We start from the raw sequence: 57,671 nt of genomic DNA on the forward strand, positions 1-57,671 counted from the left end.
TGGGCCAGATGTTTGCCGTGTTCGCGGTCGGTGAATTGGCCCGGGAAGTGGTAATCCTCGAGCACCGGTCGCAACTCACTGTCGAAGCGGCTTTCAAGTTGCAGGTGAGGTTTTTTGAAGTCGTAGTCGCGACGGGTTACCGCTGTCGTCCGGGTTTCCAGTCGCACGTTGAAACGTTTGATGGCCGGCGCATCCGCCGCCATTCCGCTACCCGGCAGGTATAGCGTCGGCTCGGGCAGACGAGGGAAAACCGTCTGGTCATCCCCAAACACCAACAGGTGTCCGTCGAGGCTGTGCTGAAAGTGGTAGTGAATGCCGATCTCGGCACACAGCCGCTGGATGAATGCCAGATCGCTTTCGGCGAATTGCACGCAGTACTCGCGCGCTGGGTAATCGCTGCCGAGCCGAAACTCGAACGCATCACGCTGGATGCCGTGGTCCTTGAGAATTTGCGCGACGATCGCCGGCACGCTTTTGTGCTGGAAGATCCGCTGGTTGATGCGCTGGCCGAGGTAGGCCAGACGCGGCACGAGGCTGATTTGGTAGCCCGTCAGGCGTTGCCCGGAATCGCTTTGGCCAACGCGAAAAATCTGACCCTGAATGCCGGAACCCTGCTCATCAAAACTCAGAAACGCCTGACGATGCAGGAGGCTTTCAAGCTCTATGTCGGGCCGTTCGCTGACCAGTTCCAGGTCAAAACGGTAGGGCTGGCTGATGGCTTCCGTGCCCGTGAACTCAAGCACCTTGAGCTCATTCTGGACGCCGTCGATGGTCAACGTGAAACGCGGTTGATTGGCAGGAGCGAACATCCGATGTGTCTCTGCAGAATGAAGGCGGGCGATTCTGCATGAGCGACAAGGGGTGTTGAGGGAGGGACAGGGAAATCAGATTTGCCCTACTTTTTTAGAGATTTCTCCTTCAACAATCAGTGTGTTTGGCTACAGACATCTCCTTCAAAACCACCCCCCCTGTAGGAGTGAGCCGGCTCCGGGCGGCGTTCCGACGATAGCGGTTAATCATTCAACATTGATGTCGACTGACCTGGCGCTATCGTCGGAACGCCGCCCGGAGCCGGCTCACTCCTACAGGGGACAAATAGAGATTCCAGATTTGCGTAGGCAAAAAAACGGCCCGCATCCAGTAGGAAGCGGGCCGTTTTGTTGTAGCCGAAAGGTCAGAGCATCAGCTCATTCCCATCACTTGTTCAGGCGGAAATCTTTCTCGGCCGCTGCAAAGCGCTGAAGCATGCCGGTAGTCGGCTCACCCATTTTGCTGACGATGTAGATCGCCAGGCTGGCGAAGATGAAACCAGGGATGATTTCGTACAGACCCAGCAGTTCGAAGTGTTTCCAGACGATCACGGTGATCGCGCCGACCAGGATGCCGGCCAGTGCGCCGTCGCGGGTCATGTCTTTCCAGATCACGGAGATCAGGACTACCGGACCGAACGCAGCGCCGAAACCGGCCCAAGCGTAGCTGACCAGACCCAGAACACGGTTATCCGGGTTAGCGGCCAGACCGATAGCAATCAGGGCAACCAGCAGCACCATGGCACGACCGACCCAGACCAGTTCAACCTGGGAAGCGGTTTTACGCAGGAAGGTTTTGTAGAAGTCTTCGGTCAGGGCGCTCGAGCACACCAGCAGTTGGCAGCTCAGGGTGCTCATCACAGCAGCCAGAATGGCCGACAGCAGTACACCGGCAACCCATGGATTGAACAGGATTTTGGCCAGTTCGATGAACACACGTTCGTGGTTTTCGCTCACTGGCATTGCCACGGCAGGGTTTGCCGAGAAGTAGGCAATACCGAAGAAGCCTACAGCCACGGTGCCGCCCAGGCACAGGATCATCCAGGTCATGGAGATACGGCGAGCGTTAGCGATCGACTTGACCGAATCCGCCGCCATGAAACGCGCCAGAATGTGCGGCTGGCCGAAGTAGCCCAGGCCCCAGCCCATCAGCGAAATCACGCCGATGAAGGTGGTGTTTTTCAGCATGTCGAAGTTGCTTGGATCTTGTGCTTCGATCGCCAGGAACGTGGTGTCGATGCCGCCAGTGGCCAGCAGCACGATGATCGGCGTCAGCAACAGGGCGAAGATCATCAGCGTGGCTTGTACGGTGTCAGTCCAGCTCACTGCCAGGAAACCACCGACGAAGGTGTAGGCAATCGTCGCCGCAGCGCCAGCCCACAATGCAGTCTCGTAGGACATGCCGAAGGTGCTTTCGAACAGACGGGCGCCGGCCACGATGCCGGAGGCGCAGTAGATGGTGAAGAACACCAGGATCACGACCGCAGAGATGATCCGCAGCAGGCCGCTTTTGTCTTCGAAACGGCTGGAGAAGTAATCCGGCAGGGTCAGCGCATCGCCGTTGTGCTCGGTCTGCACGCGCAGACGGCCGGCGACGAACAGCCAGTTCAGGTAAGCACCGATGATCAGGCCGATGGCGATCCAGCTTTCGGACAGGCCGGACATGTAGATAGCGCCCGGCAGACCCATCAACAACCAGCCGCTCATGTCGGAGGCGCCGGCGGACAATGCAGTCACGACGCTGCCCAGGCTGCGACCGCCCAGAATGTAGTCAGAAAGGTTGTTGGTGGAGCGATAGGCCATGAAGCCGATCAGCACCATTGCTGCGATGTAGATCACAAACGTGATCAGTGTTGGATTGCTTACGCTCATTAAGTGATGCCCTGGCTTTGTTTTTATGTAGCGGCAGAGTGTGAAACCGCCGACAAACGACAACGTTTGTTCAGACGATTACGGGGCCCGCGCATTTATGACTGATGTTTCCCCAGGAAAGCCATCAGCCGGTGCACCTGTCTTTTTTGACCGGTTGCACCTTGGGCGCGAATGCTATTCAACAAAGCAAATAAGGTGCAACCAGTTTCTTGAGAATAAGTTGCACCTAGTCGGATTTACCTGAAAAAAGCCTGTTTTTGCTCCCTTTTAGGGCAGTTCCATCGGTTTGCTAGAAGTAAAAGCACCAAGCAGGAGCGGTACGTTCGTACCGGAATTTAATTCCTGACGAGCTGCTTATAATTCCGACAAAAAAAGGGTTGCACCCGGTTGCACCTCGACGGTTGCACGGCTAATCTTGCCGCCAGCTGATGCCACGCGGTCGTGGCAAACATGAGGATAAAAATATGGCTACCACCACCCTTGGGGTCAAACTTGACGACCCGACCCGCGAGCGCCTCAAGGCTGCCGCGACCTCGATTGATCGCACGCCGCACTGGCTGATCAAGCAGGCAATTTTCAATTACCTGGAAAAACTCGAGGGTGGTGCAACCCTGACCGAGCTGAGCGGTTTGATCAGCAAAGACGCTGACGACGCCGGCGAAGTCCACGCTGACCACGCGCACCAGTGCTTCCTGGAATTCGCTGAAAGCATCCTGCCGCAATCGGTGCTGCGCGCTTCGATCACCGCCGCTTACCGTCGCCCTGAGCCGGAAGTGGTGCCGATGCTGATCGAGCAGGCTCGCCTGCCGATCGCCATGGCCGAAGCCACCAACAAGCTCGCCGCCTCGATTGCCGAGAAATTGCGCAATCAGAAGAGCGCCGGCGGCCGTGCCGGGATTGTTCAGGGCCTGTTGCAGGAATTTTCCTTGTCGTCCCAGGAAGGCGTGGCGCTGATGTGCCTGGCCGAAGCGCTGCTGCGGATCCCGGACAAAGGAACTCGTGACGCGCTGATCCGCGACAAAATCAGCACCGGCAACTGGCACCCGCACTTGGGCAACAGCCCGTCGCTGTTCGTCAACGCCGCCACGTGGGGCTTGCTGCTGACCGGCAAACTGGTCGCCACCCACAACGAAGCCGGCCTGACTTCGTCCTTGAGCCGCATCATCGGCAAGAGCGGCGAGCCGATGATCCGCAAGGGCGTCGACATGGCCATGCGCCTGATGGGCGAGCAGTTCGTGACCGGCGAAACCATCGCCGAAGCCCTGGCCAACGCCAGCAAGTTCGAAGCCAAAGGTTTCCGCTATTCCTACGACATGCTGGGTGAAGCCGCACTCACCGAGCACGACGCCCAGAAGTACCTGGCCTCGTACGAACAAGCCATCCACTCGATCGGCAAAGCGTCCCACGGTCGCGGGATTTATGAAGGACCGGGCATTTCGATCAAGCTGTCGGCACTGCACCCGCGTTACAGCCGCGCCCAGTACGAGCGCGTGATGGACGAGTTGTACCCGCGCTTGCTGTCGCTGACCCTGCTGGCCAAGCAATACGACATCGGCCTGAACATCGATGCCGAAGAAGCCGACCGCCTCGAGCTGTCGCTGGATCTGCTGGAGCGCCTGTGCTTCGAGCCGCAACTGACCGGCTGGAACGGCATCGGTTTCGTGATCCAGGCTTATCAAAAGCGTTGCCCGTATGTAATCGACTACGTGATCGACCTGGCTCGCCGCAGCCGTCATCGCCTGATGATCCGCCTGGTAAAAGGCGCGTACTGGGACAGCGAAATCAAGCGCGCCCAAGTCGAAGGCCTGGAAGGCTATCCGGTCTACACCCGCAAGGTGTACACCGACGTTTCCTACATCGCCTGCGCCCGCAAACTGCTGTCGGTGCCGGAAGTCATCTACCCGCAATTCGCCACGCACAACGCCCACACCCTGTCGGCCATTTACCACATCGCCGGTCAGAACTATTACCCCGGCCAGTACGAGTTCCAGTGCCTGCACGGCATGGGCGAACCGCTGTACGAACAGGTTGTAGGTAAAGTTTCCGAAGGCAAACTGAATCGTCCGTGCCGCGTGTACGCACCGGTTGGCACTCACGAAACACTGTTGGCGTACCTGGTGCGTCGTCTGCTGGAAAACGGCGCGAACACCTCGTTCGTCAACCGCATCGCCGACCAGTCTATTTCGATTCAGGAGCTGGTGGCCGATCCAGTGGCCAGCATCGAGCAGATGGCGACGCTGGAAGGCGGCTTCGGCCTGCCGCACCCGCGTATTCCGCTGCCGCGTGATCTTTATGGCGCCGAGCGCGCCAACTCCAGCGGCATCGACATGGCCAACGAACATCGTCTGGCTTCGCTGTCCTGCGCCCTGCTGGCAACCGCTCATAACAACTGGAAAGCTGCGCCGATGCTCGGTTGCGCCTCCAGCACCGAAACACCTGCGCCGGTTTTGAACCCGTCCGACCTGCGTGACGTGGTTGGCCATGTACAGGAAGCGACCGTCGAAGACGTCGACAACGCGATCCAGTGCGCCCTGAACGCTGCACCGATCTGGCAGGCCACTCCGCCCGCCGAGCGTGCCGCGATTCTGGAACGTGCCGCCGATTTGATGGAAGGCGAGATCCAGCCGCTGATGGGCCTGTTGGCTCGCGAAGCCGGCAAGACCTTTGCCAACGCCATTGCCGAAGTGCGTGAAGCCGTGGACTTCCTGCGTTATTACGCCGTGCAGGCTCGCAACGATTTCACCAACGACGCCCACCGCCCATTGGGTCCGGTTGTGTGTATCAGCCCGTGGAACTTCCCGCTGGCGATCTTCAGTGGCCAAGTCGCTGCTGCATTGGCCGCCGGTAACCCGGTACTGGCCAAACCTGCGGAACAAACCCCGCTGGTGGCTGCTCAAGCCGTGCGTTTGCTGCTCGAAGCCGGGATTCCGGAAGGCGTGCTGCAACTGTTGCCGGGCCGTGGCGAAACCGTCGGCGCTCGTCTGGTCGGTGACGATCGGGTTAAAGGCGTGATGTTCACGGGTTCCACCGAAGTGGCTCGTCTGCTGCAGCGCAACGTCGCGGGTCGTCTGGATGCTCAGGGTCGCCCGATTCCACTGATCGCCGAAACTGGCGGCCAGAACGCGATGATCGTCGACTCTTCGGCACTGACCGAACAAGTTGTGATCGACGTGGTGTCGTCAGCCTTCGACAGCGCCGGCCAACGTTGCTCGGCGCTGCGGGTGCTGTGCCTGCAGGAAGATTCCGCTGACCGTGTCATCGAAATGCTCAAAGGTGCCATGGCTGAATGCCGTCTCGGCAACCCGGAGCGCCTGTCCGTGGACATCGGCCCGGTGATCGACGCTGAAGCCAAGGCCGGTATCGAGAAGCACATCCAGGGCATGCGCGACAAAGGTCGCAGCGTGTACCAGGTGGCAATCGCCAACACCGAAGAAGTCAAACGCGGCACCTTCGTGATGCCAACCCTGATCGAGCTGGAAAGCTTCGACGAGCTGCAACGTGAGATCTTCGGCCCGGTGCTGCACGTGGTTCGCTACAAGCGCAAAGACATCGATCAACTGATCGGTCAGATCAACGCTTCCGGCTACGGCCTGACGTTGGGCGTGCACACTCGAATCGACGAGACCATCGCCAAGGTGATCGACAACGTCAACGCCGGTAACGTCTATGTGAACCGCAACATCGTGGGTGCTGTGGTCGGCGTGCAGCCGTTCGGTGGCGAAGGCCTGTCGGGCACCGGTCCGAAGGCCGGTGGTCCGCTGTACCTGTACCGCCTGCTGTCGACGCGTCCTACCGATGCAATCGAACAATCCTTCGCTCGCGGTGATGCCATCGTGGCACCGGACGTTCGCCTGCGTGATGCCATGAGCAAACCGCTGAAAGCCCTGCAAGCCTGGGCCGACAGCAACAAGTTTGCCGACCTGAGCACCCTGTGTGTGCAGTTCGCGGCGCAATCGCAAAGCGGGATCACCCGTGTTCTGGCGGGCCCGACCGGCGAGCGCAACAGCTACGCTATCCTGCCGCGCGAACACGTGCTGTGCCTGGCGGAAGTCGAAGGCGATCTGCTGACACAACTGGCGGCGGTATTGGCCGTCGGCGGTTCGGCGGTATGGCCGGAAGCTGAATTGACCAAGGCATTGTTCGCACGACTGCCGAAGGAAGTTCAGGCGAAGATCAAGCTGGTTTCCGACTGGAGCAAGGACGAAGTGCTGTTTGATGCGGCTCTGCATCACGGCCATTCCGATCAGCTGCGTGCGGTGTGCCAGCAAGTGGCCAAGCGTGCCGGTGCGATTGTTGGGGTTCATGGCTTGTCGCAAGGCGAGACCAACATCGCGCTGGAGCGTCTGGTTATCGAGCGGGCGTTGAGCGTTAACACTGCTGCTGCGGGTGGTAATGCCAGCCTGATGACTATCGGCTAAACCGCAAAAAGACCGGGCGCCCGCAACGGACGCCCGGTATGCAATACCCCTGTAGGAGTGAGCCTGCTCGCGATAGCGGAGTGTCATCCAATACATATGTCGAATGACACTCCGCTATCGCGAGCAGGCTCACTCCTACAGTCGTTTTGTGGTGTCTGGTAAGTCGGTGCTCTGATCTACCATCACGCTCATCAATCATCCTGTTCACCCCGCCCTCCCCACGCCTAGACTCGGTCCATTCCAAAAAAAGGTAGGCCGCCATGTCCGAGACGTTGCTCAGTTCCCGCAATCTGGCTTTTGAGCTGTATGAAGTCCTCGATGCCGAAGGCCTGACTCAGCGCGAGCGTTTCGCCGAGCACAATCGCGAGACCTTCGATGCCGCCATCGGCACCGCTCGCAACATCGCCGAGAAGTTCTTCGCCCCGCACAACCGCAAGAACGACGAGAACGAGCCGCGCTATGAGGACGGTCAGGCGATTCTGATTCCAGAAGTGAAACCGGCGGTGGATGCCTTCCTTGAAGCCGGTTTCCTCAACGCCGCACGCAGTTTCGATGCGGGCGGCATGCAACTTCCTACGCTGTTGTCCCAGGCCTGCTTTGCGCATTTTCAATCGGCCAACGCGGCGTCGACCTCTTATCCGTTCCTGACCATGGGCGCGGCGAACCTGATCGAAAGTTTCGGCACCGAGGAGCAGAAACTGCGCTTCCTGCAACCGATGATCGACGGACGCTTCTTCGGCACCATGGCGCTGACCGAACCGCATGCCGGCTCGTCGCTGTCGGATATTCGTACCCGCGCAGAGCCTGCGTCTGACGGCACCTATCGTCTGAAGGGCAACAAGATCTTCATCTCCGGCGGTGATCACCCGCTGTCGGAAAACATCGTGCACATGGTGCTGGCCAAGTTGCCGGACGCACCGGCCGGGGTGAAGGGTATTTCGCTGTTCATCGTGCCCAAGTTTCTGGTCAACGATGACGGCAGTCTGGGCAAACGTAACGATGTGCTGCTGGCCGGTTTGTTTCACAAGATGGGCTGGCGCGGCACCACCTCCACCGCGTTGAACTTCGGCGACAACGGCGAGTGTGTCGGCTACCTGGTGGGCAAGCCGCACCATGGGTTGAGCTACATGTTCCAGATGATGAACGAGGCGCGGATCGGCGTCGGTATGGGCGCGGTGATGCTCGGTTACGCCGGTTATCTGTATTCCCTTGAGTACGCCCGCGAGCGCCCGCAAGGTCGCGTGCCGGACAGCAAGGATCCGAATACTGCGCCGGTGGCGATCATTCAGCACGCCGACGTCAAACGCATGTTGCTGACTCAGAAAGCCTACGTCGAAGGTTCGTTCGACCTCGGGCTGTACGCCGCGCGGCTGTTCGATGACACCACGACGCTGGAGACTGAAGACCAGCGCAAGCAAGCCCATGAGTTACTGGATTTGCTGACACCGATCGTCAAATCCTGGCCCTCGGAGTTTTGCCTGAAGGCTAACGAACTGGCGATCCAGATACTCGGCGGCCACGGCTACACCCGCGAGTACCCTGTTGAACAGTATTACCGCGACAACCGCCTGAACCCGATTCACGAAGGGACTCACGGCATTCAATCGCTGGACTTGCTGGGCCGCAAACTGGCGCAGAACGGTGGTGCGGGGCTCAAGCAATTGATCCGTCTGATTGCCGATACCGCCGAGCGCGCTCAAGCGTATGAATCGTTAACCGCGCTGCGTGAGCCGTTGGAGAAATTGGTGGCGCGTCTGCAAACCGTGACCATTGGTTTGCTGACGGATTTGGGGCAAGGCAAGGTCAACAGCAGCCTGGCGAATTCGGCGCTGTATTTGAAAGTGTTCGGGCACACGGTGATTGGCTGGCGCTGGCTGGAGCAGGCGATTCGCGCTGAGGAAGGGCTGGCCAAAGGGAATGTGGCGGATGTGAGCTTCTATAGAGGCAAGCTGCAGGCGGCGCGATATTTCCTGACGTGGGAAGTGCCGGGTTGCCACCATGAACTGGCGATTCTTGAGGCTCGGGATGATGTGTGCCTGACAATGCAGGATGAGTGGTTCTGATCCTGCATTTTTGGTGTTGCTGAAGGCTAATCGCGAGCAGGCTCACTCCTACAGTAGTTCTGTGCTGAACACATTTCTCAATGTAGGAGTGAGCCTGCTCGCGATGGCGTCAGCTCAGCTTGAAGCTACCCATCTGCCGCGCCAAATCATCCGCCAACCGCTGCAATGTCTGACAATCCTCGCGGCAAGCCCTGACCTCCCCGGCGGTGGCATGGGCCAGATCAGAAATCCCCTGCACGTTCCGGTTGATTTCTTCCGTCACCGCCGACTGCTCTTCCGTCGCCGCCGCCACCTGATGGTTCATGTCGCTGATGCGCTCGACCTGTCCGGTAATCGCCGTCAAGGACGCCCCGGTGCGCTGGCTCGATTCGACACCCGTGCCGGTCGCCGCTTGCCCGGAATGCATCGACGACACTGCGTTCTCCGCGCCTTGCTTGAGGCTGCCAATCATCTGCTGAATCTCGTCAGTCGACGACTGCGTCCGCCGCGCCAACGTCCGCACCTCATCCGCGACTACCGCAAACCCACGCCCCATGTCCCCGGCCCGCGCCGCTTCGATGGCCGCGTTGAGCGCCAGCAAGTTGGTCTGCTCGGAAATCCCGCGAATCACTGCCAGCACCTGATCGATGGATGCCACCTGATGGGCCAACTCGCCCACCGCACTGGCCGCGAGACCAATCTCATCGGACATGCTTTCAATATGCCGGATCGACCCGCCCACCACTTCCCGCGCCTGCATCGCCTCATCGCGGGCAGTTTGTGAAGCCAGCGCAGCGGTGCCGGCATTCTGGGCGATTTCCTGCACGGTCAGGCCCATTTCGTGGACGGCGGTGGCGACCATGTCGGTCATTTCCTGCTGCCGACCGGAACGCTCTGCGGTGTTGTCCACCACCCGCGCCACCTGGCCGACGGCCGTGCGTAAACGCTCGCTGGTGGTCAGCACTTCGCCGATCATGTCGCGCTGGCTTTCCAGGAATCGATTGAAGCCGCGAGCAAGGTCACCCAGTTCATCGGCGCGACTGGAATCTAACCTGTGGGTCAAATCTCCACCACCGCTACCGATAGCTACCAATGCCGCTGTTACCTGACGGATCGGCCGCACCAATCCACGGGCCAACAACACCACCAACATCAGGCAAATCAGCGCCACCGCCAGGCCGATACCGCTGCTCATCCACATCGCGCGGCGGGCTTCGGCGTAGATCTGCGACTGCGGCACTTCGGCCACCAGGGTCCAACCCAAGTCCCGCAACGGCAGGCTCAATGCCAGGAAATCTTCGCCATCGCGATCGAAGCTGCTGTGGGTGGCCGCTTGTTGGCCCATGACGGCTTGCGCTGCCGGGGCGCCAATCTGTTCGGCCAAGGAGCGTTTGCCGCTGAACTGCGCTTCGGGGTGAACCTGGATCAAACCGTCGGAACGCACGAGATAGACCTTGCCGCGCTCACCGAAGTTGAAGTTGTGGATCAGCTCCGACAGCTCTTTCATGCTCAGGCCAAGCCCGGCAACGCCCACGACTTTGCCGGCCTGCTCTACTTTGAGGTCGATGAACAGCGCCAACTCTCCGGTCGCGGTGTCATTGTCGATATTGAGGGTGCGCGGCTGGTTGCTGTCGAGGAACGAGTAGAACCAGGCGTCTTTGGGGTTGGAGCGGCTGAGGGTCCGGTCCAGGCCTTTTTCGTTGAAGTAGTGGTTTGAAGCTGTGCCGACGATCAGCGCGGTAAAGGCTTTGTGCTCGGCGCGGATGCCTTCCAGATAGGTAACGAAGGTGTTGGTCTGAGCACTGTTTTCACCCCCGGCCAGCCAGTCGCGCACCATGCTGTTGCTGGCGATGTCCTTGGCGGCGGTGAGGGGTTGAACGAGGATTCGCTCGATGTCGTTGCGCATCGCTTCGATGCTGGACGGCAGCGCTTGTTCGACCAGATAGCGCTCGGCGAGGCGGTTGACCACGAGGGTATAAATGCCAACCACGATCAGAATACTGACCAGCAGGGCGGTGCCCATGCTCAGGATCAACTGCCATTGAATACTGCGTCGCCAGAACTGCATGGAGCACCCCCAAAGAATAAGAGGCTGAAACACTGCAACAGCCGTGCCGATTGTATACAACGCAATCGACAATTTATTCTTTGGTTGTGCGCAAAGCCGATCAGGCCTGATTGATCGTCTTGGAGATCACTTCAACCGTGGCGCTGACTTGCTCTTGGTAACGGTCGAGTTCCTGCTTGTGCTGTTTCTGCATTTCGATCTGCTGGGAGCACAGATTCATCGCGGCCAGCACCAGCAAGCGGTCACCGATCAGCGTCGGGTACTTCCTTTTGGTGTCGGCCAGGGCAGCCTTCAGCATTAACGCGGCGTCCAGCAGGGTTTGCTCTTCCCCGGCCGGCGCCTTGATCGAATAGTCCTCCCCCAGGATCGAGACGACTTTTACCCCTGCGGCGCCGTGACTCATGCGCTGACTGGGCCGGCGCTGACGCGCTCAACCAGGGCCTGGATACGTGCAGCGGTGGCACCTTGTTTCTCTTCCTGTTCCATCAGGCTCAGCTGCAGGCTTTCGTTTTCATCCTTGGCCTGGGCCAGTTCTGCGCTCAGGGTTTGGTTAGTGCCGAGCAGGGTCTGGTTCTGTTGCACCAGGTCGCTGACCAGCTGTTCCAATTGGCTTAGGGATGCTTCCAACATTTTGATTTTCCAAGCATTTTCAAAGGGCGCGTACGATAAAGAAAAGTCACCACGGATGCCAGGGTTATTGGGGCGCAAGGCCTTGATTTTCCTGGCGGACGACCTTCCTCGCGAACTTTAAAGACTGTGATTGGCGGATCTGGTTCCTGCACTTCGTCGCCGGAGCCTTTATGCGACAAATACGCGCAGGGCCTCAAGACTTTAGTCGTATGACCGATAAGTCACCCATACGTCAGTCTCAGCGCCGCACGGATGCGCTCTTTTCGGTAAACACCATGTCCCTTCGTAATATGAATATCGCGCCACGGGCGTTCCTCGGTTTTGCCCTGATTGGCGGCCTGATGCTGATTCTGGGTGTGTTTGCCTTGAACCAGATGAGCAAGATTCGCGGTGCCACCGAGGAGATCACCTCAAGCAGCGTGCCGAGCATCAAGAGCCTCGACGAGTTCACGCAACTCACCTTGCGCCTGCGCGTGCTGTCCTACCGTTTGCTGGTGAACCGCGAGCCAGACGTACAGCAAAAGACCATGGAACTGCTGGAAACCCGCAATCAGCAGATTCGCGCCGCTCAGGCGATTTACGAAAAACTGATCACCAACCCGCAGGAACGTTCGGCCTACGACCAGTACGTGCAGTTGCTCGGCCAGTACCGTCAGATCGAAGACCGCATGAAGACCCTGTCGCGCAACAATCAGGTCGATGAGCTGCGCACCCTGCTCAACACCGATTTGCTGACCAACTCCGAAGCGGTGAATGCCGTGTTGAACCGCCTTCTGGAGATCAACACTCAGCAGACCCTCGACACCAATCAGCAAGCGGCCGACCAATACGCCTCGGCCTTCAACCTGGTGGTCACCCTGCTAGTGATCGCGACCGGCCTGACCCTGCTTTTCGCCTGGTTGCTGACCAACAGCATCACCAAGCCGATCGCCAACGCCCTGAGCGCTGCCGAAGAAATTGCCGAAGGCAACCTGACGCGCCCGATCCATGTCGATGGAGAAGACGAAGCCGGCCGCTTGCTGCTGGCCATGTCGAAGATGCAGGACAAGCTGCGCGACACCCTGCAACGGATTTCCGGTTCCGCCACGCAACTGGCGTCCGCCGCTGAAGAGCTCAACAGTGTCACCGACGAAAGCGCTCGCGGCCTGACCCAGCAGAACAACGAAATCGAGCAGGCCGCCACCGCGGTCAACGAAATGACCAGCGCCGTGGAAGAAGTCGCGCGCAATGCCGTCAGCACGTCCGAAGCCTCGAAAAATGCCACCACCTCCGCCGGTGATGGCCGTGACCTGGTGCAGGAAACCGTTAGCGCCATCGAACGTATGAGCGCCGATGTGCAGAGCACCGCGACCCTGATTGGCGACCTGGCCAACGAGTCCCGTGACATCGGCAAAGTGCTGGACGTGATTCGCGGTCTGGCTGATCAGACCAACTTGCTGGCATTGAACGCGGCAATCGAAGCGGCCCGTGCCGGTGAGGCCGGTCGTGGTTTCGCCGTGGTAGCGGACGAAGTGCGTGCCCTGGCCCACCGTACCCAGCAGTCGACCAGCGAAATCGAACGCATGATCGGCAGCATCCAGAGCGGTACCGAACACGCAGTGGATTCGATGCGCAACAGCACCGAGCGTGCTGAGTCGACCTTGAACATCGCCCGTGGTGCAGGCATGTCGCTGGACACTATTAATAGCGCGATCGTCGAAATCAACGAACGCAACCTGGTGATCGCCAGCGCTGCCGAAGAGCAGGCACAGGTGGCCCGCGAAGTGGATCGCAACCTGGTGAACATTCGTGATCTGTCGGTTCAATCGGCCACGGGTGCCAACCAGACGAGCGCTGCCAGCAATGAGTTGTCGCGGTTGGCGTTGGACCTGAACAATATGGTTGGGCGGTTTAGCCTCTGATCGGGATTTGGGGGTGCTTTCAAGAGCCACCCCTCACCCCAGCCCTCTCCCCACGGGGGAGAGGGGGAAAGGGAGCAGATCTTCAATCCTTTCAAACTTGAGTTCGGCTCGATATCTCAGGTCGATGTAGCACGAGAGAACAACTCAGTCAGTCCCCTCGCCCCTCTGGGGAGAGGGTTAGGGTGAGGGGTCGGTTGCAAGTCGAACAAAAATCCAGGCCACGCACTGTCAAAAAAGCTTTTTGACAGCATCACATTTCAACAGGTTAGAATCGCTGGCACGCAGACTGCATGGTCAGTTTGCGCCCGCCTTTCAGCTTTCTGGAGTACTGCCTTTGAATGCGACGACCATCAACAGCCTGTTCTTGATCGGCGCGTTGCTGGTAGGTGCAAGCATTCTGGTGAGCTCACTTTCATCGCGCCTCGGTATCCCGATTCTGGTGATCATCCTCGCGGTGGGCATGTCGGCCGGCGTCGACGGCGCTGGCATTATTTTCGATAACTACCCAACGGCTTATCTGGTCGGCAACCTCGCCCTGGCCGTCATCCTGCTCGACGGCGGCTTGCGCACCCGGGTTTCCAGCTTCCGCGTGGCATTATGGCCGGCGCTGTCGCTGGCGACGGTCGGGGTGTTGATCACCACCGGGCTGACCGGCATGGCAGCCGCGTGGCTGTTCAACCTGAACCTGATTCAGGGCCTGCTGATCGGCGCTATCGTCGGCTCCACCGACGCCGCGGCGGTATTCTCGCTGCTCGGCGGCAAAGGCCTGAACGAACGGGTGACCGCCAGCCTCGAGATCGAGTCCGGCAGCAACGACCCGATGGCGGTGTTCCTCACCGTGACCCTGATCGACATGCTCGCCAGCGGCCAGACCGGCCTGCATTGGAGCCTGCTCGGGCACTTGATGCGTGAGTTCGGCATCGGTGCTGTCATCGGCCTGGGCGGCGGCTGGGTCATGCTGCAACTGGTCAACCGTATCCACTTGGCCACCGGCCTGTATCCGATCCTGGTGATTGCTGGCGGACTGGTTGTGTTTGCCCTGACCAACGCCTTGCACGGCAGCGGCTTTTTGGCGGTTTACCTGTGCGGCCTGGTCATCGGCAACCGCCCGGTGCGCAGCCGCCACGGCATTTTGCACATGCTCGATGGCATGGCCTGGCTGGCGCAAATCGGCATGTTCCTGGTACTGGGGCTGCTGGTAACGCCCCACGACTTGTTGCCGATTGCCCTGCCCGCCCTGGGCCTGGCGCTGTGGATGATTCTGTTTGCGCGGCCGTTGTCGGTGATCGTCGGCCTGCTGCCGTTCAAGGCGTTCCATGGGCGCGAGAAGGCGTTCATTTCCTGGGTCGGGTTACGCGGCGCGGTCCCGATCATTCTGGCGGTGTTCCCGCTGATGGCCGGCCTGCCCAACGCCCAGCTGTATTTCAACCTCGCCTTCTTTATCGTATTGGTGTCGCTGCTGGTGCAGGGCACGAGCCTGCCGTGGGTGGCGAAGCTTTTGAAAGTGACCGTTCCGCCAGAGCCGGCGCCGATCTCCCGCGCAGCCCTGGAAGTGCACGTCACCAGTGAGTGGGAGCTGTTCGTTTATCGCCTCGGTGCCGAGAAATGGTGCATCGGCTCGCCCCTTCGCGAACTGAAAATGCCCGAAGGCACTCGGATTGCAGCACTGTTTCGTCGCCAGCAACTGCTCCATCCGTCGGGTAGTACGGTGCTCGAAGTCGACGATTTGCTGTGCGTAATCGGCCATGAACACAACCTTCCGGCCCTCGGAAAACTCTTCAGTCAGGCACCGCAACGGGGCCTCGATTTGCGTTTCTTCGGCGACTTCGTACTCGAAGGAGACGCCCAGTTGGCTGCGGTTGCGGCGCTTTACGGGTTGAAAGTGGAAGGCATCGATCCGGACATGTCGCTCGGTCATTTCATTGCCCAGAAAGTGGGCGGTGCACCCGTAGTCGGTGACCAGGTGGAGTGGAACAACACCATTTGGACCGTCGCAGTCATGGAAGGGAACAAGATCGGTAAAGTGGGCGTCAGATTCCCCGAAGGAAGTCGCCCCGGTCCGGGCTTGTTCCTCTAAACTCCACACTTCGTCTCGCTTTCGATCGGTCTCTATGTCAACCCTGCGCACGTTTATCATCACGGCCCTGCTGGGCTTGAGTCTTACTGTCGGTACATTGCAAGCGGCCGAACCGCCGTCCAGCGAAGCCGTGCAGGCGAACCTGGACAAGATCGCCGACCGCAAATTGCCGGAAGCCGATCAGAAAGCCCTGCAGAGCATCCTCCAAAACACGCTGACACAGCTCAACAACCAACGTGATTACGAGCAGAAACTGGCCGATCTCAAGCAGCAACTGGCCAACGCCCCGAAGCAGAACATCGAGAACCAGCGAGAACTGACCAAGCTTAAAGCCACCAAAGTGCTGCCAGTACCGCAGCGCTATGCCAAAGAGCCTATTCAGCAGCTGGAGCAAATGCTCACCGAGCGCTCCACCCAGCAAAGCGATCTGCAGAAAGCCCTGGCCGAGGCCAACAGTCTGGTGATTACTGCCCAGACCCGCCCAGAGCGCGCACAGGCCGAAATTTCTGCCAGCCAGACTCGCATCCAGCAGATCAACAACATCCTCAAGATCGGCAAGGACGCCGGCAAGACCTTGACCTCTGAGCAACGCGACCTGCTCAACGCTGAACTCGCGGCACTGAACGCCCTGATCCCGTTGCGTCGCCAGGAACTGGCCGGCAACAACCAGTTGCAGGACTTGGGTAACAGCCAACATGACTTGCTCTCGGAAAAATCCGATCGCCTGGATCAGGAAATCCAGGAGCTGCAAACCCTGATCAACCAGAAGCGCCTGGCCCAGTCACAAGAGACGGTGACGCAGCAATCCATCGAAGCGCAGAAGTCCGGCGGCAGCAGCCTGCTGGCTACCGAAAGCGCGGCGAACCTGAAGCTTTCGGACTACCTGCTCAAAAGTACGGACCGCCTCAACGAAGTCACCCAGCAGAACCTGCAGACCAAGCAGCAGCTGGACAACGTGACCCAGAGCGATTCGGCGCTGGACGAGCAAATCAACGTGCTCAAGGGCAGCCTGCTGCTCTCCAAGATTCTCTACAAACAGAAACAGTCTCTGCCACGCCTCAGGCTCGACCGTGACCTGGCCGACCAGATCGCCGACATTCGCCTCTATCAATTCGAAGTCAGCCAGCAACGGGAACTGCTCAGCAACCCGGCGGCCTACGTCGATAACCTGCTGTCGACTCAGCCTCCCGAGCAAGTCACCCCGCAACTGCGCAAGAGCCTGCTGGAACTGGCCACGACCCGCGCCGACCTGCTGGAGCGGCTGAACCGCGAACTCAGCGCGGTGCTCAACGAATCCATCACGTTGCAACTCAATCAGAAACAACTGCTCAGCACCGCGCAAAGCCTGCGGGCGACCCTCGATGAGCAGATGTTCTGGATTCCCAGCAACAAGCCGCTGGACCTGGAATGGATGCGCGCCGTGCCGGAGCGTCTGGAACGTCAGGTCACCACGCTGCCGTGGGCTTCCAGCCTGAGCGAATTAAGTGACGGCCTGACCCAACGGCCGCTGCTGTTCCTGCCCCTGGCACTGTTGATCGGTGCCCTGCTGTGGCGACGCAAAAGCCTGTATGCCCGACTGAGCAAGGTTCACCAGGACATCGGCCACTTCAAGCGCGACAGCCAGTGGCACACGCCGCAGGCAATCCTGATCAACATTCTGCTGGCGATGCCGGTCTCACTGGGCCTGGCCTTGTGTGGCCTGGCCTTGCAAATCGACGCCCGCGGACAGAACGCGAACATGGGCGCAGCGCTGCTGCAAATGGCCCAGGCGTGGCTGGTGTTCTACACCGCTTATCGGGTGCTCGCGCCGGGCGGCGTGGCCGAACTGCATTTCCGCTGGGAAAAACCTCAGGTCGAATTCCTGCAGGGCTGGGTCCGTCGACTCGGGCTGGTGGTCATGGCGTTGGTCGCCGTGGTGGCGGTCGCCGAGCTGCAACCCGCGACCCTGGCCGATGACGTACTCGGCATGCCGGTGGTACTGACCTGCTACGCGTTGATGGCCTGGCTGCTCAGCCGCCTGCTGGTCAGCAGCCCGACTCACCAGAACGCTTCGCTGTTCCGCAAGGCAGTGGGGATCATGTTCACCGTCCTGCCTGTCGCGCTGTTTGTGGCGGTGTGCTTCGGCTATTACTACACCGCGCTGAAGCTCAGCGACCGGTTGATCAACACCCTTTACCTGCTGATGTTCTGGCTGGTGATCGAAGCCACCTTCGTACGCGGCCTCAGCGTTGCGGCACGCCGTTTGGCCTACCAGCGCGCCCTGGCCAAACGTCAGGCTGCGAAAGAGGCCGGTGACGGTGAAGCGGTGATCGAAGAGCCAACCCTGGACATCGAGAAGGTCAACGAACAGTCCCTGCGCCTGATCCGCCTGGCACTGCTTGGCGGTTTCATCGCGGCGTTGTACTGGGTCTGGTCGGACCTGATCTCTGTGTTCTCGTACCTGGATAACGTCACCCTCTACGAATACACCAGCGGCACCGGCGCCAACATGAGCATGGTGCCGATCAGCATTGGCGACATGCTCGGCGCGCTGATCATCATCGGCATCACCTTCGCCCTCGCGCGCAACTTGCCGGGGCTGCTGGAAGTGTTGGTGCTGTCGAAGCTGAACCTGGCTCAGGGCAGCGCCTATGCCACCACCACCTTGCTGTCCTACGTGATCGCTGGCATCGGCTTCGTCTCGACCTTGTCGACACTCGGCGTGAGCTGGGACAAGTTGCAATGGCTGGTGGCGGCGCTGTCAGTGGGTCTCGGCTTCGGGATGCAGGAAATCTTCGCGAATTTCATCTCCGGGATCATGATCCTGTTCGAACGTCCGGTGCGGATTGGCGACACCATCACCATTGGTAACCTGTCCGGTACGGTGAGCAAGATCCGCATCCGCGCCACGACCATCACCGACTTCGACCGCAAGGACATCATCGTCCCGAACAAGACGTTCATTACAGGACAACTGATCAACTGGTCCCTGACCGACACCATCACCCGAGTGACCCTCAAGCTCGGTGTCGATTACGGCTCGGACCTGGACCTGGTCAAGGAGTTGCTGCTCAAGGCTGCACGTGAAAACCCACGTGTGCTGAAGGATCCCGAACCCCACGTGTACTTCCTGAACTTCGGCGAAAGCACCCTCGACCACGAGTTGCGTATGCATGTGCGCGACCTTGGCGACCGTAACCCGGTGCTTGATGAGGTCAACCGCTTCATCAATCGCGAGTTCAAGAAACAGCACATCAACATCTCGTTCCGGCAGATGGAGGTTTACCTCAAGAACATCCAGGGCCAGGAATACAGAATGGTGCCCGTCGATCCGGAAGCCAAAACCATTGCGCCGCTGGTGGAAGGCCAATCACCGTTACAGCCACCCGCGGCCAAGCTCGACTAAGCGGCCTATCCCTAGCAGAATGCTCGGACATTCTGCTGGAGATGGCCGTTGAAAGCCCTCGACGAACTGACCTTCGATAACCGTTTCGCCCGCCTGGGCGATACGTTTTCCACCCATGTGCTGCCTGAGCCCATCGACAACCCGCGCCTGGTGGTGGCCAGCCCCGCCGCCATGGCATTGCTCGATCTCGACCCTACCGTGGCCGAAACCCCGGAGTTTGCCGAACTGTTCAGCGGCCATAAGCTCTGGGCTGAAGCGATCCCCAGGGCGATGGTCTATTCAGGTCATCAGTTCGGTTCCTACAACCCACAACTGGGCGATGGTCGCGGTCTGTTGCTGGGCGAGGTCTACAACGAGGCCGGCGAGCATTGGGACCTGCACCTCAAGGGTGCCGGCCAGACGCCCTTTTCGCGCATGGGTGATGGCCGGGCGGTGCTGCGGTCCTCGATCCGCGAATTTCTTGCCTCCGAAGCGCTGTATGCCCTGAACATCCCGACCACCCGCGCCCTGTGCGTCATCGGCTCCGACACGCCGGTGTGGCGCGAGAAGCAGGAACGCGCCGCCATGGTCCTGCGCATGGCGCCGAGCCATGTGCGTTTCGGGCATTTCGAATATTTCTACTACACCAAACGTCCCGAGAAACAGAAAGAACTCGGCGACCACGTGCTGGCCATGCATTTCCCGGAGTGCCTGGAACAGCCGGAACCGTACCTGGCGATGTTTCGCGAAATCGTCGAGCGCAATGCCGAGCTGATCGCCAAATGGCAGGCCTATGGCTTCTGCCACGGCGTGATGAACACTGACAACATGTCGATCCTCGGCATTACCTTCGACTACGGCCCGTTCGCCTTCCTCGACGACTTCGACGCCCACTTCATCTGCAACCACTCCGATGACCAGGGCCGTTACTCCTTCAGCAACCAGGTGCCAATCGGCCAGTGGAACCTCAGCGCCCTCGCCCAGGCCCTGACGCCATTCATCAGCGTCGAAGCCCTGCGTGAAACCCTCGGTCTGTACTTCCCGTTGTACCAGGCCCATTACCTGGACCTGATGCGCCGCCGCCTCGGCTTCACCACGGCCGAAGACGATGACCAAAAACTGCTGGAGCATCTGCTGCAACTGATGCAGAACAGTGGCGTCGACTACAGCCTGTTCTTCCGCCGTTTAGGGGAAGAATCACCGGAACTGGCCGTCGCCCGTTTGCGCGATGACTTCGTCGACATCAAAGGCTTCGACGCCTGGGGCGAGCTCTACATCGCCCGGGTAGCGCGTGAAGGCGAGGCTGATCAGGAACAACGCCGCAAACGCATGCACACCGTCAATCCGCTGTACATCCTGCGCAACTACCTGGCGCAGAAAGCCATCGATGCGGCGGAGAGCGGCGACTATTCAGAGGTCCGTCGCTTGCACGCGGTGCTGAGTAATCCGTTCGAGGAGCAGCCGGGGATGGAAAGCTACGCCGAGCGTCCGCCGGAGTGGGGCAAGCATTTGGAGATCAGTTGTTCGTCGTGAGAGGGATCAATCCATGGGATCGATGGCACTGACGACTCGAGCAATGATGTCTGCCATCGTGATGTCATCAAGTCGTTCAATGAACTTGGCTGAGCCGTCCCGGACTCGCTGCTCAATATCAAAACTGCGCACCTGATTGCAAACCGCTACACCGTTCGTTTCGTGGCCGGAGACGATGACCGCCAAACCGGAGTTTCGACTGAAGCTCCCGCCACTAGTCACGGGCACAGTCATGCTGACACCCAGGGAGTTGATTTCCCTTGGCGTAATCACCACGAACCGATGCCGGTTCATCATCTCTCGTCCCGCAATCGGGTTCGGGTCAATCCAGTAGACATCGCCCCGCTGCGGGGCTTGCCGCCTAACCATCAACCTAGCTCCCGGCCAACTGGATCGCCTTCACGTGCAAACGCCGTCTGAGCATTCAGCTCAGCGACTTCTTCAGAACCTTCAAGCAATTCGGCAAGGCTGTACCGCTTGCGAGGAGGCTGTACAACCGGACGGGCAATCAACTCGCCATCGACCACATTCAGTTCCAACTGTGCCCCTACTTCCAGGTGCAGGAGCTTTAGTAAAGTTGGCGGGAGGGTAATCACCGCAGCCCCACCTTGACGGCGGATTTTGGAAGTCACGGACATGGGATAACTCCTATCCGATAATTGAAAGGCATCGATTTCTCGATAAGTGCAACAAAAGTAGCACGAGGTTAAAGGCAAAGCGAACTCCTCACTGAGAGATTTGAAGATGATGGCGTTGCTTCCAGCGTAGCCACCGATCCCAAACGGAACGCTTGGAAAATGTGAGGATTTGCGACAAGCGCGTCGCTCCTGCTGGCCCTTCTCAGCTTGATAAAAGCAGTTTGCGACACCAGATCAGTTCAAGATTGCCCACTCATTCAGAGCACGACTATGTCCGACCCACTCCTCATCCCCTGCCCCCACTGCAACCGGCCTCAACCGCATCCCCGCCGAGCGCCTCAATGACCATCCAAAATGCGGTCGCTGCAAAGCCGAAGTTCTGCTGAGTAAACCCTTTGAGTTGAAGCAAAGCGATTACACCAGCCAGATCAAAGGTGATCTGCCGTTGCTGGTGGACGTTTGGGCGGATTGGTGTGGGCCGTGCAAGTCGTTTGCGCCGGTGTTCGAGCAGGCGGCGGTGCAATTGGCGGGTCAGTGTCGACTGGCCAAGCTGGACAGCGAGGCGAACCAGCAGTTGTCGGCGCAACTGGGGATTCGCTCGATCCCGAGCCTGATTCTGTTCAAGAACGGCCGGGAAGTGGCGCGCCAGAGTGGCGCCTTCCCGTTACCGCAATTGATGAGTTGGTTGCGTAGCCAAGGGATCTGACGACGAGCTTTCAGGCATTTTCCAGCAGGTTGTGCAGATCGACGAATTGCTGCGTCAGCTTATGACGTGGGTCGAGGTGGATCAGCGGCATGTTGGCCTGGTGGGATTCACGCATGCGCACCGAGCTGCCCAGGTACACCGGTAATACCGGCAGGCCTTCGGCGATCAGTTCGTCGAGGATTTGTTGGGGCAGACTGGCGCGAGCCTGGAACTGGTTGACGACAATCCCTTCGACTTCCAGCCCTTCGTTGTGGTCGTCCTTCAATTCTTCGATTTCTGCCAACAAGCCGTATAACGCCTGACGCGAGAAGCTGTCGCAATCGAAGGGAATAAGCACACGATCAGCGGCAATCAACGCAGATACCGCGTAAAAGTTCAGCGCTGGCGGAGTATCGAGGTAGATCCGGTCGTAATCACCGTCCAGCTCCTCGAGCAATTTGCGCAGCTTGTTGATCTTGTGTTTGGCCTCAAGCTTGGGCTGCAAGTCTGCCAGCTCGGCAGTGGCGGTGATGAGGTGGAGGTTGTCGAAGGGGGTTTCGTAGATATCGACCTGGTTTTTCTTGGAGAACGGTCCGGAAGACAGGGTCTGTTTGAAAAAATCGGCAATGCCCATAGGAATGTCATTACCGGTGAGCCCCGTCAGGTACTGAGTGGAGTTGGCCTGGGCATCGAGATCCACCAACAGCGTGCGATAACCCTCGCTGGCACTGACCGCCGCCAGATTGCAGGCAATGCTGGATTTGCCTACGCCACCTTTCTGATTGAACACCACGCGCCGCATTTCAAAACCTCCGTGTATCAAAGAATGACCGAGTGTAGTAGTCCACGGCGCTGCTTAGCTACCTCGCCGGCATCGGGACTACACAGTCACCGGCAATCTCTCAATAAAAAAGCCGCTAACTCTGCCGTTGACCACTGACAGAGCCGACAGACATGCCCACCACGATATGGATAATGGCCAATTGACAGCCATGCACGAACCAAACGGTACATTTCATTGCGCAAAATGTAACCATCATTTGCTACACGCCCGCTGCAACGGGATAATGCGCACCACTCGGCGCTAAGCGCTACGTAAGGTAGTTCGCGTTTTTTGCGACTCACCGCGTCAAGGAAGCCCGCAGGGGCGGGATGAATGTCTGTGATCAATTTCAACATCGCCCATTGGCGCGCGTGGGCCCCTGGGCTCGAAAGCGTGGACGACTGGCAGGCCTGGAGCCGACAACCGGTCGTGCTTGCGAGCAGCGATGCCGCACCCGACGTCTCGTTTCTACCGGCCATGCAGCGCCGGCGACTCAGCCGTCTCGCGCGGATGGCGTTCAGTGTCGGCTGGCCCTTGGCCGATGGCCGCCAGGACCTACCGTTGGTCTTTATTTCTCGCCACGGCGAAACCCCGCGCACGTTCGATATTCTCAGTGATCTGGCTGCCGATCAGCCGCTGTCGCCGACTCAGTTCAGCCTGTCCGTGCACAACGCGATCATCGGCCTGTGGTCGATCATGCGCGGCGAAACCAGCGAAATGACGGCCCTCGCTGCAGCCGGCGATGGCCTTGAAAACGGCATGCTAGAGGCCGCGGCTTTGCTTTCCGAGGGCGCTCCCGCGGTACTGCTGATCGTCACCGAAGAGCAACCGCCCGAAGCCTACTCGACCTGGATCGACGACGTGCCGTTCCCTTACGCGGTCGGCCTGCTGATCACCCCCGGAAATGACTGGCAGCTGTCCCTGAACAGCGCCTCGGATGAGTTGTCCAAAGCCCAATGGCCCCATGCACTGAACCTATTGCGTACTCTGCTCGGCCAGCAGACAACCTGCCAACATGCCTGGAAAAATCGTGTATGGACCTGGCAACGCAACCTGTAACCGAAAAAAACCGCGACGCCTACTACTGGCGCCTGCTGGCTACCGCCGCGAGCTTCACCCTGTTCGGGTTGGGCGGGTTGTGCCTGCGACTTGTGGTTTTCCCGCTACTGAACTGCCTGCCCGGCGATGCCCGGACACACCGGCGGCGAGCGCGACACACCGTCGCCCGCCTGTTCTGGTTTTTTGTGCGATTCATGGCCCGCACCGGCGTGCTGACTTACGACATCCAGGGCGCCGAAAAACTCGGTCGACCGGGGCAAATGATCATTGCCAATCACCCGTCGCTGATCGATGTGGTGTTCCTGATCGGCCTGGTGCGCCACGCCAATTGCGTGGTCAAGAAGAGCCTCTGGGAGAACCCCTTTACCCGCGGCCCGCTGCGCTGCATCGAATACATCAGCAACGACGGCAGCATGGACATGCTCGATGCCGCTGCCGACGCGCTGAAAAGCGGCCAGACGCTGATCATCTTTCCAGAAGGCACCCGCACGCGGCCCGGTCAGGCGCCAGCCTTCCATCGGGGTGCTGCGTCGATCGCTCTGCGCGGTGCGAAAATCCTCACCCCGGTGATTATCAAGGTCAACCCGACCACGTTGACCAAGGCCGAGCCCTGGTATCGGATCCCAAAACGCCGTGTGCACTTCAGTTTCCGTGTCGGGGCCGATATAGACCCACAAGCCTTCGCATCTCTGGGCCCCGCTCCTCAGGCCTCGCGCAAGCTCAATGACTATTTGCATCATTACTACATTAAGGAGCTCGCCGAAGATGAGCGATCTACACCGTGAAATCAAAGAACTGATCATCGACGCCCTGGGCCTTGAAGACATGAGCGCACAAGACATCGGCGACGACCAGACGCTGTTCGGCGAAGGCCTGGGCCTGGATTCGGTAGACGCTCTGGAACTCGGCCTGGCCATCCAGAAAAAGTACGGCATCAAAATCGACGCCGACGCCAAAGACACCCGCAATCACTTCAGCAACGTGGCGAGCCTTGCGGCGTTCGTCACTGCAAAACAGGCAGCTTGAGACCGGACCATGCAAACTCGTGACGACATCTTCAACACCCTGCGCGATGCTCTGGTCGAACTCTTCGAGCTGGACCCCGAGCGCGTAAGCCTCGAATCCAACCTGTATCAGGACCTGGAAATCGACAGCATTGACGCGGTCGACCTGATCGATCACATCAAACGCCAGACTGGCAAGAAAATCGCTGCCGAAGAGTTCAAATCGGTGCGTACCGTCAGCGACGTGGTCGAGGCGGTCTACCGTCTGGTTCAGCCGGCCGCATGAGCCGACTGATCGGCCTCGGCCTGCTGCTGGCGGGCCTGCTGTACCCCTTCGCGGTGTATTTCGGCATGGAGCATTTCGCGCCGTGGCAGTTTGGTCTGCTGCTGGGCAGCCTGTGGCTGGCCCGGGCACTGTTCGGTACGCGCAAGCCCGGCAGTTTGTGGATGGCAGTCACCGCGATTGCTTTTTGCCTGTTGCTGGCGTTGTTCGACAGCCCGCTGCTACTGCGCTGGTACCCGGTGCTGATCAGCGCGTTCATGCTCGGGCTGTTTGGCCTGAGCTTGATCGTTGGCCCGCCGATCATCGAACGCCTGGCGCGTTTGCGCGAACCGAAACTACCGGCCAAGGCGATTGTTTATACCCGCCAGGTGACGATCGTCTGGTGCGTGTTTTTCTTCTGTAACGGTTTGCTCGCCGCCGCCCTGACCCTATGGGCGCCGCTGAGTTGGTGGATGTTGTACACCGGCCTGATTTCCTACGGATTGATGGGCCTGTTATTTGCCATTGAATGGCTTATACGACAACGGGTACGAGGCCACCCATGAATTGGATAAAACTTGAGCACCTGTTGCTCAAGGCGCAACCGGAACGTGCCGTGACGGCCGAACCGGCACTGAATCACGCTCAGCTGTGCGAACAGGCGTTGAGCCTCGCCGCGGGCCTGCAAGCCCAGGGTGTGCGGCGCATTGCCGTGCACCTTGAGGACGCCGCCGACCTGGCGATTGCCCTGCTCGGCGCCTGGCGCGCCGGGGTCAGCGTGCTGCTGCCCGCTGACCTGCAAGCCCAGACTCGCCAGCGCTGGTCGACCGAAGTCGATCTGTGGCTGACCGATCAGGCCGATGACGCACACCTGAGCGATTACCGGCATCCGCCGTTGATGCCCGCCGCGCTGGATCTGGATCGCTGTTCGCTGAGCCTGTGCACGTCCGGCTCCAGTGGCGAGCCCAAGCGCATCGACAAAACCCTGCGCCAACTGGCCAATGAAGTCGAAGCGCTGGAGCAGCTCTGGGGAGCCGATCTTGGCGATGCGTACATCATCGGCAGCGTCGCCACTCAGCATATTTATGGATTGTTGTTTCGAGTGCTGTGGCCGCTGTGCGCCGGGCGCTCGTTTGTACGCAAGCAGCTGGCATTTCCTGAAGACCTGCAGCGCGCCAGCCGCGAACACCCGGTGTTCGCCTGGGTCGCCAGCCCGGCGCTGCTCAAGCGCATGGGCGACAACCTCGACTGGTCCGCGTTAAGTGCGGTTCGCCGGGTATTTTCCTCCGGTGGTGCATTGCCGACCGAGGCTGCACAAAGCCTGCACCAGCGCCTGCAACAGTGGCCAACGGAAATCCTCGGCAGCTCGGAAACCGGCGGTATCGCCTGGCGTCAGGGCCACGCGCTCTGGCAACCCTTTGCGGATATCGAGTTGAGCCAGGACAGCGACGGCGCCCTGCTCATTGCTTCGCCGTACTTGCCTCCCGGGCACATCGAACACACCGCGGACGCCGCGCGAATCGCTGCCGACGGCCGATTCGAACTGCTCGGACGGCTGGACCGGATCGTCAAACTGGAAGAAAAACGTATCTCACTACCGATGCTGGAACAGGCCCTGATGGCCCACGACTGGGTCGCCGAAGCGCGTCTTGGCGTGGTTCAGGAAAATCGCGCTTCATTGGGTGCGCTGCTGGTGCTGACCGAGTCAGGCCTGCATGCCTTGCGCAATCAGGGTCGACGCACCCTCACGCAGGAACTGCGTCAGCATTTGAGCCAGCATTGCGAAGCCCTGGCGTTGCCACGACGCTGGCGCCTGCTGCGACAACTGCCGCTGAACGCTCAGGGCAAACTGCCCCAGGCCACCGTTGAAGCCCTGCTGCTGGCCCCGCGTCCAAAGGCGCCGGAAGTGCTGGATCAGGTCGAAGTCGATGGCGAATGGAGCCTGCAACTGGCGGTACCACCCGACCTCGCCTACTTCAGCGGTCACTTCCCTCAGGCGCCGGTATTGCCCGGTGTGGTGCAAGTGGAATGGGCGTTAACGCTGGGTCAGCAATTGATGGACCTACCGGCAAAATTCGCTGGCATGGAAGTGCTGAAATTCCAGCAACTGGTGCGTCCCGGCGATGAAGTCCAATTGCACCTGCGCTTCGACCCGACGCGCAGCAAGCTGTATTTCACCTATCGCAACGAGTCCGCGACCTGCTCCAGTGGGCGGATTTTGCTTAAGGCTGCAGGCGATGAATAATCTGTGGCGAGGGAGCTTGCTCCCGTTCGAGCGCGAAGCGTTCGCAATGAAATCTACGCCGGATGGTTTTGGGGTCGCTTCGCAACCCAGCGGGAGCAAGCTCCCTCGCCACAAGGGTTCTGTGGAGGTTTTAGATCGTGCATAACCCCTGCGCCGTGGTCCCGGTCTACAACCACGAAACCGCCATCACCACGGTGGTTGATGCGCTGCTCGCCAGCGGCCTGCCATGCATTTTGGTGGACGATGCCAGCAGCCCGGCCTGTGCAAAGGTGCTCGATCAACTGGCCCTGCGCGACAAAGTGTTCCTGATTCGGCTCAGCGCCAACCAGGGCAAAGGTGGCGCGGTCATGACCGGTTTTCGCGAAGCCTCGCGCCTGGGCTTCAGCCATGCCTTGCAGGTGGACGCCGACGGTCAGCATGATCTGCAAGACGTCCAGACCTTCATCGAATTGTCGCGCGCCCATCCCGAGGCGGTGATCTGCGGCTATCCGCGATACGACGCCAGCGTGCCGAAAGGTCGCTTGTACGCCCGTTACCTGACTCACGTCATGGTCTGGATCAACACCCTGTCGTTGCAGATTCGCGATTCCATGTGCGGCTTCCGTGTCTATCCGTTACCACCGACCCTGGCGCTGATCGATTCGGCGAAGATCGGTAAGCGCATGGACTTCGACTCGGACATTCTCGTACGCCTGGCCTGGCGCAATCTCCCCATGCAATGGCTGCAAACCAATGTCCACTACCCGCTGGATGGCGTCTCGCATTTCCGTCTGTTCCACGACAACGTGCTGATTACGAGCATGCACACGCGGTTGTTCTTCGGCATGTTGCTGCGGGCGCCCGTGATCCTCTGGCGGCGGTGGCGAACATGAGCACTGACGCGGATAAAAAGCACTGGGCTGATCGCGAAGAGCGCGGCAGCTTCTGGCTGATGAAATTCACCGCATTCTGCGCCAAAGTGCTGGGCCGGCGGCTGCTGAGCCCGTTGCTGTACGGCATCGTTCTGTACTTTTTCCTGTTCGGGCGCAGCGCCCGTCACAGCGCCTGGCAGTACCAGCAGAGGCTCGCTGACTGGAGTGGTCGCCATGAATTGCGCCCGACCCATTGGCGAGTGTTCGGCCAGTTCATGGCCTTCGCCGATTCCATGCTCGACAAGCTCGACGTATGGAACGGCAAGTTGAGCATCGAGCAGATCGAAATCATCGACCCGGCCTTGCTGCGCAATCAACTGCGCGGCACCCGCGGGCAGATGCTGGTGGGCGCGCACCTGGGCAATCTCGAGGTCTGCCGCGCGCTGGCCGAAATCGGTGAAAAAGTCACGATGAACGTGCTGGTGCATACCAAGCACGCTGAACAATTCAACCGTTTGCTCGGCGAAGCCGGCGCGACCAATTTGCGGCTGATTCAAGTCAGCGAGCTGGACCCGCTGATCATGCTGCAACTCCATGAGCGCCTGGAGCGCGGCGAATGGCTGGCGATTGCCGGCGACCGCGTGCCGCTGCATGGCGGACGCAGCGTGACGGTGGACTTCCTCGGCCATCAGGCCGCGTTCCCTCAGGGCCCATGGCTGCTGGCCGGCCTGCTGAAATGCCCGATCAACCTGATGCTATGCCTGAAGAAGCCGACGGGCGACTATCGACTGACCCTCGAACCGTTCGCCGAGGCCGTGGTGTGGAAGCGCAGCGACCGCGAGCAGGTCATTCATCAGTGGGCCTCCCGCTATGCCGAACGCTTGGGTCACTATTGCCTTGAAGCGCCCCAACAATGGTTCAACTTTTACCCTTTCTGGAAGACCGATGACGACGCCAACGCTTGAGCCGGTAACCTTCGGCGAACTCCCTTTGCGCATCGAAGACGTGCTGGCCCTGGCCAACCGTCAGGTGCCGACGCAGTTGCAAAGCGACCCTGCGTACCGCGAGCGTATCGCCAAGGGTGCGCGATTCCTCGACTCCCTGCTGGACAAGGAAGGCGTGATCTACGGCGTGACCACCGGTTACGGTGATTCTTGCGTGGTCGCGGTGCCGCTGCATCACGTCGAGGCGTTGCCCCGTCATTTGTATACGTTCCACGGCTGCGGCCTAGGCAAACTGCTCGACGCACAAGCCACTCGTGCGGTGCTGGCGGCGCGTTTGCAGTCGCTGTGCCACGGCGTGTCCGGAGTGCGCGTTGAACTGCTGGAACGCCTGCAAGCCTTCCTCGAACACGACATTCTGCCGCTGATCCCGGAAGAAGGCTCGGTGGGCGCCAGCGGTGATTTGACGCCGTTGTCCTATGTCGCCGCGACCCTGTCCGGCGAGCGCGAAGTGATGTTCCGGGGTGAACGCCGGCAAGCGGCCGACGTACACCGCGAACTGGGTTGGGAGCCGTTGGTACTGCGCCCGAAAGAAGCGTTGGCGCTGATGAACGGCACCGCCGTCATGACCGGCCTCGCCTGCCTGGCCTACGCCCGCGCCGATTACCTGCTGCAACTGGCCACCCGCATCACCGCGTTGAATGTGGTCGCGTTGCAAGGCAACCCCGAGCACTTCGACGAGCGCCTGTTCGCCACCAAACCGCATCCGGGGCAGATGCAAGTCGCCGCGTGGCTGCGCAAGGATCTGGCGATCGACGCGCCGACTGCGCCGCTGCATCGCCTGCAAGATCGTTATTCACTGCGTTGCGCGCCCCACGTCCTCGGCGTACTGGCCGACAGCCTGAACTGGCTGCGCTCGTTCATCGAGATCGAGCTCAACAGCGCCAACGACAACCCGATCATCGACGCCGAAGCCGAACGCGTGCTGCACGGCGGGCACTTCTACGGCGGCCACATTGCGTTCGCCATGGACAGCCTGAAAAACCTGGTGGCCAACGTCGCCGACCTGCTCGATCGTCAACTCGCCCTGTTGGTGGACGAGCGCTACAACCATGGCCTGCCAAGCAACCTGTCCGGCGCCACCGCTGACCGGGCGATGCTCAACCACGGCTTCAAAGCCGTGCAAATCGGCACCAGCGCCTGGACCGCCGAAGCGTTGAAAAACACCATGCCGGCCAGCGTCTTCTCGCGCTCCACCGAGTGCCACAACCAGGACAAAGTGAGCATGGGCACCATCGCCGCCCGCGATGCGATCCGTGTGCTGGAACTGACCGAACAGGTCGCCGCCGCCACACTGCTGGCCGCCAACCAAGGCGTCTGGCTGCGCAGCAAGGCCGAGGATGCGCGTCCATTGCCGCCGGCCCTGGCCGCCATGCACGAAGAACTGGCCAAGGACTTCCCGCCGGTCATCGAAGACCGCGCGCTGGAAGGTGAATTGCGCCTGTGCCTGCATCGCATCGCCGAGCAACACTGGAGGCTGCATGCGTAGCAAGGGAGTGCTTCACACCGATACGGAAATCCTCGTGCCGTTCTTTGATGTCGACACCATGAACGTCGTCTGGCACGGCCATTACATCAAATACCTGGAAGTCGCCCGCTGCGCGCTGCTGGACAAGATCGGCCACAACTACTCGGCCATGGTCGAGTCGGGTTACGCCTGGCCGGTGATTGATCTGCAATTGCGTTATGTGCGCGGCGCCGTGTTCGGCCAAAAGCTCAACGTGCGCGCCAATCTGGTGGAATGGGAGAACCGTCTGAAGATCAGCTACCTGATCAGCGATCTGGAAACCGGCGAACGCTTGACCCGCGCCAGTTCCGTGCAGGTCGCCGTCGACATGAGCAGCCGCGAAATGCAGTTGGCCTCACCCAAGGTCTTTACCGACGCAGTTGAAAGGATGCTCGCATGACCCTGCTGAAAACCCTCTGTAGCAGCTGGCGAAGCCTGCGTTCGGCTGCGCAGCAGACGCCCTGCGTTTTTCCTATTACACCGCATTGGCAGGTTTTACGACGGCTTCGCCGCCGAACGCAGCCTCGCGGGCTCGGCAGCTGCTACGGGTTCGTGGTGGGGCTGATGTTGATGGTTGGCTTTTCTTCGCTGGCGCAGGCTTTTGATTTGCAGCAGTTGAGCGATCAGCTAGCCAAACCCGACGTCATCCACGGCAATTTCATCCAGGAAAAACACCTGCGCGCCCTGCCCCAGCCGCTGACCAGCAAGGGCACTTTCGTCCTCGCGAAAAACCACGGCTTGCTCTGGCTGCTGAAAACCCCGCTGCAACAGGATTACCGCATCAGCGCCAAGGGCATCGCCCGGCGTGACGCCAATGGCTGGCAAATGCTGCCGAGCAAGAGTGCCGGTGCCGAGCAGAACCGCTTGTTCCTTGCCGTGCTGCAAGGCGACAGCAGCGGGCTGCAACGGGATTTCGAGCTTTCGCTGAGCGGCGACGCACAGAACTGGAAGCTGACACTGACCCCTCGCTCCATGCTGCTCAAGCAGGTGTTCACTCAGATCAACATCGCCGGTGGCGAACTGGTGCACAGCATCGAGTTGCTCGAAACCCAAGGCGACAGCACGCTTTTGCGCATGCAGGACAGCACCAGCACCCAACCGTTGAGCGATGCGGAGCAACATGACTTTGCCGAGTGAACGGAGTCTTCCGCGGCTATTTCTGATCCTGCTGCTGGCGGTGCTCGCGCTCGCCGGTTGGCAATGGCGTGACGGCGCCCCGCTGTCGGCCAACCTGATGGAACTGGTGCCAGGCACGGCGCCAGACGCACTGGAACTGCGCGCCGAACAACGCATGCAAGAACCGCTGAACCGAGAAATGCTGGTGCTGGTCGGCCACACCGATCGCCAGCAAGCAGTCGCCATGGCGCAGAAACTGGGCGAGCAGTGGCAGGCCAGCGGCTTGTTCGAAAAGGTCCAGTGGAACCTGCAAGCCGACCTGCCGGCGCTGCGCACGCAATTGCTCAATGGTCGACTGGCGATGTTGTCAGCGGCTGACCGGCAGCAACTGATCGAGCATCCCGACGCCTTTATCCAGCAGCGAGTGCAAGCGCTGTTCGACCCTTTCACCGGTTTCAGTCTGGTGCCGAGCCAGGATGACTGGCTGGGCCTGACCGGGCGGATCCAGAACAGCCAGCCGCAGCACGGTTCGGTGCAACTGGACATCGGCAGCGGTGCGCTGGTCGCCGATGCCGACGGCAAGAGTTGGGTGCTGCTGCGCTCGCGAACCACGGGCAACGCCTTCGACATGAACTTGCCGCTGCAAGTGGCCGATCTGCTACAGCACAGCCGTGAACAAGCCGCTCAGGCAAACGTTCAACTGCTGGCCGCCAGTGGCTTGCTCTATGCGGCCAGTGGGCAAAAACAAGCCACCCGGGAAATGACCTGGGTCGGTGGCGGTGCCACCGTGGGCATTCTATTGCTGTTGCTGCTGGCCTTCCGGCGCTGGCGGGTGTTGCTGGCCTTCGTCCCGGTGCTGGTCGGCATGCTCTTCGGTGCGGTGGCCTGTGTCGCGCTGTTCGGCCATATGCATGTGATGACGCTGGTGCTCGGTTCGAGCCTGATCGGCGTGGCGGTCGATTACCCGCTGCATTACCTGTCCAAGAGCTGGAGCCTGAAACCCTGGCACAGTTGGCCGGCCCTGCGCCTGACGTTGCCGGGCCTGACGCTGAGCCTGATCACCAGTTGCATCGGTTACCTGGCCCTGGCCTGGACACCGTTCCCGGCGCTGACCCAGATCGCCGTGTTCTCTGCCGCCGGTCTGCTCGGCGCTTATTTGTCCGCGGTGTGCCTGCTGCCGGCACTGCTCAAGGGTACAGACCTGCGGCCAGCGCAGTGGCCGCTGCGGGTGTCCGAGTTTTTGCTGGGGCGTCGTGAAGCGCTGCTCAAACTTGCGAGTACGCCGGTGCTGCTGGCGCTGCTGATTGCCTTTTGTGTGGGCGGCCTGCTGCAGCTCGACACCAAAAACGACATTCGCCAGTGGGTCGGTGCACCGCAGCAACTGACTGACGAAGCACAAACCATTGCGCGCATCACCGGCTATCAACCCACCAGCCAGTTCTTCCTGGTGCGCGCGGCCAATCAGCAGCAACTGCTGGAGCGCCAAACCACGCTGAACGAGCGACTGGATCAGTTGGTCAACCTGGAAAAACTCCAGGGTTATCTGTCGCTCAATCAACTGGTCAGCCAACCCACCGAACAGCGCAAAGTGCGTGAAGCGCTGAACACGTTGCCGCAGTTCTGGCAGCCGCTGCTCGATGTCGGCGTGCCGGCCGAGGCGCTGCAAGCAGAGCTCACGAAGTTGCAGGCACTGCCCACCGAAGACATCGACGCGGCGCTGGTCGGTCCGTTGGCGGAACCCTATCGCCCGCTGTGGCTGGGACCGACCGATGACGGCGTAGCGGCGATGGTCAGTCTGCAAGGCCTGAACAACCCAGCTCTGTTACAAGTCCAGGCGCTGGATTTGCCGGGCGTGGAATTGGTGGATCGCCTCGGTGAGTTGAACAAGGTATTCGCCGACACCCAGATCAGCGCCGCCGAGTTGAAACTCGCTTCCTGTGCGCTGATCGTGCTGGTGCTGATCCTGCCGTTCGGCTTTGGCGGCGCGCTGCGGATCGTCTCTCTGCCGCTGCTGGCCGCGCTGTGCAGCCTGGCCAGTCTCGGCTGGCTGGGGCAACCGCTGACGCTGTTCAGCCTGTTCGGCCTGCTGCTGGTGACGGCCATCAGCGTCGATTACGCGATCCTCATGCGTGAACAGGTCGGCGGCGCGGCCGTGAGCCTGCTGGGCACCTTGCTGGCGGCGCTGACCACCTGGCTCTCGTTCGGTTTGCTGGCGGTGTCCAGCACGCCGGCGGTGAGCAACTTCGGCCTGTCGGTGAGCCTGGGGCTGGCCTTCAGCTTCATCCTTGCGCCGTGGGCCGGACGCCAGGTTCACGCCGCCCCGGTCACCGAGTCAGCCACATGATGATCGCCGTGTTCTGGGTCATGGCCCTGGCGCTGTTCGCCGTGGCCACCCGTGTCGGTCGTCACTTCGGCGTGATCCCGATTGTCAGCCAGTTGCTGCTGGCCACCTTCGGTCTGCCACTGCTGATGTACTTCTGGATCGAACCCCAGTGGCAATTGAGCGGTGCCGCGCTGGTCGCGCCAGCCTGGCTGAAAAACCTCTACAGCCTGAGCTTTGCCTTGTTGCTGGGGCATATTCTCAGTGACGTGATCGACCTGCGACTCGACCGTCAAAGCCTGAAAATCGCCCTGCCGAGTTTCTGCATTCCGTTTGCCTGTGGCCTCGCGACAGCGATGTGGCTGTTACCGCCGCAACCCTGGATCAGTTCCCTGGCGGTCGGCCTGCTGTTCGCCATCACGGCGATTCCGGTGTTGTATTTGTACCTGCGACACATCAAATACCCGCCTGCCGCCACCCGGCGATTGGTGCAGACCGCGATCCTGATCGACCTCACTTGCTGGACCCTGTTCGCCATCGCCCAGGGCAGCCTGCACCTGAGCAGCCTCTTACTGCCGCTGGCCGGCGCCTGCCTGCCGTTGCTGCTGCGTCTGCTCCGCTTGCGCCAACCGTTGCTGCACAGCGGCTGCTTCTTCGCACTGCTGGTCGTGGCGGAACACTTCAAGCTCAATGCACTGATTTTCGGCATCGGTTACCTGCTGTGGATGGCCGCGCTCAAAGTGCCGCTGGTGCTGCCTTTGCCAGTGATCTGGATGAGTCACTTGCAGACGTATATCGCGATCCCGCTGATCCTCACGTTCGGCATCGTGCAGATCAACGTCCACGCGGCCATGGCCAGCCTCGGCTGGGTGCAACTGGCCGCACTGCTGCTGTTCCCGATTGTCAGCAAACTGCTGGGCAACTGGCTGGGCCTCGGTTGGGCCGGCGCTTCGTTTGAAGGCGCCAGTCGTTGGCGGGAAAGCGTCTTGCTGAATATTCGTGGTTTGAGCGAGATCGTCTTTCTCAACCTGCTGCTGCAACAACAACTCATCAGCCCGGCGCTGTACTTCGCGCTGATGGTGATGGGCTTGATCGCGACACTGCTGCCGGCACTCGCCGGCATGCACCGAACCCCTCTGAACATCGCCGTCCCGGCAAGGAGCCCCCGTGCCAACAGTTGAAATGGAACATCGTCAGGTCGTGGTGATCGGTGCAGGTCCATCGGGCGCCATCGCCGCCGCGCTGCTCAAGCGCAAAGGTCACGATGTGTTGATGATCGAACGCCAGCATTTCCCACGGTTTTCCATCGGTGAAAGCCTGTTGTCCCACTGCCTGGATTTCGTCGAAGAAGCCGGCATGCTCGAGGCGGTGAACGCCGCCGGATTCCAGTTGAAAAACGGTGCGGCATTCGCTTGGGGCGAGCACTACAGCGCCTTTGATTTCGGCGAGACGTTCAGCAACGGCAAGCCGACCACCTTCCAGGTCCAGCGTGCCGATTTCGACAAGCTGCTGGCCGATCAAGCCGCGCTGCAAGGTGTGGAGGTTCGTTACGGCGAAGCCATCGTCAGCGTCGATTTCACCCTGCCGAAACCGCAGCTCGACGTGCTTCGCGAAGACGGCAGCCAATACCGCGTCGAGGCCGATTTCGTGCTGGATGCCAGCGGCTACGGGCGTGTGTTGCCCCGCTTGCTCGACCTTGAAGCGCCGTCGGATTTCCCGGTGCGCCAGGCCGTGTTCACCCATGTCGAAGACCACATCGACAACCCGACCTTCGAGCGGGAAAAAATCCTCATTACCACCCATCCGATCCACCGTGACATCTGGTTCTGGACCATCCCGTTCAGCAATGGCCGTTGCTCGGTGGGCGTGGTCGCGGCAGCCGAACACTTCGAAGGCCGCATGGAGAACCTGGACGAGTGCCTGCGTGGGTTTATCGCTGAAACCCCAAGCCTGGCCGGCGTGTTGAACAACGCCGTATGGGATACGCCGGCTCGAACCATCGGCGGCTACTCGGCCAACGTCAAAACCCTCCACGGGCCAGGCTTTGCCCTGCTCGGCAACGCAGCGGAATTCCTCGACCCGGTGTTCTCTTCCGGCGTGACCATCGCCATGCGCTCAGCGAGCATGGCCGCCGGGGTTCTGCATCGCCAACTGCAAGGCGAACATGTCGATTGGCAGACTGAATTCGCCGTCCCGCTCAAGCGCGGCGTCGACACGTTCCGTTGCTACGTCGAAGGCTGGTACGCCGGGACGTTCCAGGATGTGATTTACCATGAGGGCGGCTCGCCGGATATTCGCCGCATGATCAGCTCGATCCTCGCCGGGTATGCCTGGGACGAGCGCAATCCGTTCGTTGCCGAACCCAAGCGCCGGCTGCGGATGCTCTCGGAGCTCTGTGCAAGGGATGTCACATGAGCTACTTGAGCGACACCTACGTCGAAGAGACCCGCTTTGGTTTCTGGTTCCTGCGCAGCCACACCTGGCAGCACCATGTACTGCGAGTGGCAATCGCCGATTTGCGCAGCCTGTTCAGCGAAACACCGCCGAGCAACCCGGTGCTGCTGGATGCCGGTTGCGGTCAGGGCAAGTCGTTCCAGTACCTGCGCCAGACCTTTTCCCCCCAGCGCCTGATCGCTCTGGACGCCGACCCTCACAGCCTGAAGCTGGCCGGCGAAGAAGCCGTCCGTCAGGGCATGGAGGTGGAATTGACCGGCAGCGATTGCGCGAGCATCAACGTCCCGGACGCCAGCGTCGATCTGCTGTTCTGTCACCAAACCTTCCATCATCTGGTGCAGCAGGAACAGGCACTCGCCGAGTTCTACCGCGTGCTCAAGCCCGGTGGCTATCTACTGTTCGCCGAATCCACCGAGGCTTACATTGATACCTGGGTGATCCGCTGGTTGTTCCGCCATCCGATGCACGTGCAAAAGAGCGCCCGCCGGGTATCTGGACATGATTCGCCAGCAGGGTTTCGAACTCGGCCCGCAAAACGTGTCTTATCCATACTTGTGGTGGAGCCGCGCCAAGGATTTCGGCCTGTTTGAACGCTTGGGTCTGCGCCGGCCGAAGCCCTTTGGCCAACGGGAAGAAACCCTGGTCAATGTGGTCGCGCGCAAACCCCTTGATAGGTGTGCCTGATGATCCGTTTTCTGCTGTTGGGTTGCGTCCTGTTGCTGAGCGCCTGCGCCAGCCGGGCGCCGCTGCCCGAGCAAACCCCAAACCTGTCGTTGCCGCTGCAATTGCACATCCAGCGTCTGGTGGCCGACCAACGGCAGGACTGGGTGCTGGTGATCCAGCGTGAAGGCCCTGGCATTCGCTGGTCGATGATGGACTTGCTGGGCATTCCCCAGGCACGCCAGAAACTGGTCGATGGCGAATGGCAGGCTGATGGCCTGCTGCCGCCCAATCCAGAAGCGCGAGAGCTGTTCGCCGCGCTGCTGTTTGCGCTGACCCCCAAAGATGAACTGTCGGGCAACTATCCCGCCGCGTGGCAGCATGGCTCGCAACGGTCCTTGCCAGCGCACTGGGAAGTCCGTTACTCACAACCCATGAGCTTTGAATTGAACCTGCCCAAAGGCCCGACATATCAAGTCACGCCGCTCAGTGGGGACGCACCATGACGGCCTACCTGAATGCCCTCGGGGTGATCTGCGCCCTGGGCCGTGACAAGTCCGAAGTCGCTCGCAACCTGTTTGCCGGTGACTGTTCGGGCATGCGCAATGAGGCCGGCTGGGTGGTGGAACGGTCGCTGCCCGTGGCTGCGGTTCAAGGCGAACTGGCGCCGATCCCGGCTGAGCTTGCGCCGCATGACACCCGTAATAATCAATTGCTGCTGGAAGCCGCGCTGCAGATTCGCGAAGACATCGACCAGGCGATCCAGACCTACGGCCGCGACCGCATCGGTATCGTTCTGGGCACCAGCACCTCGGGTATCGACGAAGCCAGCAGCGGCCTGGCCCATTACATCCGCGAGCATCAGTTCCCGGCCGATTACGACTACCAGCAACAGGAACTCGGCGCTCCAGCGAACTTCCTCGCCGACTGGCTGCAATTGAGCGGCCCGGCCTATGTGATTTCCACGGCCTGCACTTCCAGCGCCCGAGCGCTGATGAGTGCTCAGCGACTGCTGGACCTGGGCGTGTGCGACGCGGTGCTGTGCGGCGGCGTCGACAGCCTGTGCAAGTTGACCCTCAATGGGTTCTCGGCGCTGGAAGCGGTGTCCGGGCAACGCTGCAATCCGTTTTCGGTGAACCGTAACGGCATCAACATTGGCGAAGCGGCGGTGCTGTTTTTGATGAGCAAGAATGTCGGCGACAGCCAGCCGATTGCTCTGCTCGGCAGTGGTGCCAGCTCCGATGCGCATCACATTTCTGCGCCGGAACCGACCGGCCGTGGCGCCCTGCAAGCGATGCGCAAAGCCTTGAGCCGAGCACAACTTCAGCCACAGCAGATCGATTACCTGAACCTGCACGGCACCGCCACTCAACACAACGACGCCATGGAAAGCCTGGCGGTGGCAACGTTGTTCCCGACAGGTGTGCCGTGTTCGTCGACCAAACCCATGACCGGCCACACCCTCGGTGCGGCCGGCGCTCTGGAAGCGGCGTTCTGCTGGTTGAGCCTCAGTGCAGGCAATCGCGAGCACGCCCTGCCGCCTCACGTCTGGGACGGCCAACCGGATCCCCAGTTGCCAGCCCTGAATTGGGTGACCCCGGCCAATCGCCTGACGTCCTTTGCACCTCGCTACCTGATGAGCAACTCCTTTGCCTTCGGTGGCAACAACGTCAGCCTGATTATCGGAGACGCCCCATGATTGACTGGCCGATCGCCGAACTGCTGCCGCATGCTGGCGACATGATCTTCATCGAACAGATCCTGTCGTTCGATGACGAGCAGATTTACACCCGTCTCACAGTCAGACCCAACGGCCTGTTCAGCCGCCCGGACGGCAGCCTGCCGGCCTGGGTCGGCATCGAGCTGATGGCCCAGAGTGTCGCCGCCTACGCCGGTTGCCATGCCCGTCAGCGTGGCGATGCGGTGGAGCTGGGGTTTCTGCTTGGCACCCGCAAATTCGAATGCAACGTCGAGCACTTCCCCGCTGGTACGGAGCTGACCATCCACGGCATCCGCTCGCTGGAAGACGACAACGGCATGGGCGTGTTCGAATGCCACATCACCGCCCCCGGCATTCACGCCACCGCTCGTCTGAACGTGTTCCGTCCGCCTCAGGCTGCTCAATACCTTCATGAAACCCAAGGAACCCAGCCATGACTGAATCCGTACTGATCACCGGTTCCAGCCGTGGCATCGGCCGCGCCATCGCTTTGCGTCTGGCTCAGGCCGGGCATGACATCGTGCTGCATTGCCGCAGTGGCCTGGCGGACGCTGAAGCCGTGAAGGCCGAAATCGAAGCCTTGGGGCGCAACGTGCGCATTCTGCAATTCGATGTGTCCGACCGCGCCAACTGCAGAGCCATTCTCGAAGCCGACGTGGAAACCCACGGCGCCTATTACGGTGTGGTGCTGAACGCCGGCCTGACACGCGACGGTGCTTTTCCAGCCCTGAGCGAAGATGATTGGGACATGGTGATGCGCACCAACCTCGACGGTTTCTACAACGTGTTGCACCCGGTGATGATGCCGATGATTCGTCGTCGCGCGGCCGGACGGATTGTTTGCATCACTTCGGTTTCCGGGTTGATCGGCAACCGTGGCCAGGTCAACTACAGCGCGTCCAAGGCCGGTTTGATCGGCGCGGCGAAGGCGTTGGCGATTGAATTGGGCAAGCGCAAAATTACTGTTAACTGTGTCGCACCCGGCTTGATCGATACCGCGATGCTCGATGAAAACGTGCCGGTGGAAGAACTGATGAAAATGATCCCCGCACAACGCATGGGCACCCCGGAAGAGGTGGCCAGCGCGGTGAATTTCCTGATGTCGGCGGAATCGTCGTACATCACCCGGCAGGTTCTGGCCGTTAACGGAGGCCTGTGCTGATGAAGCGCGTCGTCGTCACCGGCATGGCCGGCATCACCTCACTCGGCAGCGATTGGGACACCATCGTTAGCAACTTCGCGGCCAACCGCAGCGGTATCCGCCGGATGGACGAGTGGGATCGCTTCACCGAACTCAACACGCGCCTGGCGGGGCCGATCGACGACTTCAAAGTGCCGAGCCACTGGACCCGCAAACAATTGCGCAGCATGGGCCGGGTCTCGCGCCTGGCGGTCGGCGCGGCAGAACAGGCGTTGGCCGATGCCGGGCTGTTGGGTGACGAATCGATCAAGGACGGACGCATGGGCGTTTCCTGCGGCTCATCCACCGGCAGCACCGACGAGATCAAGGCGTTCGGCAACATGCTGCTCAACTCGGTGGCCGAGGGGCTGAATGCCAACTCCTATGTGCGCATGATGCCGCACACCACGGCCGCGAATATCAGCATCTTCTTCGGCCTCACCGGCCGGCTGATCCCGACCTCCAGCGCTTGCACCAGCGGCAGTCAGGGCATTGGTTATGCCTACGAGTCGGTCAAGTTTGGTCGCCTGCCATTGATGCTCGCCGGCGGTGCCGAAGAACTGTGCCCGACCGAAGCGATGGTCTTCGATGCGCTCTACGCCACCAGCCTGAAAAACGATGCGCCGCAGACTTCCCCACGCCCCTACGACAGCGGCCGCGATGGCCTGGTGATCGGTGAAGGCAGCGGCATGCTGGTGCTCGAAGAACTCGAACACGCATTGGCTCGCGGTGCGCACATCCACGCCGAACTCGTCGGTTTCGGCAGCAACGCCGACGGCCAGCACGCCACCCGCCCAGAGCAGGTCACCATGCGCCGGGCCATGGAACTGGCCCTGGAAGACGCCGGGTTACAGCCTTCTGACATCGGCTACGTGAATGGCCACGGCACCGCGACTGAACAGGGCGACATTGCCGAAACACTGGCAACGAGCGCGTTGTTCGGCGAGCACATGCCGATCAGCTCGCAGAAGAGCTTCCTCGGACACACCCTTGGAGCCTGCGGTGCGCTGGAATCCTGGTTCAGCATCGAAATGATGAACCGCGACCTGTACATCCACACCCTCAACCTCGACGACGTCGACCCGCACTGCGGCAAACTCGATTACCTGCGCGGCGAGTTTCGGCAGATGAGCAACCAGTACGTGATGAACAACAACTTTGCCTTTGGTGGGGTTAATACGTCGCTGATTTTTCGGCGCTGGTCGTAACGAGGCAATGCCCGGCAGATAAAGAAACGCTGCGAGCAATGACTAACCTGTGGCGAGGGAGCTTGCTCCCGCTGGACTGCGTAGCAGTCCTTTCTTTTGGGGCCGCTTCGCGACCCAGCGGGAGCAAGCTCCCTCGCCACAATAGCGCCGTATCAAACAGGTCGGTTCGATATAGCCCCGGTCCTGCCTGGCTCTGCGATGGCTGGTTGCCCAGGATCCTCAGAGTCTCACAAGACCCTTTCGGGAAAGTAGTCAGTATTAGTGACCTGACGCACTAGAGTGGATCGAGGTTATCCAACACCCGGTTCACCGCCAATTCTCCCAGCATGATCGACTGCTGAATTCCCAGCAGTGTGTTGCTTTGCGATCCCTTCAGACACCTCGCGAAGTCACTCGCCATGACGTTGGCTGATGCCAGGGATTCACAGGCGTATTCCAGCAGAGTGTGGTTGTCGATATCGGGGGCGATGAGGAAGATTTTGCTTGGTTGGCGTGGAGCGTCCGGATCGGTGTCCGGTAGGTTTGTTGTTGTATTCGTCATGTTTCGGCTACCTACAAAGTGGAGCCACCGAGTCGCTACTAATCAAAAGGGTGGCAGCCGTACGCAGGTTAGTAGACCGGGAAACACGAACCGGCGCGCCCGAGAGCGCCCTACGCACAGCTACCATCAAAGTGCAGGCATGAAATTACCTGACTGTCCGGCATGCAAATGCGCATCGTGTAAACACGGGCTACTAAACCCGATCACTGGGAATCAGTGACGCGAATCAAGTTACCGACGGCCCCCAAGGCGCACAAGCCGGCGGATTCTGGATTAGTTGTAGGCAATGCCGCAAGGCGCTGAAGCCTTCCTAAGGTATTTCGGAAATGTCCCACGCTTATCAGCGAAGAGTCCGCTATAGCATTGGTAACTGCGCCTTTTTTGGTGAACTTGCGGACGCTTTCGCGAGCAAGCTCGCTCCCACAGTGGATGAGTGGTGGAACAAAAATCGTGTTCACACCGCAAATCCACTGTGGGAGCGGGCTTGCCCGCGATTGACTGCGAAGCAGTCACGCCTTCAACGGCTCAACCTTACGCGTCAACAACTCCACAAACGCCTTGGCCATCGGCGACTTCTGATCCTTGCGCTGCACCAGCCACACCGCCGACACGGCCTCTGGATCGAGCAGAGGCCGATAGACCACCCCTTCGATGCGCATCCGCTGGTAAGACGCCGGCAGCACGGATACACCCAATCCCGCCGCCACCAACCCGATGATCGTCATCGCCTCGCCAGCCTCTTGTGCGAAGTGCGGACTGAAACCGGCATCCCGGGCCAGGCTGAGCAATTGTGCGTACAGACCACTGCCATAGCTGCGTGGGAAAAATACGAAGGGTTCGAGGGCCAGGGCTGACAGAAACAAGCCTTCTTCACTATCGGTCACCAACGGATGCTTGGAGCTGAGCACCGCCACCAGCGGCTCACGCATCAGTTCCACCACGCTGAGCGAGTCCGGCAACCCAAGCGGCCGCATGATCCCGACTTCTATCGACTCATCCACCAACGCATCGGCGACTTGGGTGCTGCTCATCTCCCGCAGGTTCAGGTGCACCGCCGGGAATCGCTGGCGAAACGAAAAAATCGCCTGTGGAATGGTCGAGTTGAACGGCGCCGACGAGGTGAAGCCAATCTTCAGTTCGCCCAGCTCACCCAACTGCGCCCGCCGTGCAACATCCGCCGCCTTGTCGACCTGCGCCAATACCAGCCGCGCCTCTTCCAGAAATAGCCGGCCGGCTTCACTGAGCTCGACCCGACGATTGGTGCGTTCGAACAATCGCGCGCCCACCTCCTGCTCCAGCGCCTGAATCTGCTGACTCAGCGGCGGTTGCGAGATGCCCAGCACCTGGGCGGCGCGGCCGAAGTGCAGTTCTTCGGCAACAGCAATGAAGTAGCGCAGGTGACGCAATTCCATGAAAACTCCATTAGGTCGTTAAACCTATCAAACAGGTCGAACAATATATTGGATTGAATCATTAGGCAGCTATATGCTTTTTTCATTGCCTGACCGGCTGCGTCCTCCGAGGTCCGAAGTGAAAACTGCTGTCGCTCCACTTGCCCATGAAGTTCCGCCCGCAGCGGTGGACGATGTTGTCGCCGAACTAAAGGAGATCTACATCGAAAAAGGCACGCCGATGTTCATGCGCACGGTGTTGGCGCTGTTCTGCGGCGGCTTCGCGACCTTCGCCCTGCTCTATTGCGTGCAACCGATGATGCCGCTGCTGTCCCACGAGTACTCCATCAACGCAGCCCAGAGCAGCCTGATCCTGTCGGTCGCCACCGGCATGCTCGCCATCGGTCTGCTGATCACCGGCCCGATCTCTGATCGCATCGGGCGCAAACCGGTGATGGTCGCGGCGCTGTTCGCCGCCGCGCTCTGCACAATCGCCAGCTCGATGATGCCAAGCTGGCACGGCGTGTTGGTGATGCGCGCGCTGATAGGGTTGTCGTTGAGCGGTCTGGCAGCAGTCGCCATGACGTACTTGAGCGAAGAGATCCACCCGCAGCACATCGGCCTGGCCATGGGTTTGTACATCGGCGGCAACGCGATTGGCGGGATGTGCGGACGCTTGATCACCGGTGTGTTGATCGACTTCGTCAGCTGGCACACGGCGATGCTGGTGATCGGTGGTCTGGCGCTGATCGCGGCGGCCGTGTTCTGGAAAATCCTCCCCGAGTCGCGCAACTTCCGCGCCCGCTCACTGCACCCGCGAAGCTTGATTGACGGCTTCACCATGCACTTTCGCGATGCCGGCCTGCCGCTGCTGTTCCTCGAAGCTTTTGTGCTGATGGGCGCGTTCGTCACCCTCTTCAACTACATCGGTTATCGCCTGCTGGCCGAGCCGTACCACATGGATCAGGCCTTCGTCGGGCTGCTCTCGGTGGTGTATCTGTCGGGTATCTACAGTTCAGCGAAAATCGGCTCGTTGGCCGACAAACTAGGCCGACGCAAAGTGCTCTGGGCGACGATCGTCCTAATGCTCGCAGGCCTTGCACTGACAATGTTGACGCCGCTGCCGGTGGTGATCATCGGGATGCTGATCTTCACCTTCGGCTTCTTCGGCGCCCATTCGGTAGCGAGTAGCTGGATTGGGCGTCGTGCGATCAAAGCCAAGGGGCAGGCGTCGTCGCTTTATCTGTTCAGCTACTACGCAGGGTCGAGCATCGCCGGGACGGCGGGCGGTGTGTTCTGGCACCTCGGCGGATGGAACGGCATTGGTTTGTTCATCGGCGGTCTGCTGGTGATTGCATTGCTGGTGGCATTGAAACTGGCGAAGTTGCCAACGTTGCCCGGCAATCAACCCGCCTGAGCTAGAACGTCATGCGTTTAAGGACCCTGCGCCCGCACATCTCGTGTTTAATCACCGCCGAGATGTGCAACGCCACCAGTATCAACAACACCACACAAGACCAAACATGGACAGTAAAAAACCTGTCGATCCAAGTTGGGTCTTCCAGTGGCTGGGGAATCAAGATCAGGTCGAATATATTAACTGCGCGATCCATCATTAAAATCCCAGTGACAAGAACAACACTCGTTACTGTATAAATAAACTTGTGCATCAGGCACGCCACGTGGTCCATCAGTGTTTTGTTCGTAGCGTCCTCTGCACACGAATGAATAACAACCAGATAAATCCTCACCACAAAAACTGGAATAAACAAAGCGGTCACCGAAACATTGACAAACCCCACCCAGTCCTTTGTTTGCGGCAACACATCAACGACCGACACATAGAATCCGGACAACAACGCCCATAAAATCACTCCCGCCGAAAGCCAGTGCAACAGCACCCGGCCGGGTGAATAACCTATTCTTCTCATCACACTCACCAAATTCAAATTAGTGGCGCGATTACAATTAGTTATCTACAGACCGTCAAGACAACCAAATATGAACAAATATGGCATTAAGTAAGAAATTGAGAATACTGGCTCGCGAAAGTTGTCCACACCAAACAAACAACAAAACACTACAACAATAAAGTCTGCATTAAGAATAATAATGAAATAATTAGAAGAACTCTAATTACTGATTGCCACCCGGTTAATCGCCCCAGGCAGCAATCGAGAGAGGGTCTTACTCGTGATACTGCGCCGACAGTTCATGCACCGCGCGCAGGAAGGCGCCAGCGTGTTCCGGGTCGACTTCCGGGGTGATGCCATGGCCGAGGTTGAACACGTGGCCGCTGCCTTTGCCGTAGCTGGCGAGGATGCGGCCGACTTCGGTACGGATGGCTTCTGGTTTGGCGTAGAGCACGGTTGGGTCCATGTTGCCTTGCAGCGCGACTTTGCTGCCGACGCGATCACGGGCGCTGCCGATGTCGCACGTCCAGTCCAGGCCGAGCGCATCAGCGCCAGCGTCGGCAATGCTTTCGAGCCACAGGCCGCCATTCTTGGTGAACAGAATGACCGGCACTTTGCGGCCTTCATGTTCGCGGATCAGGCCGCTGACGATTTTGCGCATGTAGGCCAGGGAGAATTCCTGGTACGCCGCCGCCGAAAGGCTGCCACCCCAACTGTCGAAGATCTGCACCGCTTGCGCGCCGGCCATGATCTGGCCGTTGAGGTAGCTGGTGACCGTCTGCGCGAGTTTGTCCAGCAGCAGGTGCAAGGCTTGCGGGTTGTCGTAGAGCATGGTTTTGGTCTTGCGGTAGTCTTTCGACGAGCCGCCTTCGACCATGTAGGTGGCCAGGGTCCATGGGCTGCCGGCGAAACCGATCAGCGGCACGCGGCCGTTCAGTTCGCGGCGGATGGTGCTGACCGCGTCCATGACGTAGCCGAGGTCTTTGTGCGGATCAGGAATCGGCAGGGCTTCGATGTCAGCCATTGTGCTGATGACTTTCTTGAAGCGCGGACCTTCACCGGTTTCGAAGTACAGGCCCTGGCCCATGGCATCGGGGATGGTCAGGATGTCGGAGAACAGGATCGCCGCGTCCAGTTGCGGATAGCGGTCGAGCGGCTGCATCGTGACTTCGCAAGCGAACTCCGGGTTCATGCACAGGCTCATGAAGTCGCCGGCCTTGGCACGGCTGGCGCGGTATTCCGGCAGGTAGCGACCGGCCTGACGCATCATCCAGACAGGCGTGACGTCTACGGGTTGCTTGAGCAGGGCGCGAAGGAAACGGTCGTTCTTCAGGGCAGTCATGTCGGCATCCGGAAAAAAAGTGCGGGCATTTTCTCAGAGCTCGACGCAAAAGGCACGGTTGCAGGTCAGCCTTTTGTCTATCGGGTCAATTTGTCGCGGTGGAAACCGACTTTCTGCAACACCACGAAACAACTGTAGGAGTGAGCCTGCTCGCGATGACGGAGTGTCAGTCAATACATCTAGTGACTGATCCACCGCTATCGCGAGCAGGCTCGCTCCTACAAGGTTTGGTGTCGCGAGCTTAGACGCCCAGGTAATCCAGGATCCCTTCGGCGGCATTGCGGCCTTCGAAGATCGCCGTTACCACCAGGTCAGAACCGCGAACCATATCGCCACCGGCGAAGATTTTCGGGTTGCTGGTCTGGTGCTTGTACTGACCTTGCTCCGGGGCCACAACGCGGCCCTGGCTGTCGGTCTGGATGCTGTGCTGTTCGAACCACGACGCCGGGCTCGGACGGAAACCGAACGCGATGACCACGGCGTCGGCCGGGATGATCTCTTCGGAGCCCGGAATCGGCTCAGGGCTGCGACGGCCACGGGCGTCCGGTGCGCCGAGACGGGTCTCGACCACCTTCACGCCTTCGACGCGGTCTTCGCCGACGATCGCAATTGGCTGGCGGTTGTAGAGGAATTTCACGCCTTCTTCCTTGGCGTTCTTCACCTCTTTGCGCGAGCCCGGCATGTTCGCTTCGTCACGACGATAAGCACAGGTCACCGACTTGGCGCCCTGGCGAATCGAGGTACGGTTGCAGTCCATCGCCGTGTCGCCGCCGCCCAGTACCACCACCTTCTTGCCTTTCATGTCGACGAAATCTTCCGGCGACTTTTCAAAGCCCAGGTTGCGGTTGACGTTGGCGATCAGGAAGTCCAGCGCGTCATGCACGCCCGGCAAATCTTCACCGGCAAAGCCGCCCTTCATGTAGGTGTAGGTGCCCATGCCCATGAATACGGCATCGTATTCTTCGAGCAACTGCTCGACGGTCACGTCCTTGCCCACTTCGGTGTTCAGACGGAACTCGATGCCCATGCCGGTGAAGACTTCGCGGCGATTGCTCAGCACGGTCTTTTCCAGCTTGAACTCGGGGATACCGAAGGTCAGCAGACCGCCGATTTCCGGGTTCTTGTCGAACACCACCGGGGTCACGCCGCCGCGTACCAGCACGTCGGCACAGCCCAGGCCTGCCGGGCCTGCGCCGATGATCGCAACACGCTTGCCGGTCGGTATGACCTTGGACATGTCAGGACGCCAGCCCATGGCGAACGCGGTGTCGGTGATGTACTTCTCAACCGAACCGATGGTCACCGCGCCGAAACCGTCGTTGAGGGTGCAGGCACCCTCGCACAGACGATCCTGCGGGCACACCCGGCCGCACACTTCCGGCAGGGTGTTGGTCTGGTGCGACAGCTCGGCGGCCTGGAGGATGTTGCCCTCGGCCACCAGCTTCAGCCAGTTCGGAATGAAGTTGTGCACCGGGCACTTCCATTCGCAATACGGGTTACCGCAACCCAGGCAGCGGTGGGCCTGATCGGCCGAATGCTGGGGTTTGAAGGGTTCGTAGATCTCCACGAACTCTTTCTTGCGTTGACGCAACAGTTTCTTCTTCGGATCCTTGCGCCCGACATCGATGAACTGGAAGTCGTTATTCAGACGTTCAGCCATTGTTAAAACCTCATCAAACTCTTCAGGCGCATATCACTGCGGGTTGGCACGGGTGCTGGAAAGCAACGTTTTCAAGCTGGCAGCCTTCGGCTTGACCAACCAGAAACGACGCAGATAGTCATCGAGGTTTTCGGCAAGTTCACGACCCCACTCGCTGTCGGTTTCCTCGACGTATTCGTTCAGCACGCGTTGCAGGTGGCTGCGATAGGCTTCCATCGCCTCACCGCTGATCCGCTGGATTTCCACCAGTTCGTGGTTGACCCGGTCAACGAAGGTGTTGTCCTGGTCGAGCACGTAGGCGAAACCGCCGGTCATGCCTGAGCCGAAGTTGTAACCGGTCTTGCCCAGTACGCAGACGAAACCACCGGTCATGTACTCGCAGCAGTGATCGCCCGTGCCTTCCACCACGGTGTGAGCACCGGAGTTACGCACCGCGAAACGCTCGCCCGCGGTACCGGCGGCGAACAGCTTGCCGCCAGTGGCGCCGTACAGGCAGGTGTTGCCGATGATGGCACTGTCCTGAGTCTTGTAGACACTGCCCTTCGGCGGAACGATGACCAGCTTGCCGCCGGTCATGCCTTTGCCGACGTAGTCGTTGGCGTCGCCTTCCAGGTACATGTTCAGGCCGCCAGCGTTCCACACACCGAAGCTCTGACCGGCCGTCCCTTTGAAGCGGAAGGTGATCGGTGCATTCGCCATGCCCTGGTTGCCGTGTTTGCGAGCGATATCACCGGAGATCCGCGCGCCGATCGAACGGTCGCAGTTGCAGATATCCAGGGCGAAATCGGCACCGCTCTTGTCGTTGATGGCCGAGGTGGCCATGTCGACCATTTTCTCGGCCAGCAGGCCTTTGTCAAACGGTGGGTTGGCGGTCGACCTGGCAGAACTGAGGTTTGTCTGCCGGGATGTGATCGCTACCCAGCAATGGCGTCAGGTCCAGGTGTTGCTGCTTGGCGGTCTGGCCTTCGAGGATGTCCAGCAGATCGGTACGACCGATCAGCTCTTCGAGGGAGCGCACGCCCAGCTTGGCCAGCCACTCACGGGTTTCTTCGGCGACGTAGGTGAAGAAATTCACCACCATGTCGACGGTGCCGATGTAGTGATCCTTGCGCAGCTTCTCGTTCTGAGTCGCGACGCCGGTGGCGCAGTTGTTCAGGTGGCAGATACGCAGGTATTTGCAGCCCAGCGCGATCATCGGCGCGGTGCCGAAGCCGAAGCTTTCAGCGCCGAGGATGGCCGCCTTGATCACGTCGAGGCCGGTTTTCAGGCCGCCGTCAGTTTGTACCCGCACTTTGCCGCGCAGGTCGTTGCCGCGCAGGGTCTGGTGGGTTTCGGCCAGGCCGAGCTCCCACGGAGCGCCCGCGTATTTGATCGAGGTCAGCGGCGACGCACCGGTGCCGCCGTCGTAGCCGGAGATGGTGATCAAGTCCGCGTAGGCCTTGGCCACACCGGCAGCGATGGTGCCGACGCCCGCTTCTGCAACCAGCTTCACCGAGACCAACGCCTTCGGGTTGACTTGTTTCAGGTCAAAAATCAGCTGCGACAAATCTTCGATCGAATAGATGTCGTGGTGCGGCGGAGGCGAAATCAGGGTCACGCCCGGCACTGCGTAACGCAGCTTGGCGATCAGACCGTTGACCTTGCCGCCTGGCAGTTGACCACCTTCGCCGGGCTTGGCGCCCTGAGCGACTTTGATCTGCAGCACTTCAGCGTTGACCAGGTATTCCGGGGTCACACCGAAACGGCCAGTCGCCACTTGCTTGATTTTCGAGCTCTTGATGGTGCCGTAACGCGCCGGGTCTTCGCCGCCTTCGCCGGAGTTGGAACGCGCACCGAGGCGGTTCATGGCTTCGGCCAGGGCTTCGTGGGCTTCCGGCGACAAGGCGCCGAGGGAGATGCCCGCGGAGTCAAAGCGCTTGAGCACCGATTCCAGCGGTTCGATCTCGCTGATGTCCAGCGGCGTGTCCAGGGTTTTCACCTTGAACATATCGCGGATCATCGACACCGGACGGTTGTCCACCAGCGCCGTGTATTCCTTGAACTTGCTGTAGTCGCCCTGCTGCACAGCGGCTTGCAGGGTGTTGACCACGTCCGGGTTGTACGCGTGATATTCGCCACCGTGGACGAACTTCAGCAAACCGCCCTGCTGGATTGGCTTGCGCGGGCTCCAGGCTTCGGCAGCCAGGGCTTTCTGCTCGGCTTCGATGTCGACGAAACGCGCACCCTTGATGCGGCTTGGCACGCCACGGAAGCTCAGGTCGCAGACTTCTTCAGACAGGCCGATGGCTTCGAACAACTGCGCACCGCGGTACGACGTGATGGTCGAGATGCCCATCTTCGACAGGATCTTCAGCAGGCCTTTGGTGATGCCTTTGCGGTAGTTCTTGAACACCTCATAGAGGTCGCCCAGGACTTCACCGGTGCGGATCAGGTCACCCAGCACTTCGTAGGCCAGGAACGGATAGACCGCCGAGGCGCCGAAACCGATCAACACGGCGAAGTGGTGCGGATCGCGAGCCGTCGCGGTTTCCACGAGGATGTTGGAGTCGCAACGCAGGCCTTTTTCGGTCAAGCGGTGGTGCACCGCACCAGTGGCCAGGGAAGCGTGGATCGGCAACTTGCCCGGGGCAATGCGGCGGTCACTCAGCACGACCTGGGTACGACCGGAGCGCACAGCTTCTTCAGCCTGATCGGCAACGTTGCGGATCGCCGCTTCGAGGCCGACGCTTTCGTCGTAGTTGAGGTCGATGATCGCGCGCTCGAAGCCCGGACGATCGAGGTTCATCAGCGAGCGCCACTTGGCCGGGGAAATAACCGGCGAGCTGAGGATCACGCGCGAGGCATGTTCCGGCGACTCCTGGAAAATGTTGCGCTCGGCACCGAGGCAGATTTCCAGCGACATGACGATGGCTTCACGCAGCGGGTCGATCGGCGGGTTGGTGACCTGCGCGAACTGCTGGCGGAAATAGTCGTACGGCGTGCGCACGCGCTGGGACAGCACGGCCATCGGCGTGTCATCGCCCATCGAGCCAACGGCTTCGTAGCCTTGCTCGCCGAGCGGACGCAGCACCTGATCACGTTCTTCGAAAGTGACCTGGTACATCTTCATGTACTGCTTGAGCTGGTCAACGTCGTAGAACGCCGAACCGTGGTCGTTGTCTTCCATAGTCGCCTGGATGCGCAGGGCATTCTTGCGCAGCCATTGCTTGTACGGATGACGGGACTTCAAGCGGTTGTCGATGGCGTCGGTGTCGAGGATCTGGCCGGTTTCAGTGTCCACGGCGAAGATCTGACCCGGGCCAACGCGGCCCTTGGCGATCACGTCTTCAGGCTGGTAGTTCCAGACACCGATTTCGGACGCCAAAGTGATGAAACCGTTCTTGGTGGTGACCCAACGCGCTGGACGCAGACCGTTACGGTCGAGCAGGCACACCGCGTAGCGACCGTCGGTCATTACCACGCCGGCCGGGCCGTCCCACGGTTCCATGTGCATCGAATTGTATTCGTAGAACGCACGCAGATCCGGGTCCATGGTTTCAACGTTCTGCCACGCAGGCGGAATGATCATCCGCACGCCACGGAACAGGTCGATACCACCGGTGACCATCAGCTCAAGCATGTTGTCCATGCTGGAGGAGTCGGAGCCAACGCGGTTGACCAGCGGGCCGAGTTCTTCCAGGTCCATCAGATCATTGGTGAACTTGGTGCGACGGGCCACGGCCCAGTTACGGTTGCCGGTGATGGTGTTGATCTCGCCGTTGTGGGCGAGGAAGCGGAACGGCTGAGCCAGCGGCCATTTCGGCAGGGTGTTGGTGGAGAAGCGCTGGTGGAACACGCAAATCGAGGTTTGCAGGCGCTGGTCGCTGAGGTCTGGATAGAAGGCGGTCAAATCCGCCGGCATCATCAGGCCTTTATAAATAATGGTCTTGTGCGAAAAGCTGCAGACGTAGTGATCGGCGTCGGCGGCGTTGGCCACGGACGAGCGACGACGGGAGGTGAACAGCTTGACGGCCATGTCCTGATCGCTCAGGCCATCACCGGCAATGAACACTTGTTCGATCTGCGGCAGGCGCTCAAGGGCCAGGCGACCGAGGACGCTGGTGTCGATCGGCACTTTGCGCCAGCCGACGAGGGTCAAGCCAGCAGCGAGGATCTCGCGGTTCATGTTCTCGCGAGCGGCTTCGGCTTTGACCGGGTCCTGGTTGAAGAAGACCATGCCCACTGCATATTGCTTGGGCAGTTCGACGCCGAAGGTTTCCTGGGCGATGGCTCGCAGGAACACATCCGGCTTTTGAATCAGCAGACCGCAACCGTCACCGGTCTTGCCGTCGGCGTTGATCCCACCGCGGTGGGTCATGCAGGTCAGGGCCTCGATGGCCGTTTGCAAAAGGGTATGACTGGGCTCGCCCTGCATATGGGCTATCAGGCCGAAACCGCAGTTATCCTTGAATTCATCTGGTTGGTACAGACCTGCTTTCATAGACACTTTCTCACCAGGCTGCCTCTTACCGAGGCAAATTTCTTTTCAATTCAACCACTTACCGTCCGCGCCGAACGTACGCCAGCTTTGCGGGGGCAAAAGGGAGGTCATTGTACACACCGACACAGAGGCTCACAAATTTGACGACGAAATGTCGCAAATCTATGTCGCATTTGTGAAAGGTTTAAAGCGATATGCTGTGCTAGTCAAAACTTTTTTAATTTTGACCGCAACGACTCAAAGACTACTGTGACGCAGACACCACAAGGCACGCGGCCGAGGGTCTGTTGGTGCTTGCTGACGAACCGCGTTGTGATGCCAGCGTGTGCGAGGCAAGGCGCGGGATGCCGCCAATGGCTTCACCCTTGGCAAATCCCGCAACGCAGCCTCGCGCACGTTGGCGCGCAACGCGGTCGTCAGCAAGCGCCAACTGACCCTTAGGGCGGCATGCGCTTGTAGAAATTTTGAGGTGCTTGGAGAGGCGGCCTGGGTAAGGCCGCCGAATCTTCAGCGAGTTGTTGCCAGTTCCTGTTGGACGCTGGCGACAGTGCGAGGCCAAGGTTTACCAGCCTGAACCTTCGCTGGCAAGGCCTTGATGGCGGTAACGGCTGCATCGCGGTTGGCGAAGTTACCGTAAGTGATGACGTAAAGCGGCTTGCCGTTGAGGACTTTCTTGAAATAACGGTACTCGCCGCCCTGCTCCTTGACGAAGGATTGTGCGGCCGCTTCGGAGCTGGTGCCGAGGATCTGCACCACGTAGTTGCTCGTCGGTTGGCCGGCGTACCAAGTGCCACCAGCGCCTTTCGCGGCAGCGGCGACTGGTTTCTCGGCTGGCTTGGCGGCAGCAACGGCGGCGGCTGGCTTGGCAGGCGCTGGGGCCGGCTTCACGGCAGGCGCTACCGGAGCTGGCTTGGCAGTCGCGACCTGAGTGGGCGCAGGAGCCGGTTTGGCAGCAGGCGTCGGTGCCGGGCCAGGCTGGATACCCGCAGGCGGCGCGGTAGTGGTCACGGTCGGCGGCGTAGCGCTCGAACCTTCGACCGGCACGCCGTCGTCGCCTTCGGTGATGCCACCGGCAGCTTCGGCCAACGGACCACGCATGACCGGCTGCGAGTTGCCGACCAGCGGCAATGGCATCGGCTGCGAGTTACCGGCGAATTCGACGGCAGGCGCGCCGCCGCTGTTAGGTTGTGGCGTGCCCTGGCCGAGCGGCAGTTGCGCCTGCTCGTTGGCAGGTGCGCCAGTGGTCGGTGCTTTGCTGCGACCCGGCATCAACCAGGCGGCGGCTACCGCGACCACGACAACGGCGGAAATCGCCAATACGTGTTTCTTCGGCATGTTGAACCCCATACTTGGACGCTTCACCGCAGAGCGGCTGGCAATCATGGCTTCGATCATTGCATCGCGGGCAACCTGGTTGATGGTGCCAGGCCAACCGTCGGAGCTTTCGTGAATATCAGAGATCTGATCTGCGGTAAAAAGTTCGATACCCCGGCCAGCGCCTTCGAGCCGCTGCTCCAGATATTCGCGGGTTTCTTCTTCGGTGTAAGGTTGCAATTCGATGACGTGGAAACGCTCTTCCTCGAGGCTCAGCGCCTCCAGTTGAGCAATCAACGACGACTCGCCGAACAGGAACACATGCGGGCGACCTTCCGGTGCACCGGCGGCCAGGGCCAGCAAGGCTTCCAGCGCGGACTCGTCGAGTTGCTCGGCGTCATCCACCAGCAGATAGACTTCCTGCCCCGTCAGGGCAAGCTGCACCACTTGAGCCAGAATCGCGCCGATCTCGGCCTGGGCGACATTCAGCGCCTGAGCCACCTGACGCAGCACGCCGGCCGAATCACCGGCGCCACGGGCGGAAACCACCACGCTCTGCACCGACTGTTTGTTGGTGCTGGCCACCAGGGCCTGACGCAACAGGGTCTTGCCACTGCCTTGCGGGCCGGTGACGACCAGCAGCAACTGACTGTAGCGTGCCAGGTGATGCAGTTGCCCCAGCACCGGTTTGCGCTGGGCCGGGAAGAATTTGAAGCCAGGCACCCGTGGAGAAAAAGGGTCATGACTCAACTGGTAATGGCCGAGGAAAGCCTCGTCGGCGTGCAAACTAGTCATCGGGATCTTATTAACCTTTAAGCTGAGCCAGAGCGCGGTAATCCGCTCCCAGCGTGGCCTGTAAAACCTCTTTCGGATAATCGTCGGTCACCACCGCTTCGCCCATGTGGCGCAGCAGCACCAGGCGCAAACGACCGTCGATCACTTTCTTGTCAATTGCCATGTGTTCGAGAAAATCGGCTTCGGTCATCTCTTCAGGCGGGATGACCGGCAGGCCGGCACGCTGGAACAGACGGATGCCGCGATCGCGCTCTTGCTCGCTGATCCAGCCAAGGCGCGTGGACATTTCCAAGGCCATTACGGTGCCAGCAGCGACCGCCTCACCATGTAGCCAGACACCATAGCCCATGTGGGTTTCGATCGCGTGGCCGAAGGTGTGACCCAGGTTGAGCGTGGCGCGGACACCGGTCTCACGTTCGTCGGCACCCACCACCGCAGCCTTGGCCGCGCAAGAGCGCTCGATGGCGTAAGTCAGGGCGACCTGGTCCAGCGCGCGCAGGCGATCAACGTTGTCTTCAAGCCAGGTCAGGAACGGCTCGTCGCAGATCAGCCCGTATTTGATGACCTCGGCAAGCCCGGCGGACAGTTCGCGGGCCGGCAGGGTATTGAGGGTAGCGGTATCAATCAGCACCACATTCGGCTGATAGAAAGCGCCGACCATGTTCTTGCCCAGCGGATGGTTGATCCCGGTCTTGCCGCCCACCGAAGAGTCGACTTGCGACAGCAGCGTGGTCGGGATCTGGATGAAATCGACACCACGCTGGTAGCAGGCGGCCGCAAAACCGGCCATGTCACCAATCACGCCGCCACCGAGGGCGATGACCGTGGTACGACGGTCGTGCCGTGCGGTCAGCAGACCGTCGAAAATCAGTTGCAGGGTTTCCCAGGTCTTGAACGCTTCGCCGTCCGGCAGCACCACGGAAACCACCGAGAACTGTGCGAGGCTGCGGGTCAGACGCTCGAGATAGAGCGGCGCAACGGTCTCGTTGGAGATAATCGCCACTTGCCGTCCGCGAATATGCGGGGCCAGCAGCTCAGGCTGATCCAACAAACCTTCGCCAATATGAATCGGGTAGCTGCGCTCGCCTAGATCGACCTTGAGTGTCTGCATGTGTCCCCACAGTGAAGATGGAATCAGGCGTCCTGCCTTGAGTTAACGAATGTCCACGGCGTCTGCTGGTTGACGCCGTTCGGTAGCCATCTGCCACAACCTTGAGCGGCCATGACAGGACGCCGAGGATAGCGCATTTCGCGCTGCGCTTTAACGGGGAGGTAGCTGCTGCAAGCGTTCGAGAATATCGAGCACCACCATTCGCGGCGGCCGCTCATCGGTTTCCACCACCAGATCGGCGATTTCCCGATAAAGCGGATCGCGGATCGCCAGCAGATCCCGGAGGGTCTTGGCCGGATCGGCAGTACGCAACAGGGGTCGATTGCGATCGCGGGACGTGCGGCCCACCTGCTGCTCGACAGACGCATGCAGATAGACCACCCGCCCGCCGGCGTGCAGCGCCCGGCGATTGGCCTCGCGCATCACCGCGCCGCCACCGGTCGCCAGCACCACGCCGTCGCAGCCACACAGCTCGGCAATCATCGCCTGCTCGCGGTCACGAAAGCCCGGCTCGCCTTCTTTATCGAAAATCCACGGGATATTGGCGCCCGTGCGCAATTCAATTTCCTTATCGGAATCTTTGAATGGCAGGCGCAGCTCTTTGGCCAGCAACCGGCCGATGGTGCTTTTTCCAGCCCCCATCGGTCCAACAAGAATCAAATTTCGCACAGAATCAATGACTCACAGCAATCGCCTGGTTATTCATGATACGCGGAGTGAGAAATACCAGCAGCTCGGATTTTTTCTCCGAAACCACGTCACGCCGGAAAAGGCGGCCAAGATACGGCACATCACCGAGAAATGGCACCTTATCTACAACCTTGCTCTGAGTATTTGAGAAAACCCCGCCAATCACGATGGTCTCGCCGTCGTTGACCAGGACCTTGGCATTGACCTCGTTTTTCTTGATCGGCGGCACATCCTGCACCTTGTTCAGGTAGTCCGGTTCGTCCTTGGTGACCTTGACCTCCATGATGATCCGGTTGTCCGGAGTGATCTGCGGCGTCACTTCCAGAGACAGCGAGGCCTCCTTGAACGACACCGAGGTAGCGCCGCTGGAGCTGGCTTCCTGATAGGGAATTTCCGTGCCCTTGAGGATTTTTGCGGTTTCCTTGTCCGACGTAACCACCTTGGGCTGCGAGACGATTTCGCCGTTGCCGGTCTTCTCCATGGCCGTCAGCTCGAGATCCAGCAGCACATTGTCGGTGATGAAGGCGATGCCAAGCCCCGAGGTGTTGGCGGCGGTGCCCATGTCGACGAACGGCGAGTTGGTGCTGGTGCTGCCAGGCGTACCGATGGTCGATGAAGCATTCGCCCCATTGCTGACGCCTGAGGTGTTCCAGTTGCCTTTGTTCTGCAACGAACCGCCCCAGCGCACGCCGAGGCTTTTGTCATAGTCGACGTTGGCTTCGACGATGCGCGCCTCGATCATCACCTGACGCACCGGGATATCCAGTTGCGCGACGATACGGCGCAGTTCGTCGAGGCGATCCTGGGTCTGGTAGGCAATGATGTTGTTGGTCCGCTCGTCCACCGTTATCGAGCCCCGCTCGTCGGCTTTTGCCTCGGCACTCGTCACTGATTGGAACAGCTTGGCGATGTCGGCAGCTTTGGCGTAGTTGACCTGCAACAGTTCCCGACGCAGGGGCGCCAGGTCGGCGATTTGCTTCTGCGACT

At 60.2% G+C, this 57,671-nt stretch carries 43 protein-coding genes and 5 pseudogenes (2 of these 48 only partly in view); 29 read left to right on the forward strand and 19 right to left on the reverse strand.

Annotated features, from left to right (window positions below; genetic code table 11):
- On the reverse strand, nucleotides 1-809 hold the beginning of the coding sequence (locus tag ABH912_RS18055) for a type VI secretion system tip protein VgrG (protein WP_429511295.1). Its footprint begins 1,210 nt before the window's first position; 809 of the gene's 2,019 nt are visible here — the first part of the coding sequence; the start codon lies at nucleotides 807-809; the stop codon falls past the left edge of the window.
- 387 nt (nucleotides 810-1,196) lie between these two features.
- Nucleotides 1,197-2,681 carry a sodium/proline symporter PutP gene (putP, locus tag ABH912_RS18060; protein WP_033055432.1) on the reverse strand — a complete coding sequence of 495 codons (1,485 nt, stop codon included), beginning with the start codon at nucleotides 2,679-2,681 and terminating at the stop codon, nucleotides 1,197-1,199.
- Nucleotides 2,682-3,145: 464 nt separating this feature from the next.
- On the opposite strand from putP, the gene putA reads away from it, so the two are divergent.
- Together putA and ABH912_RS18070 are read left to right on the forward strand one after the other, a co-directional pair.
- Nucleotides 3,146-7,099 carry a trifunctional transcriptional regulator/proline dehydrogenase/L-glutamate gamma-semialdehyde dehydrogenase gene (putA, locus tag ABH912_RS18065; RefSeq protein WP_033055430.1) on the forward strand — a complete coding sequence of 1,318 codons (3,954 nt, stop codon included), beginning with the start codon at nucleotides 3,146-3,148 and terminating at the stop codon, nucleotides 7,097-7,099.
- Between the two features lie 260 nt (nucleotides 7,100-7,359).
- Nucleotides 7,360-9,162: an acyl-CoA dehydrogenase gene (locus ABH912_RS18070; protein ID WP_429511296.1), complete on the forward strand. Its 1,803-nt coding sequence runs from the start codon at nucleotides 7,360-7,362 to the stop codon at nucleotides 9,160-9,162.
- Between the two features lie 109 nt (nucleotides 9,163-9,271).
- On the opposite strand, the gene ABH912_RS18075 is transcribed toward ABH912_RS18070, so the two are convergent.
- The 4 genes and pseudogenes from ABH912_RS18075 to ABH912_RS18090 form a co-directional block, all read right to left on the reverse strand.
- On the reverse strand, nucleotides 9,272-10,117 hold the full coding sequence (locus ABH912_RS18075) for a methyl-accepting chemotaxis protein (protein ID WP_429513125.1): 846 nt from the start codon (nucleotides 10,115-10,117) through the stop codon (nucleotides 9,272-9,274).
- 21 nt (nucleotides 10,118-10,138) lie between these two features.
- A pseudogene (locus ABH912_RS18080) lies at nucleotides 10,139-11,209 on the reverse strand (cache domain-containing protein); the annotation flags it as partial.
- Between the two features lie 100 nt (nucleotides 11,210-11,309).
- Nucleotides 11,310-11,612, reverse strand: coding sequence for a cell division protein ZapA (locus ABH912_RS18085; protein WP_046057038.1), 303 nt, complete (start codon nucleotides 11,610-11,612; stop codon nucleotides 11,310-11,312).
- Nucleotides 11,609-11,839, reverse strand: coding sequence for a hypothetical protein (locus ABH912_RS18090; protein WP_008149645.1), 231 nt, complete (start codon nucleotides 11,837-11,839; stop codon nucleotides 11,609-11,611). The genes ABH912_RS18085 and ABH912_RS18090 overlap by 4 nt, the downstream gene beginning before the upstream one ends.
- 290 nt (nucleotides 11,840-12,129) lie before the next feature.
- On the opposite strand from ABH912_RS18090, the pseudogene ABH912_RS18095 reads away from it, so the two are divergent.
- The 5 genes and pseudogenes from ABH912_RS18095 to selO all read left to right on the forward strand — a co-directional run.
- Nucleotides 12,130-12,885, forward strand: a pseudogene (locus ABH912_RS18095) (MCP four helix bundle domain-containing protein); the annotation flags it as partial.
- Nucleotides 12,877-13,740 carry a methyl-accepting chemotaxis protein gene (locus tag ABH912_RS18100; RefSeq protein ID WP_371922129.1) on the forward strand — a complete coding sequence of 288 codons (864 nt, stop codon included), beginning with the start codon at nucleotides 12,877-12,879 and terminating at the stop codon, nucleotides 13,738-13,740. The pseudogene ABH912_RS18095 and the gene ABH912_RS18100, both read left to right, overlap by 9 nt.
- A gap of 334 nt (nucleotides 13,741-14,074) precedes the next feature.
- Nucleotides 14,075-15,817, forward strand: a complete 1,743-nt coding sequence (locus ABH912_RS18105; RefSeq protein ID WP_033055423.1) for a potassium/proton antiporter — start codon at nucleotides 14,075-14,077, stop codon at nucleotides 15,815-15,817.
- 34 nt (nucleotides 15,818-15,851) lie between these two features.
- The gene (mscK, locus tag ABH912_RS18110) at nucleotides 15,852-19,202 is read left to right on the forward strand and encodes a mechanosensitive channel MscK (RefSeq protein WP_033055421.1); all 3,351 of its coding nucleotides are present in this window, start codon (nucleotides 15,852-15,854) and stop codon (nucleotides 19,200-19,202) included.
- A gap of 48 nt (nucleotides 19,203-19,250) precedes the next feature.
- Nucleotides 19,251-20,714 carry a protein adenylyltransferase SelO gene (gene selO, locus ABH912_RS18115; RefSeq protein WP_429511297.1) on the forward strand — a complete coding sequence of 488 codons (1,464 nt, stop codon included), beginning with the start codon at nucleotides 19,251-19,253 and terminating at the stop codon, nucleotides 20,712-20,714.
- A 6-nt stretch (nucleotides 20,715-20,720) separates the two neighbouring features.
- Here the strand turns inward: selO and ABH912_RS18120 are convergent, their stop codons facing one another.
- Nucleotides 20,721-21,083, reverse strand: a complete 363-nt coding sequence (locus tag ABH912_RS18120) for a type II toxin-antitoxin system PemK/MazF family toxin (protein ID WP_033055418.1) — start codon at nucleotides 21,081-21,083, stop codon at nucleotides 20,721-20,723.
- Complete coding sequence (locus ABH912_RS18125; RefSeq protein WP_033055417.1) at nucleotides 21,083-21,352, reverse strand: AbrB/MazE/SpoVT family DNA-binding domain-containing protein; 270 nt, start codon at nucleotides 21,350-21,352, stop codon at nucleotides 21,083-21,085. The genes ABH912_RS18120 and ABH912_RS18125 overlap by 1 nt, the downstream gene beginning before the upstream one ends.
- A gap of 270 nt (nucleotides 21,353-21,622) precedes the next feature.
- Between ABH912_RS18125 and trxC the strand changes: the two are divergent.
- Nucleotides 21,623-22,058, forward strand: a pseudogene (gene trxC / locus ABH912_RS18130) (thioredoxin TrxC).
- Nucleotides 22,059-22,068: 10 nt separating this feature from the next.
- Here the strand turns inward: trxC and ABH912_RS18135 are convergent.
- A complete protein-coding gene (locus ABH912_RS18135; RefSeq protein ID WP_429511298.1) occupies nucleotides 22,069-22,839 on the reverse strand; it encodes a ParA family protein in 771 nt (256 codons plus the stop codon).
- A gap of 354 nt (nucleotides 22,840-23,193) precedes the next feature.
- Here ABH912_RS18135 and ABH912_RS18140 point away from each other — a divergent pair, with 354 nt between their 5' ends.
- The 20 genes and pseudogenes from ABH912_RS18140 to ABH912_RS18235 all read left to right on the forward strand — a co-directional run bounded on the left by ABH912_RS18140 (nucleotide 23,194) and on the right by ABH912_RS18235 (nucleotide 41,447).
- Nucleotides 23,194-23,919: a beta-ketoacyl synthase chain length factor gene (locus ABH912_RS18140; RefSeq protein ID WP_429511299.1), complete on the forward strand. Its 726-nt coding sequence runs from the start codon at nucleotides 23,194-23,196 to the stop codon at nucleotides 23,917-23,919.
- Nucleotides 23,895-24,704: a lysophospholipid acyltransferase family protein gene (locus ABH912_RS18145; protein WP_033055413.1), complete on the forward strand. Its 810-nt coding sequence runs from the start codon at nucleotides 23,895-23,897 to the stop codon at nucleotides 24,702-24,704. Before ABH912_RS18140 ends, ABH912_RS18145 begins: the two co-directional genes overlap by 25 nt.
- The gene (locus ABH912_RS18150; protein WP_033055412.1) at nucleotides 24,685-24,945 is read left to right on the forward strand and encodes a phosphopantetheine-binding protein; all 261 of its coding nucleotides are present in this window, start codon (nucleotides 24,685-24,687) and stop codon (nucleotides 24,943-24,945) included. The genes ABH912_RS18145 and ABH912_RS18150 overlap by 20 nt, the downstream gene beginning before the upstream one ends.
- 9 nt (nucleotides 24,946-24,954) lie before the next feature.
- A complete protein-coding gene (locus tag ABH912_RS18155) occupies nucleotides 24,955-25,209 on the forward strand; it encodes an acyl carrier protein (protein ID WP_007992314.1) in 255 nt (84 codons plus the stop codon).
- Nucleotides 25,206-25,751 carry a membrane protein gene (locus ABH912_RS18160; RefSeq protein ID WP_033055411.1) on the forward strand — a complete coding sequence of 182 codons (546 nt, stop codon included), beginning with the start codon at nucleotides 25,206-25,208 and terminating at the stop codon, nucleotides 25,749-25,751. The genes ABH912_RS18155 and ABH912_RS18160 overlap by 4 nt, the downstream gene beginning before the upstream one ends.
- Nucleotides 25,748-27,430: an AMP-binding protein gene (locus tag ABH912_RS18165; RefSeq protein WP_429511300.1), complete on the forward strand. Its 1,683-nt coding sequence runs from the start codon at nucleotides 25,748-25,750 to the stop codon at nucleotides 27,428-27,430. The genes ABH912_RS18160 and ABH912_RS18165 overlap by 4 nt, the downstream gene beginning before the upstream one ends.
- 137 nt (nucleotides 27,431-27,567) lie before the next feature.
- Nucleotides 27,568-28,302, forward strand: coding sequence for a glycosyltransferase family 2 protein (locus tag ABH912_RS18170; protein ID WP_429511301.1), 735 nt, complete (start codon nucleotides 27,568-27,570; stop codon nucleotides 28,300-28,302).
- Nucleotides 28,299-29,246: a glycosyl transferase gene (locus ABH912_RS18175; RefSeq protein ID WP_429511302.1), complete on the forward strand. Its 948-nt coding sequence runs from the start codon at nucleotides 28,299-28,301 to the stop codon at nucleotides 29,244-29,246. The genes ABH912_RS18170 and ABH912_RS18175 overlap by 4 nt, the downstream gene beginning before the upstream one ends.
- A complete protein-coding gene (locus ABH912_RS18180) occupies nucleotides 29,227-30,771 on the forward strand; it encodes an HAL/PAL/TAL family ammonia-lyase (protein WP_033055403.1) in 1,545 nt (514 codons plus the stop codon). Before ABH912_RS18175 ends, ABH912_RS18180 begins: the two co-directional genes overlap by 20 nt.
- Entirely contained in the window at nucleotides 30,764-31,189 is a 426-nt protein-coding gene (locus tag ABH912_RS18185; RefSeq protein WP_008149615.1) for an acyl-CoA thioesterase, read from the forward strand. The genes ABH912_RS18180 and ABH912_RS18185 overlap by 8 nt, the downstream gene beginning before the upstream one ends.
- Before the next feature lie 164 nt (nucleotides 31,190-31,353).
- The gene (locus ABH912_RS18190) at nucleotides 31,354-31,926 is read left to right on the forward strand and encodes an outer membrane lipoprotein carrier protein LolA (RefSeq protein ID WP_429511303.1); all 573 of its coding nucleotides are present in this window, start codon (nucleotides 31,354-31,356) and stop codon (nucleotides 31,924-31,926) included.
- Nucleotides 31,910-34,249, forward strand: a complete 2,340-nt coding sequence (locus tag ABH912_RS18195; protein WP_429511304.1) for an MMPL family transporter — start codon at nucleotides 31,910-31,912, stop codon at nucleotides 34,247-34,249. Before ABH912_RS18190 ends, ABH912_RS18195 begins: the two co-directional genes overlap by 17 nt.
- Entirely contained in the window at nucleotides 34,246-35,406 is a 1,161-nt protein-coding gene (locus ABH912_RS18200; protein WP_429511306.1) for a sodium:proton antiporter, read from the forward strand. The genes ABH912_RS18195 and ABH912_RS18200 overlap by 4 nt, the downstream gene beginning before the upstream one ends.
- On the forward strand, nucleotides 35,393-36,640 hold the full coding sequence (locus ABH912_RS18205) for an NAD(P)/FAD-dependent oxidoreductase (RefSeq protein WP_429511307.1): 1,248 nt from the start codon (nucleotides 35,393-35,395) through the stop codon (nucleotides 36,638-36,640). The genes ABH912_RS18200 and ABH912_RS18205 overlap by 14 nt, the downstream gene beginning before the upstream one ends.
- A pseudogene (locus ABH912_RS18210) lies at nucleotides 36,637-37,363 on the forward strand (class I SAM-dependent methyltransferase). The gene ABH912_RS18205 and the pseudogene ABH912_RS18210 overlap by 4 nt, the downstream one beginning before the upstream one ends.
- Entirely contained in the window at nucleotides 37,363-37,845 is a 483-nt protein-coding gene (locus tag ABH912_RS18215) for a hypothetical protein (protein WP_429511308.1), read from the forward strand. The pseudogene ABH912_RS18210 and the gene ABH912_RS18215 overlap by 1 nt, the downstream one beginning before the upstream one ends.
- Nucleotides 37,842-39,038: a beta-ketoacyl-[acyl-carrier-protein] synthase family protein gene (locus ABH912_RS18220; RefSeq protein WP_429511309.1), complete on the forward strand. Its 1,197-nt coding sequence runs from the start codon at nucleotides 37,842-37,844 to the stop codon at nucleotides 39,036-39,038. Before ABH912_RS18215 ends, ABH912_RS18220 begins: the two co-directional genes overlap by 4 nt.
- On the forward strand, nucleotides 39,035-39,496 hold the full coding sequence (locus tag ABH912_RS18225; RefSeq protein ID WP_033055386.1) for a hotdog family protein: 462 nt from the start codon (nucleotides 39,035-39,037) through the stop codon (nucleotides 39,494-39,496). Before ABH912_RS18220 ends, ABH912_RS18225 begins: the two co-directional genes overlap by 4 nt.
- Nucleotides 39,493-40,221 (forward strand): 3-ketoacyl-ACP reductase FabG2, encoded by a 729-nt coding sequence (locus ABH912_RS18230; RefSeq protein ID WP_429511310.1) that lies wholly within the window; start codon nucleotides 39,493-39,495, stop codon nucleotides 40,219-40,221. The genes ABH912_RS18225 and ABH912_RS18230 overlap by 4 nt, the downstream gene beginning before the upstream one ends.
- Nucleotides 40,221-41,447: a beta-ketoacyl-ACP synthase gene (locus ABH912_RS18235; RefSeq protein ID WP_033055382.1), complete on the forward strand. Its 1,227-nt coding sequence runs from the start codon at nucleotides 40,221-40,223 to the stop codon at nucleotides 41,445-41,447. Before ABH912_RS18230 ends, ABH912_RS18235 begins: the two co-directional genes overlap by 1 nt.
- 274 nt (nucleotides 41,448-41,721) lie before the next feature.
- On the opposite strand, the gene ABH912_RS18240 is transcribed toward ABH912_RS18235, so the two are convergent.
- Nucleotides 41,722-41,988 carry a DUF6124 family protein gene (locus ABH912_RS18240; protein ID WP_033055380.1) on the reverse strand — a complete coding sequence of 89 codons (267 nt, stop codon included), beginning with the start codon at nucleotides 41,986-41,988 and terminating at the stop codon, nucleotides 41,722-41,724.
- 509 nt (nucleotides 41,989-42,497) lie between these two features.
- On the reverse strand, nucleotides 42,498-43,400 hold the full coding sequence (locus tag ABH912_RS18245) for a LysR family transcriptional regulator (protein ID WP_046045626.1): 903 nt from the start codon (nucleotides 43,398-43,400) through the stop codon (nucleotides 42,498-42,500).
- Between the two features lie 166 nt (nucleotides 43,401-43,566).
- Between ABH912_RS18245 and ABH912_RS18250 the strand changes: the two genes are divergently transcribed.
- Nucleotides 43,567-44,796 (forward strand): MFS transporter, encoded by a 1,230-nt coding sequence (locus tag ABH912_RS18250; RefSeq protein WP_419866179.1) that lies wholly within the window; start codon nucleotides 43,567-43,569, stop codon nucleotides 44,794-44,796.
- 1 nt (nucleotide 44,797) lies between these two features.
- Here the strand turns inward: ABH912_RS18250 and ABH912_RS18255 are convergent, their stop codons facing one another.
- The 8 genes and pseudogenes from ABH912_RS18255 to pilQ form a co-directional block, all read right to left on the reverse strand.
- Complete coding sequence (locus ABH912_RS18255; protein WP_429511311.1) at nucleotides 44,798-45,310, reverse strand: cytochrome b; 513 nt, start codon at nucleotides 45,308-45,310, stop codon at nucleotides 44,798-44,800.
- A 256-nt stretch (nucleotides 45,311-45,566) separates the two neighbouring features.
- A complete protein-coding gene (gene hemE, locus ABH912_RS18260; protein WP_008149581.1) occupies nucleotides 45,567-46,634 on the reverse strand; it encodes a uroporphyrinogen decarboxylase in 1,068 nt (355 codons plus the stop codon).
- Between the two features lie 241 nt (nucleotides 46,635-46,875).
- Nucleotides 46,876-48,294 (reverse strand): FAD-dependent oxidoreductase, encoded by a 1,419-nt coding sequence (locus ABH912_RS18265; RefSeq protein ID WP_429511312.1) that lies wholly within the window; start codon nucleotides 48,292-48,294, stop codon nucleotides 46,876-46,878.
- Nucleotides 48,295-48,327: 33 nt separating this feature from the next.
- A pseudogene (gene gltB / locus ABH912_RS18270) lies at nucleotides 48,328-52,774 on the reverse strand (glutamate synthase large subunit).
- A gap of 507 nt (nucleotides 52,775-53,281) precedes the next feature.
- Nucleotides 53,282-54,883 carry an AAA family ATPase gene (locus ABH912_RS18275; RefSeq protein ID WP_429511313.1) on the reverse strand — a complete coding sequence of 534 codons (1,602 nt, stop codon included), beginning with the start codon at nucleotides 54,881-54,883 and terminating at the stop codon, nucleotides 53,282-53,284.
- 10 nt (nucleotides 54,884-54,893) lie between these two features.
- Nucleotides 54,894-55,994, reverse strand: a complete 1,101-nt coding sequence (aroB, locus tag ABH912_RS18280; protein WP_033055371.1) for a 3-dehydroquinate synthase — start codon at nucleotides 55,992-55,994, stop codon at nucleotides 54,894-54,896.
- Between the two features lie 150 nt (nucleotides 55,995-56,144).
- Nucleotides 56,145-56,663: a shikimate kinase AroK gene (aroK, locus tag ABH912_RS18285; RefSeq protein WP_010464421.1), complete on the reverse strand. Its 519-nt coding sequence runs from the start codon at nucleotides 56,661-56,663 to the stop codon at nucleotides 56,145-56,147.
- Nucleotides 56,664-56,667: 4 nt separating this feature from the next.
- Nucleotides 56,668-57,671 carry the 3' portion of a type IV pilus secretin PilQ gene (gene pilQ, locus ABH912_RS18290; RefSeq protein ID WP_429511314.1) on the reverse strand. The gene runs 1,084 nt beyond the window's last position, so the window shows 1,004 of its 2,088 coding nt (coding positions 1,085-2,088); its start codon lies beyond the right edge, outside the window — the gene reads right to left on this strand; it ends in the stop codon at nucleotides 56,668-56,670.

Source organism: Pseudomonas sp. BT76 TE3572 (assembly GCF_050435365.1).
GTDB classification, from domain to species: Bacteria; Pseudomonadota; Gammaproteobacteria; order Pseudomonadales; family Pseudomonadaceae; genus Aquipseudomonas; species Aquipseudomonas fluorescens_W.

What these genes read in the sequence shown, in the direction of transcription:
- putP (WP_033055432.1), bottom strand. Translation starts at nt 2,681, where the DNA reads ATGAGCGTAAGCAATCCAACACTGATCACGTTTGTGATCTACATCGCA.
- putA (WP_033055430.1), top strand. Translation starts at nt 3,146, where the DNA reads ATGGCTACCACCACCCTTGGGGTCAAACTTGACGACCCGACCCGCGAG.
- ABH912_RS18070 (WP_429511296.1), top strand. Translation starts at nt 7,360, where the DNA reads ATGTCCGAGACGTTGCTCAGTTCCCGCAATCTGGCTTTTGAGCTGTAT.
- ABH912_RS18075 (WP_429513125.1), bottom strand. Translation starts at nt 10,117, where the DNA reads ATGATCGGCGAAGTGCTGACCACCAGCGAGCGTTTACGCACGGCCGTC.
- ABH912_RS18085 (WP_046057038.1), bottom strand. Translation starts at nt 11,612, where the DNA reads ATGAGTCACGGCGCCGCAGGGGTAAAAGTCGTCTCGATCCTGGGGGAG.
- ABH912_RS18090 (WP_008149645.1), bottom strand. Translation starts at nt 11,839, where the DNA reads ATGTTGGAAGCATCCCTAAGCCAATTGGAACAGCTGGTCAGCGACCTG.
- ABH912_RS18100 (WP_371922129.1), top strand. Translation starts at nt 12,877, where the DNA reads ATGCAGGACAAGCTGCGCGACACCCTGCAACGGATTTCCGGTTCCGCC.
- mscK (WP_033055421.1), top strand. Translation starts at nt 15,852, where the DNA reads ATGTCAACCCTGCGCACGTTTATCATCACGGCCCTGCTGGGCTTGAGT.
- ABH912_RS18120 (WP_033055418.1), bottom strand. Translation starts at nt 21,083, where the DNA reads ATGGTTAGGCGGCAAGCCCCGCAGCGGGGCGATGTCTACTGGATTGAC.
- ABH912_RS18125 (WP_033055417.1), bottom strand. Translation starts at nt 21,352, where the DNA reads ATGTCCGTGACTTCCAAAATCCGCCGTCAAGGTGGGGCTGCGGTGATT.
- ABH912_RS18135 (WP_429511298.1), bottom strand. Translation starts at nt 22,839, where the DNA reads ATGCGGCGCGTGGTGTTCAATCAGAAAGGTGGCGTAGGCAAATCCAGC.
- ABH912_RS18140 (WP_429511299.1), top strand. Translation starts at nt 23,194, where the DNA reads ATGTCTGTGATCAATTTCAACATCGCCCATTGGCGCGCGTGGGCCCCT.
- ABH912_RS18145 (WP_033055413.1), top strand. Translation starts at nt 23,895, where the DNA reads ATGGACCTGGCAACGCAACCTGTAACCGAAAAAAACCGCGACGCCTAC.
- ABH912_RS18150 (WP_033055412.1), top strand. Translation starts at nt 24,685, where the DNA reads ATGAGCGATCTACACCGTGAAATCAAAGAACTGATCATCGACGCCCTG.
- ABH912_RS18155 (WP_007992314.1), top strand. Translation starts at nt 24,955, where the DNA reads ATGCAAACTCGTGACGACATCTTCAACACCCTGCGCGATGCTCTGGTC.
- ABH912_RS18160 (WP_033055411.1), top strand. Translation starts at nt 25,206, where the DNA reads ATGAGCCGACTGATCGGCCTCGGCCTGCTGCTGGCGGGCCTGCTGTAC.
- ABH912_RS18165 (WP_429511300.1), top strand. Translation starts at nt 25,748, where the DNA reads ATGAATTGGATAAAACTTGAGCACCTGTTGCTCAAGGCGCAACCGGAA.
- ABH912_RS18175 (WP_429511302.1), top strand. Translation starts at nt 28,299, where the DNA reads ATGAGCACTGACGCGGATAAAAAGCACTGGGCTGATCGCGAAGAGCGC.
- ABH912_RS18180 (WP_033055403.1), top strand. Translation starts at nt 29,227, where the DNA reads ATGACGACGCCAACGCTTGAGCCGGTAACCTTCGGCGAACTCCCTTTG.
- ABH912_RS18185 (WP_008149615.1), top strand. Translation starts at nt 30,764, where the DNA reads ATGCGTAGCAAGGGAGTGCTTCACACCGATACGGAAATCCTCGTGCCG.
- ABH912_RS18190 (WP_429511303.1), top strand. Translation starts at nt 31,354, where the DNA reads ATGTTGATGGTTGGCTTTTCTTCGCTGGCGCAGGCTTTTGATTTGCAG.
- ABH912_RS18195 (WP_429511304.1), top strand. Translation starts at nt 31,910, where the DNA reads ATGACTTTGCCGAGTGAACGGAGTCTTCCGCGGCTATTTCTGATCCTG.
- ABH912_RS18200 (WP_429511306.1), top strand. Translation starts at nt 34,246, where the DNA reads ATGATGATCGCCGTGTTCTGGGTCATGGCCCTGGCGCTGTTCGCCGTG.
- ABH912_RS18215 (WP_429511308.1), top strand. Translation starts at nt 37,363, where the DNA reads ATGATCCGTTTTCTGCTGTTGGGTTGCGTCCTGTTGCTGAGCGCCTGC.
- ABH912_RS18220 (WP_429511309.1), top strand. Translation starts at nt 37,842, where the DNA reads ATGACGGCCTACCTGAATGCCCTCGGGGTGATCTGCGCCCTGGGCCGT.
- ABH912_RS18225 (WP_033055386.1), top strand. Translation starts at nt 39,035, where the DNA reads ATGATTGACTGGCCGATCGCCGAACTGCTGCCGCATGCTGGCGACATG.
- ABH912_RS18230 (WP_429511310.1), top strand. Translation starts at nt 39,493, where the DNA reads ATGACTGAATCCGTACTGATCACCGGTTCCAGCCGTGGCATCGGCCGC.
- ABH912_RS18235 (WP_033055382.1), top strand. Translation starts at nt 40,221, where the DNA reads ATGAAGCGCGTCGTCGTCACCGGCATGGCCGGCATCACCTCACTCGGC.
- ABH912_RS18240 (WP_033055380.1), bottom strand. Translation starts at nt 41,988, where the DNA reads ATGACGAATACAACAACAAACCTACCGGACACCGATCCGGACGCTCCA.
- ABH912_RS18245 (WP_046045626.1), bottom strand. Translation starts at nt 43,400, where the DNA reads ATGGAATTGCGTCACCTGCGCTACTTCATTGCTGTTGCCGAAGAACTG.
- ABH912_RS18255 (WP_429511311.1), bottom strand. Translation starts at nt 45,310, where the DNA reads ATGAGAAGAATAGGTTATTCACCCGGCCGGGTGCTGTTGCACTGGCTT.
- hemE (WP_008149581.1), bottom strand. Translation starts at nt 46,634, where the DNA reads ATGACTGCCCTGAAGAACGACCGTTTCCTTCGCGCCCTGCTCAAGCAA.
- ABH912_RS18265 (WP_429511312.1), bottom strand. Translation starts at nt 48,294, where the DNA reads ATGGCTGAACGTCTGAATAACGACTTCCAGTTCATCGATGTCGGGCGC.
- ABH912_RS18275 (WP_429511313.1), bottom strand. Translation starts at nt 54,883, where the DNA reads ATGACTAGTTTGCACGCCGACGAGGCTTTCCTCGGCCATTACCAGTTG.
- aroB (WP_033055371.1), bottom strand. Translation starts at nt 55,994, where the DNA reads ATGCAGACACTCAAGGTCGATCTAGGCGAGCGCAGCTACCCGATTCAT.